Genomic DNA, 55,413 nt, shown 5'->3' on the forward strand with positions numbered 1-55,413 from the left:
CGCGATCAATAACCTGCTTGACTGCTTCAATTTTAAACTCTTCGGGATAACGTTTACCGCTCATGGGCACCTCTCTTTAAGTCATCTTAAATGACTCTGAGGTGTCTGTTAAACCCGTGGCGATTCACCAGAATCATTTAATGATAAGTGGATCAGGTTGTTTGTAGAGAAAGGTTACAGTGCTGCAATGGTTGAAGCGTTTAAACGTGATGCAATTAAAGAGAATATGACAACATTGCAGATACAAGATTTTCTTAGTATTTGTAAGCCCTATAAAGCCGCTTTAGAAACGCCTGTACGTCCTCTTGAAAAGATAATTACCCCTGAACATGCTAGCAAGGTCGTAGAAACGCTTGTAGACGCACCCGTAGCATCTGTTGCTAATGATTCCTCCTACGCTGTTACCCTCGTTGATTCTATTGAGCAAGCTTTATTTACTGATCGCATTGTTCGTACCCGTATCAATCAGAGCGATTTTAAAGAACGTGTAGCTGCTAACTTTGGTTATCGTTGCGCCATTACTAATAGCGGAGAAGCGTTAGAAGCCGCTCATATTGAGCCAGTAGGTACGGGGAACAATAACACTTCTAATGGGGTGCTTATGCTTGCTTGTTTGCATCGTCTTTTTGATGCAGGATTGATGGCTATCAATCCTGATTCTCTTACAGTGCATTTCAAGGCCAATTGTTCATACTTTGCTAAAAGTTCGTTGGAAGGTAAAAAACTAAATGCTCACTCAGTTCCTTTGAACAAATCAGGATTGTTAGAACGCTGGCTTAGCTTTAATGCTTGAGGAAATTTATAGCAATTGAAAAACTATGTTATCTAATGAATATGATTACCCCTAACATGCAATAAACATTTACAATCAAGCTATTTTTTTCGCCTAGGATGCTAGCTATAAATAAAAACAATTCAGTTCAAGTCAATATTAATGTTGATATTCACTAATCCTTGCCATCCTAGTGATTACTTAATACAAATACCACCACTTGAATTGCAACTGTTTCTGTAATCACTTTAGTGGAAACTGGACTGACCCCACAAAAGTGCCAGCTTCCGCAGTTCGCTCATAGCAGACATTAGCTAGCTGTCGCCTCCCTCAACAACAAAGAGTTTTCCCCTATTACCCCTGCAATACCAAATCCATGCAGAAAGGCCGCACTTCTTACCGGAAGTGCGGCCTTTCTATATTTATGCCGTTAATCATAAAGGAGTTTTATAATGAAATTAGCCAGCCGCTTCGGGCGGATTAACCAGATTCGCCGCGACCGTCCACTGACAAATGACGAGTTGATGGCCCATGTACCCAGTGTATTTGGTACCGACAAGCACGAATCCCGCTCGGACCGCTACACCTACATTCCAACAATCACACTGCTTGATAGCCTGAAGCAGGAAGGTTTCCAGCCGTTCTTTGCCTGCCAAACCCGAGTGCGTGACCAGAGCAAGCGCGAGCACACCAAACACATGCTTCGCCTGCGCCGTGAAGGGCAAATTACCGGTAAACAGGTACCGGAAATCATTCTGCTTAACAGCCATGACGGCTCAAGCTCATACCAGATGTTACCGGGGTTATTTCGCGCTGTCTGCCAGAACGGGCTGATTTGCGGTGAGAGTTTTGCTGAGGTACGTGTGCCGCATAAAGGCAACGTGGTGGAGAAAGTCATTGAAGGGGCTTACGAAGTGCTCGGGATTTTTGACCGGGTGGAGGAGAAGCGCGATGCCATGCAGTCGCTTTTGTTACCGCCACCAGCACAGCAGGCGATGGCGAAAGCGGCATTAACCTACCGATTTGGTGAAGAGCATCAGCCGGTGACGGAATCGCAGATCCTTTCCCCTCGCCGCTGGCAGGATGAGAGCAACGACCTATGGACCACTTACCAGCGCATTCAGGAGAACTTGATAAAAGGCGGACTGTCGGGACGAACGACGAAAGGTCAGCGTGCTCAAACCCGCGCTGTCAAAAGTATCGACGGAGACGTAAAGCTCAATCGCGCTCTGTGGGTGATGGCTGAAAATATGCTTCAACTTGCTTCATAAACGACTTTAACTGTTACCTCCAAGGCCCTGTCATGTCAGAGATAAATCTACCTCCTGATCTTCCGGTAACTGAAGCACGCACCATTCGTCGCGCTCTCCGCTTACTGGAAAAATATCAGCGCCAGCCTGGCGAACAATTTAATTCCACTACCTTCACCAAAACCTGGCTACAACTGCGTCTTGCTCTGCAGGAGCGCGAAGTTTTTCTTGTTTTATATCTCGATAATCAGAACCGTCTTCTGGAATGCGAGACGCTCTTTACGGGCACGATTAACCATACCGAAGTCCATCCACGCGAAGTGGTGAAACTGGCACTACGCCATAACGCTGCCGCTGTGATTCTGGCCCATAACCATCCATCCGGAGAGACAGAACCGAGTAAACAGGATCGAAACATCACTCAACATCTGGTGAACGCGCTGGCTATGGTAGAGGTGCGGGTGCTGGATCATCTTATTGTTGGCATCGATGTGCTTTCTTTTGCTGAACGTGGCTGGCTATGAGGCTAACCATGAAAATCATCGATAAAAAGGCCGCGATGGCGATTCAGCGACAGCATCCGGATTCCCGGATCTTTCGCTACTGCACGGGCAAATACCAGTGGCACGGCAGCGCCAGTCATTATACCGGTCAGGATGTCGCGGAGATTTCCGGTGTGCTGGCGGTTTACGCAGAACGCCGTCGTGACAACTACGGTCCGTATACACGCCTGATGTGCATTACCACCAACTGACATTTAATAAGGAATGGAAAAATGCAAAATACATGGGGACTGAAGCGCGACATCTCGCCGTGCTTCGGTGCAAGGCTTGTGCAGGAGGGCTGTCGCCTGCATTTTCTGGCAGACCGTGCAGGTATTAGCGGTACGTTTAACGAGGAGGAGGCGCTGCGTCTGGATCAGGCATTTCCGCTAGTGATGAAACAGCTTGAATTGATGCTGACAACCGGTGAACTGAATCCGCGCCATCAGCATTGCGTCACGTTGCATCATAACGGACTCACCTGCGAGGCGGATACTCTCGGTTCTCATGGCTATGTTTACATCGCTATTTATCCTCAGACACCTGCTAGCCAATAACACCTTCTCTTCTTTTATCAGGACCCAACTCATGCAAATTTCAACTGTACCGGCCACGGTGCCGGTTTCGTCACGCCTGTCGCCCGTACAGGTCTGGCAGCAATTGTTAACGTATCTGCTGGAACACCATTACGGCCTGACTCTCAACGACACGCCATTCCACGACGATACGGCCATTGAGGAGCATATCGACGCGGGAATCACGCTTGCCGATGCTGTTAATTTCCTGGTGGAACGCTATGAACTGGTACGCATCGACCGCAAAGGATTTACATGGCAGGAGCAGACACCGTTCCTGACCGCCGCCGATATTCTCAGAGCCAGGCGAGCAACGGGGTTAATAAATACTTGAATTTATCGAGCCTCATTCCTGATTTTTACCTCTGAACTTCCCATCCTTTTTATTCATCGCATAATGCGCTTGCCACACCCGGCAGGCGTGTTTGCTTTTATGGGCGATTAACGATGCAAACAGAACCCGACGTGTTAACGGAACATAATGAACTCATCCTTTCGACCAGTATTGAGCGTGTTGTCACGGGCCGTGATACCGCACTAAAACGGATCGAACAACTCATTCAGCAGCTTGATGCCATTTCAGGGCTGACCTCAGAAATTGGCGGTGGCACAGCGCAAGGCTGGGCGATGAAAGCTGGGCATCGCTACGATAGCTGGTTAACTGAAGAGGCTGATAAAGCGCTGCCTGCTATCATCCGCAATATTGACCGCTGTATCTGGAGCGATTTGATGCTGAAGTCCGGCATGATGGCCTTGATGGATGCGCAGGCTCGTGACCAGTGGCATAAGAACCAGGAGGAGGGCGATCTTCCTACTATCAGCGAGGCGAATATCCTCAGCACCTTTGAGCAGTTACATCTGAATAAAATGGACGTCTACGAACGCGGCATCATTAACGTGTTCAAAGGCCTGTCGTGGGATTACAAAACTAATAGCCCTTGCAGCTTCGGTAAGAAGATCATCATTAACAATCTGGTGGCGTATAACCGATGGGGCTTTAGCCTTAACTGGGGTTGGCGGCGGGATCAACTGGCAGACCTGGAGAGAATGCTGTTTCTGCTGGATGGCAAACACATCCCTGACAACCGGGGTGATATCTCCACCCGGTTGATGGAACATATCCGGGATAATCCGGCTAAGTACGTTTACGAAGATGAGTTCTTCAGCATTCGTTACTATCAAAAAGGCACCGTGCACTTGACCTTCAAAAGCCTGAACTTGATTGAGCGTATGAACGACATCATCGCTAAGCACTATCCGGCAATGCTAGGGCAATAGCAGTAATTTTAAAGCCGTTGGAAATTGAATTGGGCATTTTTATGGTAATTGACTGAATTTATTCAAATAACTTTAACTGGATTTTTGTTGCTTCCCTTGAACAGGTAGTGACTGGATTGAGATTAATCCGATAAGATGCAGATATCCCATTTCTAAATCGCCTTACACACGGAGTATGTGATGGTTCAGGATTCCTCTGCATTAGCCCCTTTCTTTCAATCTCATATTGCAAAAAATAATCAATACAGCCCCGACTGGGGCAAACACTATCGTCAGCTTGTAGAACAGATTCAAGCCGAAAAACCCAACTTTTCTACGGATATAATTCGACAGATTTGGTACGACCGCAGCAATGGCATCTCCAGCCTCCGACAGGGTGGTATGTCCCAGTTTGAATTCGAAACGGCGCAAAAACAGCTGCTCGCTCTCACTCGCATGATGGCAGAAGAGTGTACGCAGGAGAATTACGACCGGGTGATTAAGCGCCTTATTAAACTTAAAGCGGACGGAATATTGAACAAGGTGTACTGGGCTCTCTGCCATCGCGCCTTTGCCGCTCTCTATCCGTCTAAAATTACGAACGTCGTGAATATCAGTAATTTTTTTAGCAGTTACAACTATTGCAATAACCATTTTCAACTTGGCCTTTCAGAGGATCAGGAGTGGTTCGCTCGCAATCTTGATCTCAAGAAAGCATTGCACCGCGCACTAGGTGATGATGTCGATCCTATCGAGCTGAATATGTCGCTCTGGCATCTCTATACGCAGGTTATTCAGAAGAACGATATTGGATTAATTGGTAACGAGACTACCTTGCCGGAAGACGAGCAAGACGAGGAAGTTACCACCCCGCAACTGCCAAAAAATACTATCCTCTATGGTCCGCCAGGTACTGGTAAAACTTACCGCACAATCGATCTGGCCGTACGTGCTTGTGAACCGGCAGCCTACTCGCTTCAGGAAGGCAAAGAGGAGCACGAAAAACGCCGTGAGCTGAAAAAGATTTATGACCGGCTTATTGCTGAAAAGCGGGTGCGCTTTATCACCTTTCATCAGAGTTTTGGCTATGAAGAGTTCATCGAAGGGCTAAGAGCAGAGACTACCGAAGACGGCAATGTGCGCTACGAAATCAAAGCGGGCATTTTTAAGCAAATTTGTGAAGATGCTGCTTTTGGTCACGCCGGTGTTCAGCAGAGGCTTGACGAGGCACTTGCCCGCCTACAAGAACGTTTATCTGAAACTGGAAGCATTACCCTTGAAACACTGCAGGGCAAAGCCTTCCAACTGGCTTACAAAAGCCAGACCACCTTCGGTATTTTCCCTTCGCAATCGAAAAAAGAAGATTTAGGGCAGGGCTACAATGCTTACCTTAAGAATATCAGTTTGGTCTACCAAAACCCTCAGGCAAAGGTACACAATCCGTCATATGTACGTAGCATCCTTAATTACTTGATTAAACAGGAAGGTTTGCCTTCCAACCCACAAGACTCTGTATCTGAAAAGCGGCAAAACTACGTTCTGATTATTGACGAGATTAACCGTGGCAATATCTCCAAAATCTTTGGTGAACTGATCACCCTGATAGAAACCTCTAAACGTGCCGGAGAACCGGAGGCTCTTAGCGTAATGCTTCCTTATTCTTCCACCCCATTCAGCGTGCCGAATAATCTCTATTTAATTGGCACCATGAATACCGCCGATCGTTCGCTCACGGCTTTGGATACCGCCTTGCGCCGCAGATTTGAATTTGAAGCTATGTTGCCGGATATAAATGTCTTGAAAGATACGGTTGTCAAAGGGATTGATTTGCCACGCCTTCTGCAGACTTTGAATGACCGCATTCAAGTGCTGTACGATAGAGAGCATACATTAGGCCATGCCTTTTTTATGCCAGTTGTTCAGGTAAAAGAGGACGAAGAGCTAGCATTTGAAAGGCTCAAGCGGATTATGCGAAACAAGGTGCTGCCATTGTTGGAGGAGTACTTCTACAACGACTGGCAAAAAATCCGTATGGTGCTGGGTGACAATCAGAAAAGCGAAAACCCGCAGCTGCAGTTCGTGTGTGAGGTGAAAGATCAGAAACAGTTTGCGGATCTTTTTGGCACTAGCGGAACTGAAGATCTCCATGATATCGGTGCCAGTTTCCATTTGGCCTCTGAGAGCGACGATGTTTGGGATAATCCGCTCGCCTGGCAACAAATTTATGAGCCAAAAAATAGTAATCCTGGGAGCTGGGAATGACGTCTCGTCAAAACTTTACCGTCTTCGAATACGGGCTTCTGGTTGATGAGAAAGATAGGGGCCGCATAAATAATGCGGTCGTTCTGCCCTCCAAGCTGTTTGAGTGGCTTGAGCAAAGGTGTCTGAAAGATGACGCGGATAACACTCATCGTTTGCTAACCCTACGCAGTCGGGGGAGTGTAAAAACTCTGCAAGTAAAAAACTATGCTGGTGTTATCTCTCTTCCGGGAAATGCGTTTATTGAAGTGTTGCCAAAAACGGGGTGGCGTGATGAGAATATTGATATTGCACGTCAGCAGCTCTTAATGATGCTACGTACGCTAAAATCTTTTCGCCATATTGCCACTTCAGCATCCAGAGTTCGAACCTCGAAGATGCCGCTGATGGATGTATTTATTCAGCAGTTTATCGATAGCGTACAGCAGATTGTGCGCCAGGGTCTAAAGCGTGACTATATACGTCAGCAGGACAATTTGTCCTGGATGAAAGGGAAATTACGGGTCTCCGCACAGTTAAGCAAAAACTGTGTGCGTCGGGATCGCTTTCAAGTGGAGTTTGACGATTACAGCGCTGAACGTCCGGAAAACCGAATACTGAGAGCTGCGATCGATAAAATTCGCCGTCAGATCAGCAATCCACAACTACTACTACAAGTTAACTCTTTACAGGTTCACTTTGACGATATTGCGCCTGTCTGTGATTATAGCATTGCCTTCGACCAGGTGTGTCTCGACCGACATATGTGTCACTATGAGCTTGCTTTGGCGTGGGCGCGGCTGATTTTGATGGGGCAGTCTCCTCACTGCATGCAGGGTGACGCTAACGCAATTTCACTGCTTTTCCCAATGGAAGCTGTGTTTGAATCTTTTGTGACTGCATGGATGCGTCATCGTTATAACGATAACTGGCATGTGAAGGCACAGGTGGATTCGCACACCTTGGTACGTCTCAATGGCAAAGGTGTATTTAAGCTTAGGCCCGATATCTATCTACAACCTCGTGGGGAGTATGGGGAGCAGGCGATGATTTGTGATGTCAAATGGAAAATGGTGGAGGGCGGAAAGGCGACACTCGAACAGTCGCAGGCTGACCTTTACCAGATGTTGGCCTACGGTATGAACTATCAGGAGGGTATAGGGGATATGCTGCTGATTTATCCTTCACATGAGGGTTTTAGTCAGCCGTTAACTCATCCCTATGAATTCAGCCATCAAAAGGAAAACTCACTGCGTTTATGGGTTGTGCCATTTTTCATTGGTGATAGTTTGCAAAGTTCTGGCCTGCGTTTCCCTGATGGGAAAAACTTGATATAAAATCCCTGTTATTCTCTTTTCATGGTTAGCCATATCGTTGATGGGTAATACCCTCCCAACACCACGGGATGTCCACTTTTTGCTTAAGTGGAAATCCCTGCGCATTTCTTGGAAGTTTACTTTTTGGTTTCCACCTGCGGTAATTTTTCAAGTGTCAGCAGTTCCTGACTCTTTACCCTACGGCAATGAGAAACTGCATCCTGAAGTTTGCCACGAACGCTATCATCATAGGCGGTATCCAATAGTTGGTATTGAAGACTGTCTTTGTATGATTGAATGATATTTAGTGGACAGATAAGGCGTATATCTCCGAGTGAATAAATTTTCACTGCCTTAAGTAAATAGTATTTTTCATCTGAAGAACGTACACCCTGCCAGGCCGAGTCTCTAAAATATTCAGCAGGATATGCGGTAGTCGGTACGCCATAAGTATGAGGTGTCAGGTCCATTATCCCTGATGTTTTAAGGAACATCGTTAGTATCAAAGCTGGTACCATATGCACAAACATAAAAATGAGGAATAGTATTCCAGCCATGATTCCACCCGTAACAGTCACTTGATTTAACAAGCTGGTGCGGGTTCTTAATCTGAGGAAAACAACGCCGGGAATAAGTGAGAAAATAATCAGGAACATGGATAGCACTATAACAGTCAACGCCTGCCAGATCTCGTTTGTTCCGTCCGGAAACTCCAACGTACGAAGAAATAACTCAAGAGGAAAAATATATATACAGGCTGTAAGGGAGAAGAGCGTTGGTTGTAAAAAATGCATAGAAAGAACCTTTTTGATCTTCTTCCACTTACCCTCTGTGCTTATCTGTCTATAAGTAATAGAGCCATTGAACCATAGGGAAAGTATAAAGCTGCAAAGCCAAATAGTACTTAACTGAAGTGACACATTCTGTGCAACTTCTTTTCCACCGTTGTGCATGAGGAAAAAATAGCCAAAAAATATCAGTGTTGACAATAGCGAGGTCAGAAGAACGATTTTGATATTGTTTTCTGTCAGCTCATTTCGGAAACTACTTTCCCCCTGATAGTTGGAAATAAAGAGTCCCGTCAGTATCGAGGGCATAAATAATACAATGCAAAAAAGGAGCATGCTGACACAAGCAAAGACCATCAGATAACTGAATAATGATGAAAAAGAGATGCTGTCAAAAAAAAGTCCTGTTTGTCCAATACGCGCAAGATGCGACCAGACAAACAATGCCGCAATAGAAGTTGACGCGAACGCAGGTGTAAGGATTGTTAAAAACCAAGCACGTATTTTTATAAAGTGTTTGTTTATTCTGTTATTTTCCATATTCTAGTATCCATCCAAGTTTGACATATGGCCTAGCTAATGACTCCATTTTAGGTCATAGCTCACCAACTACCTCTCAAGTGATTATGTTCAGTTGTTGCCCTTGAGGAAAGCAGCTCTTCCTACCTGGATCTTGTATTCAAAGCTTTATAAGTGTTCTACTGATATGGCTTTATACCCACTAATGTTGTCTTTTTTTTGTACGGATTGTAATTTGTGGGTACAAGTGCGGGTATAACCATTTATTCCTGCTTTTAAACTATATTGATATCAGTCTGTTGGGTGTGAAATTCGAGTCCGGCCTTCCCCCCTATACACCTCCCTCCGATGCCATTCCACAAACCCCTCCCCTGGATAATTCCCTTTCACCATCGGCAGTGCTATCTGCTTCCCGGCGAAATCCCAGAACAGTCTTCCTACAATCCCATTCCCGTTGCCATTTATCGCCTCGGACACCAGAACCCGCAAACTGTCATCCAGCCCAATCGATCCCTTATCAAACGCTTTATGATGAATTGCACATAGCGCCAGCCCGTTCGGGATTTCACACGGCCCGCCAAACTGTTTCCACTTGATATGCGCGGCTTCAAGCGCAACGGAGGTGTTATCATGTCGCATGTTGAATCCGCAGATTGCACATTCATAGTTATAGGCGCGAAGCACTTGCTGGCGAAACAACGGATCGCGAACCTTACGGATCTGTTGAATATCAAAACCCATCTCATCTGCGATCTCTTCCTGGATGCTTTCCGGGAAATGCGCCTCAAGGATCTTCTGTGCCAGCGAGCCGATCAGCTTCTTGTTCTTTCTCAGTAGCGCATAGTGTTCTTCATCAAAACCGCCAGCGACCTTATGTTCAACAAGCTCTTTTACCGGTGGTTGTTTGCTGCCAGTGGTGGAACAGAGTTCACTGTTCTCAAGATCCCAGAATCCATCCCCTTTGAGCCGCCAGAAGGGCATGTTCGGGTAATGTTCTTTCCTGTCTGGACCAAAGCGTTCTAACAGGCTTAGCAGTTGAGCATGTACCTCGGTACCGTAGTCAAACAGACGTGCATGCCCCTGCTGATAGTTTGCCAGCACGTACAGAAGCAATAAGGGTTTATGCGGCGCACGTTGTTCGCCCTTGCGCCAGATGGTGATGTTGGCAATTGCCTGTTCGAGTGTTTTGCTGGAAGCCATCGCGTTACGGAAGAAGGTAAATAATTGCGATGATGCTCGCAAAACCCAGACCAATCAACCCACAACGAACAAAAACATGGCCTTAGCGCACACAACACTATTTCCTGAATCCCCCTCGCAAATTCCAAATTTACCCCACACCAAACTGCTGTATTTATATTCAGCCTGGTATAATACGCATCAGAAATAACGCCGAACGGCAGAGTGAGTTTCACAGGAATTATTTACAACGAGACGCGATATGAAGGTGCTGCAACACCCCCATACCGCTAACCACAACAACTACTGAGGAGTTGAAAATGGCTGCGCCGAATTTTAAGCCAGAGTTTACGGTTTGCAAAACAGAATCAGATGCTTTCACCGGCATGATTGAAAACCGCGAGCTGGTACGCAAAAACAGTACCCGCCGACTTCACGGCAACCAGACCAGTGCAGCGCCTGTTCATCCCCGCGCAGAAACGCCGGAAGCAAGCTCCGCCTGCTGTGAACTCTATGCCCGGATAGATAATAAATATCTTCCGCTGGGGGGAGACTGGCTAACACGAGCAGGGTTTATCAGCGGTATGCCGGTTAAAATCCGGGTGATGAAAGACTGTATTGTGATCACGCCGCAGCATACAAGAGAATTATGGGGATGCCTGGAAGGGATGAGTGTGGTGAATATCAATAAACAAAAAGTCGCTCAGTGGTTAAAAACATTTCCGGGGGCGTTAAATGATACGGGCGATATCCCGGTGATTAAACGCGGGTGAACGTGACGGAATCCGCGTTCATATTATCCTGAGCCGCCTTAATACCTGATGCGTGAAGGCGGTATAGTCGTTAAGGCTATACCGCCTGTTTCAGGCTATCGGGCAATCAACGCAAACACCCCCCAGCCAAAGTACTCTCGTGTGTAGGTGACGTGGCGTTTGGGCGCAATTGTCAGCTCCGCCCGAACTTCTTGTGCAAAGTCATCGTCAGGGTTTTCCTCCAGCCAGCGACGCAGGGTCATCCATTTCGCCGCTTCGTATCTGTCCCAGCCTTCCTGGTCTGCCAGAACCATTTCCACCAGGTCATAGCCCTGCGCGTCGAACGAGGCGACCAGGTCGGGCAGGGTGAGAAAGTCTGCGATGGACGAGACACCGCAGGCCAGGGCGATCTCATCGCTCGCAGGAACCTGACGCCAGTAGGGTTCGCCGATGAGTATCATCCCGCCAGGCCGGAGGCTTTTTGCCAGCAGCGCCATTGTTCCGGCGACGCCGCCGGCAATCCAGGTGGCGCCTACGCAGGCCGCCACATCACATTTTTCATCTGCGACGTATCCGGCCGCGTCGTCATGAATAAAGCGCACGTGCTCGCTGACGCCGAGTTCGTCAGCACGGCGCGTTGCCTGTTCGGTGAAAAGCCGGCTCATGTCGATGCCGGTGCCGGTAATGCCATGATCGCGCGCCCAGGTGCAGAGCATCTCCCCCGAGCCGCTGCCGAGATCGAGAATGCGCGTGCCTGGCTTCATGCGTAACACGCGGCCCAGCGTGGCGTACTTTTCCGGGGTGAACGGGTTATGAATGCGGTGTTCGCTTTCGCTGACGGTAAAAATACGTGGGATATCCATCATCCTCTCCTTAACGATTATCTGGCTGGGCACGGACGCTGTTCAGCCCGGTCGTATTAATGCGGTAGGGCTGACCGTTGACGGACTTGATCAGCTTTTTGGTTTTGAGTTTTTTGAAGACGGCGAGCGTGCAGTCGGTGAGCAACAGCCCTTCGCGGCTGTAGCATTCAACGGCGGTGACGCGGCCTGAGCTATCGCGGACGTGCGCAATACGTCCACCTTTGGCGAGAACGTGTAAGGTACGTTGTTCCTGACGGGATAAATTCATACTGGAAAACCTGTTTAATCATCATGTGCAAAACGTGCAAACACACCGCGGTGTCCGCATTCGATTTCGGCGCATTGATAATCAGTCCGGCCTGAAAGGTCGGGGAGCTGATTATCGGATGATGACATTCTCCAGCATCAAAGCCTCGGGTTGAGTTGAGAGGTATTTACCGGGTGAATAATATCACCTGTTTATTTTAAGGGAATGGTCGGGGGGGGAAAGTGTGATCCAGGTTGAAGCTCAGGCAGCGCCATCAACGGATCGTAGAACCTGATGGCGCGATGTAAATCAGCTGAGATCGTGCAGCGCTTTATCCATGGCCGGAGCGAGACTGAAATCACTAAACTCGACGGCTAAGCCGCTGCGTTCAGGCGTGCAGCACATGACACCGACTTTCACTGGCCCCAACGGAAAATGGCATAAACGCAGCAAAGGCCACGAAAGCCCGTCTGCTGAGTACTGTAACCGTAACGCGTCTCCCTTGCGGGTCAGGCGAAGCCAGAACTCCCGGGGGTTACCCGGGAAGATACCGGTTGCCCAGTCGGAGGCCTGTAACGTCAGTACGCTGCCAATGGCCGGTGCGCCATCATTGTATTCAATCCCGGCCTTGAGCCAGTGTTGCTCGTCCGACATCAGCATGATCCCCGCCTGGTCATAGAGCGTGCTGAAATCAGCGCGGATTTGAGTCTGAAACGTGAAATCACCCGCCGCGTCAGTCGCGTAGATGTGGCCCGAGAAACGCTCGAATCCGTACCACGTATGGCGCCAGAAATCGGTGTGGTCGTCAGTCACGACCGATAACGTGTTGTTCTCGCTATGCCATTCGGCCGGTTCGTTTATCCAGTAAAATTCGTTTTGCATAATGTCCCCAGGTGACTGTCAAAAGGTCGTCGGTATGCGGCCTCTCTTGTTCAACAGGATTCGCGCCTGAGCCAGGGGCTCTCGACCAGCACCTTATCCCGGTGAGTGTCGCCATTGATAATGTGCAGTGTACTTAAGCGCCCAATCTCATAATGCGGCAGCTGGACCGTGGATAACGGGGGTAAAAACAAATTTCCGATGCCGACAAGATTATCGTAGCCAAGAACGGCAATATCCTGTGGGATTCGGATCCCCTGCGTTAACAGCGTCTGATACACCATGAAGGCAATACGGTCGTTACCACAGATGACTGAATCAAATTGCGGTTTCCCCTGAACGATATGCGCCAGCAGCATCTCCGGAATATCCCGGTAGTGCTCATCGCCAAATTGCATATAGCAGTGTTCAAGCGTATCAGGATCGATACCGGCTTCACGGCAGGCGCGATCAAGCCCCCGACGGCGGCGACGCGTCGCCAGATGGTTGACAGGTAAATGCAGGCAGAGAGGGCGGCTGTATCCCGCCGCCAGCAAGGCCTGTACGGCCGTATACTGGCCTTGCTCATCGTCAGGTATATAGCTGGCAACCGGTTCTCCTGTGTTCTCGCAGTTGGCCAGAACGCAAGGGTGCTCCAGTAGCCGGGGAGGGATGCTGACTTCGCGCAGCCCCATGGTGGTGAAAATGATCCCCCCGGGCCGGTGGGCGAGCAGCAGGTCGACAATATCGTCAGGGTTATCATCGGTAAACATATTCACCACGAAGCTGTTCCAGCCGTACGCCCGTGCGGTTTCTTCGATAGACAGCGTGATTTCTACCGAAAAAGGGGTGGTGACGGTATCCAGCGCCAGCACGCCGATGGTTTTGTTCCGCGAGCCGACACGACGAACCTGCCGGGCTGAGAGGTCAGGCACGTAATTTAACTGCAGGATCGCCTCCTGCACCCGGGACAGGGTTTCAGGCTTTACGCGTTTCGGGTCATTGAGCACCCGGGAAACCGTCATGAGCGATACATTGGCCAGTTTGGCCACATCTTTTAAAGACGCCATAGCTTTCCATTATCTGAATGCATTCGACCCGGTAAGGTGTTGTGAGCCAATGCGAATGTCCTATTCTAGGCACCGACACCCAGGGTTACGCAAGTCACGCTCAAAAGTTTGAGCGCGATCTCAACACATTAATGTTAACGTTAACTTTTGTGATTAACATCGAGTATCACATCAAAACCGAGTGTATGCCTGAAATGTTAACGTTACCATCTTAGCATATCCTTCTTGCGAGATTACGTAGATGAAAAAACGGCCTACTCGAAGTTACATGCTGCTCAGCGCTCTGCTGTTCTTTTTCTTTGTGACCTGGTCCTCATCAAGTTCACTTCTCTCAATCTGGCTTCACCAGGAAGTGGGGCTAAAGGCATCGGAAACCGGCATTATTTTTTCCGTGTTATCCGTCTCCGCGCTCTTCGCGCAGGTCTGTTATGGCTTTATCCAGGACCGACTCGGTCTGCGCAAACATTTGTTATGGTTTATCACCGCGTTGTTGATCCTCTCCGGCCCGGCTTATCTGCTTTTTAGCTACCTGCTGAGCGTTAATATTCTGCTGGGCAGCGTATTCGGGGGCTTATTTATCGGGCTGACATTTAATGGCGGTATCGGCGTTCTGGAGTCCTATACCGAGCGCGTTGCGCGTCAGAGTACCTTTGAGTTTGGGCGGGCACGCATGTGGGGGTCTCTGGGCTGGGCGGTCGCCACGTTTTTTGCCGGGTTACTGTTTAATATCAACCCTGACCTTAACTTCCTGGTGGCCTCTTGCTCAGGGTTAATCTTCTTCTGTCTGCTGGCCCGCTTAAAGGTGGCCGCGCCGGCAAACATGGAGAAACTCGAAATTGGCGCTAAAAAAGTTTCTCTGGAAGACGCCCTGCGTCTGCTGACTCTGCCGCGCTTCTGGGCGCTGATATTCTTCGTGGTCGGAACCTGCATTTACGGCGTATACGATCAGCAATTCCCGGTCTATTTCTCGTCACAGTTCCCGACATTACGAGAAGGGAACGAGATGTTTGGCTATTTAAACTCTTTCCAGGTCTTTCTCGAGGCCGCGGGTATGTTTTGTGCGCCGTGGCTGGTTAATCGCATTGGCGCTAAAAATGGCCTGATATTCGCAGGTATGGTGATGGCGCTGCGCATGATTGCTTCCGGGCTGGTGGAAGGCCCCTTGCTTATCTCCATTACCAAACTGCTTCACGCGGTCGAACTGCCAATATTGTTAGTCGCCATATTTAAATACAACAGCCTGAATTTCGACAAACGTCTCTCCTCCACCATTTATCTGGTGGGATTTGCCTGCACCAGCTCCGTCATTGGCACCGTATTGTCCCCGCTGGCAGGCTTTAGCTATGAGAGATTTGGCTTCGCCCAATCCTATCTGATCATGGGCATCATGGTGTTCAGCACCACGTTTATTTCCATTTTCCTTTTGCGCTCAACTAAATCCTCATCTGAGCCATCTTTTCTGCAGCAAAACGCTGTGTAATGTACTGAGAGTAAAGACGATGACATCCTTATTAGAACAGGCTGAACAGGTGCTTGAAAAAGCACAATCCGGGATTAATCCGCGCTGGTATCCGCGCTATCACCTCGCCCCTCGCGCAGGCTGGATGAATGATCCTAATGGCCTGGTATGGTTTGACGGCTGGTATCACGCCTTTTATCAACACCATCCCTATTCCCCGAAATGGGGGCCGATGCACTGGGGGCATGCCCGAAGCAAAGATCTGGTGCATTGGGAACATCTGCCCGTCGCGCTAGCGCCGGAAGGCCCGGCGGACAAAGACGGCTGTTTCTCTGGCTCCGCCGTGGTGGACGGCGATACGCTGGCGCTCATCTACACCGGACATAAATTTCACGGCCCGTCGGACACAGACGACAACCTCTACCAGGTGCAGTGTCTGGCGACCAGTCGTGACGGCATCCATTTTGAACGGCACGGCAGGGTGATTGATACACCGCCCGGACTGCATCACTTTCGCGATCCGAAGGTGTGGCGCGAAGGTGAGTTCTGGTACATGGTTGTCGGCTCCCGCGTGGAGAATACCGGCCAGGTGCGCCTGTACCGTTCCACCGATCTCCGCGAATGGCATGACGAAGGTATTTTCGCCGAGGCTGATGAAGGCAAGGGCTTTATGTGGGAATGCCCGGATTTCTTCACCCTGGGAGAGAAGCGTGTCCTGATGTTCTCGCCGCAGGGCATGGCGGCGGAAGGGTATCACTATCGCAACCTGTTCCAGAGTGGCTATTTACTTGGGGACTGGCAGCCAGGTCAACCGTTCACCCACAGCGGACAATTTACTGAGCTGGACCACGGCCACGACTTTTATGCCCCGCAGAGTTTCGTGACCCCGGATGGCCGACGCATTGTCATCGGGTGGCTGGATATGTGGGAATCACCGATGCCCGAACAGCAGGATGGCTGGGCCGGAATGCTCTCGCTTCCACGCGAATTAAGCCTTGTCGATGGCCGGGTGAGAATGAAACCGGCTGCCGAAGTGACCGCGCTGCGTGGCAGCTATTATCCCACGCCCGTCCGCTGCCTGAACAATCAGAACGTCCTTGTCGCGGCAGATGCCGACGCGGTCGAAGTTCAGCTGGCATGGGATTTGAGCGCATCGACGGCTGAACAGTTTGGTATCGCGTTGGGCGACGGGCTGAGAATTTACGTCGACGATCAGGCCGGGCGTCTGGTGGTGGAGCGTCGCTATCCGCAATATTCGCTGGAAGGCACGCGCAGTATTCCGCTACCAGCAGACAGCGTTCTGTCACTGCGAATTTTTATTGACCGCTCATCGGTGGAAGTTTTTGTTAACGATGGTGACGCTTGCTTAAGCAGTCGTATTTATCCGCAGCCGGGCGATCGTGATATTTCATTATTTGCAAATCAGGGGAAGGCCTCATTATACGATGCGGGATACTGGTCTTTAGATAAATAATCTCCGTTCCGACCTGTTTCTTGCAGGGTGAGTTTTTATTTCTGCCAGTCTCTGGCTGGCATGTTATTGTCTGGAATAATGAGAGAGCAAAATGGATGAAAGCGTAATACCTCAAAATTGCATTACCTCGAAAGATAAAAACATATTTGTTCCAGGAAAACAGACGCTGGCATTAATGGTGACATTAGCGGTATTTCCTGCCATTGCTGAAGACGTTACAGGAAACTATCAAAGCTATTTTCAGGATGAATCAGACACCAACGGTGCGAGTGTATCATCAGCTAATAACGGCAATGAACAATCGTCCCTTCGTGCTTCGTCTTCTCCGGTTGCTGCAGGTCAAAAACCTGAACTCACGACCTCGTCAAAGCCCGTGACGTTATCGGCGCAAACGGAGAATAAAAAAGCGGAAGTGAACAAGCGTCCTAAAGGGGATAACCCCGAAGACGTCAGTCTGTTGCGTTTAAGGCAGGAAGATCCGCCGGTTCACTGGAACAGTATCGGTCGTAATATGGAAGTGGGTGGCCTGCACGGAAACATTGGGTCTCAGATAGAAATTGACGATGTTCGCTGGAGCAATAATAAGAAAAACAGCGGCAAGTTTAAACTTGCCACCATTCAGGCTTTTTTAAGGCACGATGAATTGCCTAACTGGTATTTCGGTTTCTGGAATGCCAGAGAAGACAGTTATAAAGGACAGTTCAGTAATCAGGACTATCAAGGCACCAATACTATCAATGAATTTTTTGTGGGCCATATTTTCGAAACCTGGCGAGGTAATATCGGTACGGAAGTTATGGTCGGCTCCGAAACGGCAACGAAACGCTGGAAAAACCGGTTCAAGGTCTGGCAGGACCTGCGACTGTCCAACAAATGGAGCCTGGCCGGATACGCGTATGGCGAATATCAGCCTCAGGGTAACGAACCGGGGAATGGCGATCTGGAGCAGTACATTTTCGAAATTGAGCCAGCCATTCAATACCGCGTGAATCCGGATCTCGGACTCTATTTGCGACCCTATTATTACCATAATCGCCAGGAGCGTCAAAGCTGGGGCGATATTGTCGAAGAAGAATGGAAAGTCACGGCTGGGCTCTGGCGAAACTGGTATCCATTATTAACCTCCCTGTATGTTGGATTTGGCCAGGACAAAATAGATAACGCCAGCAATGCCAGCGAAGTTTTCTATGACGGTCGGTATAAGTTTATCGGTGGCACGCTAAGTTATCCGGTATTTGGTGAAGTGCGATTATACGGTGAATTCAAAGCACAATTTACGAAAGAAACCGGGCTTTGGACATCGACCGGTCACTCATGGAACCCGTTTACCGTGGTTGGCGTGAATTATAACTTCTGACATTCAGGTGTAGCATGAAAAAATTAATAGTTGCGGCATCTGTCGCGTTGCTTGCGCTTTCACTCGGCAATAATCCTGCCTGGTCGCAGCCTTCGAAAGAAACATTACAGAATAAAAGTATCACCCATATTAATGGCTTTTTCCCGCGGGTTGACGGTTCATTCGTGGGCGACCCCATGCCCGTTTTTAACGATGGCAAATTTGATATTTATTATCTTAATGATGTCCGCGGCGGCAGCGATCTGGGGGTACATGCTTTTCATCTCTTGTCGAGTGCCAACTTGTATGATTATCAGAACCATTCCGAAGTGATCCCCTACGTTAACGACGTTGACGATCCTGAACTGTTATTGGGAACCGGTTCGATTATTAAAGTCGGCGATACCTGGCATGCCTGGTACACCGCACACAATGAAAATGTGTTCCCGGTTGAGTCTATTATGCACGCGACCAGTAAGGACCGCCTTCACTGGGTGAAACACCCGCAGGACACCATTTTGCCCGGCGGTAACTATCGGGGTAATGATTTCCGGGACCCTCACGTCGTTTGGGTTGAGGAAAAGAAAGAATACTGGATGTTAATTACTACGCGCAGCAACGGTCGTGGGGTTATTGCCCGGTACAGTTCAACGGATTTAACGCACTGGGAAGATCGCGGCGTATTTTTTGATAACGACACCATCACCAGCAATGCCAACCTCGAATGCCCGACACTGGTTTACTTCAACGGACGCTGGTATCTCAGCTTTAGCGATCAATGGCCGTTACGCCTGACACAATACCGGGTTGCGGATAATCCGGAGGGGCCGTGGCGGAAACTGGACAATTATGTGGTCGACGGCTCGGGTTTTTACGCGGGGAAACTGGTTCTCAAAAACGATCGGCTGTTTGTTTTCGGCTGGATCCCGACGAAAGCCGGTAACCGTGACAGCGGCAACATTGACTGGGCAGGGAATCTGGTTGCTCATGAGCTCACCGCAGATGATCAGGGCCAGCTCAACAGCATCCTGCCCCAGGAACTTCAGAAGGTCATCAGTGACAATCCTGGTCCGGTGACCACCTTAACGAGCACCAAAACGCTTAAAACGGCCACGTCGTTCGGCCCCTTACAGTCGGCGCTGTACCCGGCCTTGCCTGAACGTGGTGAGTTGAGCGCAACCATTGATGTTCCTTCTGCCGGAATGGTGATGAGCTTTGGTCTGACCGACGACAGAGTCAGTGATGCGATGCTGAACGTTGTATTCAATAAGAGCAAAGGAAAAGTCTATTTTTTCAACGCGCCGCTCGCGTCGATTCATCAGGCTAACGCGGAATCCTGGGTAGATGTTCCGATCGGGGAAAAAATTGAGTTACGCGTTCTCATTCAAAACTCAATTGCTGTCTTTTATATAAACAATAAAGCGGCATTCAGTACCCGGATGTATTCCATGCAGGAGAAGCCGTGGAGTATTAGCCTGCCTCAAAACGACCATTTTCACGCGACGTTGAAAATAAAAGAAATGATTTAACGGGATATTATTATGAAAAACTATCATGCCCTGTCTGTTATTTTTGCTCTTCTGTTTCCCGCGCTGGCCAATGCGAGCATGAGCATCATGAAGGACCCCTCGGGAAAGGTTGTTGCCGTGGACCCGTGGTCCTATCTGGATGAAGAGGTTATGTGGACCTCAGCCCGCTCCTCCAATCCTGCCGGTGGCCGCGTTCATGGCCAACTGAAGATGAAATATGCCATTGAGGACAATAACTGGCGTAACAGCCATTTCCACAACGGGAATGATTCACTGACGTTTGTACAAGGCGTGATGCGACACGATGCGTTACCCGGTTGGTATCTGGCTTTTTCTGAGGGCAGAGCCACCAACTATAACGGGACGTGGGAGGATCAGTCTTACCTTAGCCAAAACCAGTGGACTCAGTTGATCATCGGCCATGAATATTTTTACAAACGTCTGCGCTATGGCTGGGATGTCATGGGTGGAAGCGCCTCAATCGAGGACCGCTGGCAAGTCCGCGTTAAGTTCTTTACCGATCTTCGGGTTACGGACAATTTCTCATTCTTTAACTATTTGTATCAGCAGATCGATCACCGCCGCAGCGGTGGATCGCAAAATGACCGCGACGTGCGTTCATTTCAGATTGAGCCTGGCGTGCAATATATTATTAATAACACCACCGGCGTCTGGTTCCGCCAGCAATTTGCCTCTGCCATTTTAGACAGGGCGCAATGGGGCGATATTGACGAAAAAAGCTGGACCACGTCAGTCGGCGTCTGGCGCAACTGGGGGAAATTATCCACAACGCTCAGCGGCGGGTATGGCCATTATAAGAAATACAATGCTCAGCCTGAAGATGGCGAAGTCTTCCAGAATACCCGCAACCGCTTCCTGAAGGTATCGGCGAATTATCCTTTGACCTCTCGTTTTACCGTGTCCGGAGAAGTTACTGGCTCGTTGATAAAACAGGACGGAAGCTGGGTGACCCACGGTGAGGCTGTTACCACCGAATATAAGCTGATGCTGGATTATAACTTTTAAACCGTATGCCTGGATAATCCATGGCACCTGTTCACGCTTAAGCACTATTAAAAAAGTGACCTTCCCGCAGGTCACATTTAAAAATTAATTATTATTGAGGAAATGTCATGAATATCTGGACTCTTGGCGATGCAGTGGTGGATCTTCTACCGCTTTCAGACATGCAATATCAGGCCTGCGCAGGAGGAGCCCCGTTCAATGTGGCAATTGGCGCTGCGCGTCTGGACTGCCAGAGTGGTTTTATTGGCCGGGTTGGTGAGGATGACTTTGGTTATTTTCTGAAGAAAACGCTGTCTGACGCAGGCGTTTCAACCGAAAGTCTGCAGTTGGATAATCAGCACAGAACCAGCACGGTATTGGTCTCTCTGGGCCGCGCTGGCGAGCGTGGATTTACGTTTTTAACCAACCCTTCCGCGGATCAATTTTTAACGCCCGATGCGCTGCCCGACTTTAGCGACGATATTCTGCACTTCTGCTCTCTGGCCCTGGTCGCCGAAACGTGTCGTCATACGCTCGTCACCGCCATCAGCCATGTAAAACAGCGTGGGGGATTACTGAGTTTCGACGTGAATTTACGGGAGCAAATGTGGCCCGATAAGCATGAAATGCTCGAGACGGTGTGTCATTTCGCCGCCCAGGCCGACATTCTTAAACTCTCGGAAGAAGAGTGGCACTGGATGACAGGCTCTCACGATTTTTCCCATGCGCTTAACGCTCTCAATGCTCTGCCCGCGCAACTCAAAGTCGTGACCTACGGTGAGCAAGGTGCCATGGTGCTGTGGCGCGACAGCGTTATTCATTTCGACGGTTATACCGTCAACAGTATTGATACAACCGGGGCTGGCGACGCGTTTGTCGCAGGGTTGCTGGCCTGGATTGCACATCGCGGGATGCCGCAGAATGTTGAACAACTCCACCAGTCCATTGCTCAGGCCAGCGCCTGCGGTGCCCTCGCGACAACGCGCAAAGGGGCGCTGACCGCGCTACCTGATACCAACGCACTTAATAACTTTATCACTCGATTCTCGCTACCGGATTACGAGGTGAAAAAGGGTTAAGCAGGGTGAGAACATGTTTTGTTCTCATCCTGGATATCAGCGCCGTCCAGACCATTGCGCAGGGCGGTTAGCCGCATCGGTAGAGATATCCCCTGACGCCATCCCTCCAGACTCACTACCGCCGCCACTGCTGCGAGAGTGCGGTGGTTCTGGTTGTGAAGGCCACAGATGCAGGCGTCGACTGAGGAGAAGACGACTGTAATCGCGAGTTCAAAACACCGGCACCCCCAGCCCAACCTTCACTTCCCTCAGTGTCCCCTGCGTCACCGCCTGCGCTCGTTCCGTGCCGCGCTTCAGCATCGCCATCAGCTCCCCTTTATCCTGCATGTACATCGCCCTCCGTTCCCGCATCGGTGCAATCAGCTCCTGCAGGCACGCCTCCAGCTCGTTCTTGCATGCCCGGTCACCCAGTCCGCCCGCCTGATAATGCGCCTTCATCGCTGCCACTTTCGCTTTGTCCGGATGAAACGCGTCGAGGTAGGTAAACACCACGTTTCCCTCAATCTGCCCCGGGTCGCTCACCTTCAGGTGGTTCGGGTCGGTGTACATGGCACTGACCGCACGGTGAATCGTCTCTTCACTGGCAGAAAGATGCAGGGTGTTGCCCAGTGATTTCGACATCTTGGCGCTGCCGTCGATGCCGGGCAGGCGGCCGGTGTCGCTGAGCATCGCTTTGCAGTGGCGCAGCACCGGGGCAGGCAACAGGCTGTTCATCTTGTGCACAATCTCATTGGTCTGCTCAATCATCGGCAGTTGGTCGTCGCCGACGGGGACGCACTCGGCTTTGAACGCAGTGATGTCCGCCGCCTGGCTGATGGGGTAGGCCATAAAACCGACCGGCAGCGAGCGGGCAAAGCCTTTCTGCGCAATCTCATTTTTCACCGTCGGGTTACGCTCGACGCGGGCGACGGTGACGATATTCATATACAACATTGTCAGCTCGGCGAGAGCGGGCAGGGCGGACTGCAGGCAGAGTGTCGTCAGGTTCGGGTCGATGCCGGCGGCGAGGTAGTCGGCGAGCACTTCAGGGATGTTGTCGCGAATTTTTTGTGGGTTGCTGCCGTTGTCGGTCAGCCCCTGCAGGTCGGCAATCAAGACATACTGGTTATGCGTCTGCTGTAGCGCCACGCGCTGGCGCAGCGAACCGACGAAATGGCCCAGGTGCAGCGGGCCGGTTGGGCGGTCGCCGGTGAGGATGGTTTGAACGTTCATAAAGACTCCTTAATGTGCAATTGCCGAAAGGGGTCTTAGATATGTGAAAGCCGCCTTTCGGCGGCTATCTGAAAATGGGGAAAACTACTCCGTGCCGCCTTTAAGAAGGCAGCCACCAGCGGTTTACGGTGAGCACGGCGTGGTTTATGTTCATGAAGTTACCGTACCACGTCTGGCGCAAAAAACAAAAGGGCACGTCATGCTGCAATCACTCAACCATCTGACCCTCGCGGTCAGCGACCTGCAAAAAAGCGTTACCTTCTGGCACGAGCTGCTGGGGCTGACGCTGCACGCCCGCTGGAATACCGGGGCCTATCTTACCTGCGGCGATCTGTGGGTCTGCCTGTCGAACGACGAGGCGCGCCAGTATGTGCCGCCGCAGGAGAGCGACTATACCCATTACGCGTTTACCGTGGCGGAAGAGGATTTTGAACCGTTCTCGCACAAGCTGGAGCAGGCGGGCGTTACCGTCTGGAAGCAGAGCAAAAGCGAGGGGGCATCGTTCTATTTTCTCGACCCGGACGGGCACAAGCTGGAACTGCACGTGGGCAGCCTCGCCGCGCGGCTGGCGGCGTGCCGGGAGAAACCCTATGCCGGAATGGTCTTCACCTCAGACGAGGCTTGATGTCCGTACCTTCAGCCTGCCCGCCAGCGTCACATGGGTGGCGGCATCTTCCTGATTGCACAGATACTCCACCGCCAGCCGTCCGAGTTCGCTGTAGGGGAGCTGGATACTGGTCAGCGGTGGGGTGAGTTGCTCGGAGATCTTCTGGTCGTCGTAGCCCGCCAGCAGCATATCCTGCGGGATGCGCACGCCGTTTACCGCCAGCGCCTGATAGCAGCCGATCGCCAGCCAGTCGCTGGCGCAGAAGATGGCGTCCGGGCGTTCGTCCAGCGCCAGCAGAGAGGTGGTGGCGGTAAAGGATTCGCTGAACTGCCAGTTGGTCTGGCGCACCAGACTTTCGTCACAGGCTAAACCGGCCTGCTGTAAGGCGGCCTGATAGCCGGCCAGCCGCTGGCGGGAGGCCTCCATCCAGCTCTCGCCGGTGATGTGGGCGATACGCGTTGCGCCGCAGGCGATGAGGTGTTTGGTCACCTGGAAGGCGTTGGCGTAGTCGTCCGGAATAAACGACGGCAGCAGCGGCGAACCGGGATCGCGCTGATTGAGTAGCACCAGTGGAATGCGGGTGCAGTCCTGAAAAGCGGTCATGTCGACAAGCGTGGTAACGGGGGAGGCGAGGATAATCCCCACGCAGTTGCGCTTCTCCAGCTGGCGGATAATGTTCAGCGCCAGCTCTATGTCATCACCGTAGTCGTACACCGTCAGCAGCGCTTCGTTGCGCCATGCGGCTTCCCGCGCCTGACTGATGGCATCGATAAACGGATCAAAGCTTTGCAGGGAACTTACCAGCAGGGCGATTTCCTCCTGGTTGCGCGGGGCGTGAATGGCAGGCAGGCGGTCGTAGCCGAGCTCGGTCGCCACGCCGATCACCCGCTGGCGGGTCTCGTCGCTGAGCTTGATGTTACGGGACTGGTTGAGCACCAGCGATACCGTCGCCTGCGACACCCCCGCCGCCCGCGCAATATCGTTCATCGTGACTTTTGTTTTTCGCTTCATCCGTCCTCTCCCTCTCGCGACACCGCATCATACCCTAACTGTTCGCTTACGCGCCGTCGATCACGTTTCTTATTCGCGCCTGCGTGAACTTTGTGAAGGCTGTCGCTTTTCGGAGCGTCATGAATTGCGCATTTATCCCGCAACTAATATTTATTAGCTAAATATTATCAGTAAGAGGACGCGTAATGAAAGAGCAGTGGAGCAGGGAGCAGGCACAGGCGTGGTATCAGCAAAAAGGCTGGCTGTGTGGGTTTAACTATTTACCGTCGACGGCGGTGAACTGGACCGATATCTGGCAGGAAGAGACCTTTGATATCAGCACCATCGATCGTGAACTGGGCTGGGCGGCGGAGGCGGGCTACAACACCCTGCGCATCAACCTGCCGTTTATTGTCTGGGAACACGACCGCGACGGCCTGATGGCGCGCATCGACGCGTTTCTGGCGATGGCCGACAGCCACGGGTTCAGCACCATGCTGACCCTGATGGACGACTGCGGTTTCTCCGGCGATGAACCGTATCTGGGGCCGCAAAAACCGCCGGTGCCGGGCAAGCACAACAGCCAGGCGGCAGCGAGCCCGGGGCGCGATAAAGTCTGCAATCCCGACTGCTGGCCGCAGATTGAGCGCTATATCCGCGACGTTATCCGCCAGTTCCGCGACGATGAGCGCGTACTGCTGTGGGATCTGTATAACGAGCCGGGCAACCGCGGCATTTTTGCGACCGGTACGCAGGAGGTGCAGTACGACGCGAAGCTGGAGACCTGCGCGCATGAGCTGATGAAGCTGGCGTTCCGGTGGGTGCGTGAAGAGGATCCTACTCAGCCGCTCACCGTCTGCGCGTGGCGTCTGCCGGCGGAAGAGGAGGACGAGACGTTTTATCAGCATCCGCTGGATCAAAGCGCGCTGGCGCTATCCGACGTGGTGAGCTTCCACGCTTACACCAACACCGGACGCATGACCGCGATTATCCAGCAGTTGCAGGCGCTTGGGCGGCCAATCTTCTGCACCGAATGGCTGGCCCGCCACGTGGGCAGCACCCTCGAGGAGCAGCTCCCGCTGATGTACACGGCGAAGGTCGCGCCGTATCAGTGGGGGCTGGTGCGCGGTAAAACCCAGACGTGGCTGCCGTGGCCGGTGGTGATGAAGGAGTCTACGGACTACTGCCGCCTCTGGTTCCACGACGTCTTTGAGGAGAACGGTATCCCGTTCTCGCGCAGTGAAATGGCCTTAATGAAGAAGCTCCGTAAGATCGCCCCGAAAGCGCAGGGCTAATAATATCGACCCGGCGGCCTGCCGCCGGGCAACCAGGTACGCACTATGGCAATGACAATGAAAATACCGTCTCGCGAGTTGTGGTCTTATTTTGGTTATGGATTAGGTCAGTGTTTTAGCTTTGGTTTAGTGGGTTCGTTTATTAACTATTTTTACACCGACGTGCTGGGGATTTCGGCGCTGGCGGCGAGTACCATCTTCCTGATTGCCCGCGCGTGGGATGCGGTTCACGACCCGCTATTTGCCAGCATAATGGACACCATTAACACCCGGTTCGGCAAGTTTCGCCACTTCTTGCTGATCGCCCCGTTACTCATTACCGGCGTCACGCTGCTGTCGTTCTATAAAATCGAAGCGGACATGACCACCAAAATTCTCTACGCCGGGGTGACGTACATTCTGTGGGGAACGCTGTACGCCATCTCTGATATCCCGTTCTGGTCGATGTCGTCGGTGATGACTAATGACTCCGGGCAGCGCACCCGCGCGGTGACGGCGGCCATGCTGGGGGTTAACGCCGGGATCGCCTGCGCCAATATTTTCTTCCCAAAACTGGCGGCGTTCTTCGCCCAGTACAGCAACGACAAAGGCTATTTTATGGCGGCGCTGGTGATGATGCTGGTCGGCCTGCCGCTGATGCTCAACGGCTTTATGCAGATTAAGGAGCGTGTGCCGCCGAGTCCGGAAAAGGTGACGATACGTGACACCTTCCATAACCTGCGCCAGAACAAGCCGCTGTTTATCGTTCTGCTGTCGTTCTTCTTCTGCGTGTTCCATAACGTGGCCGGCGGCCTCTACATCTATTTCTTTATCAACAATATGGGTGACGGCAGCCTGCAGATGGCGATCGGCGTGATGGGGATTATGGCGGCGGTGGTGTGTCTCGTCGCCCCAATGCTGACGCGCAGGATGCAGAAGCGGAAGCTGTTTATGATCCTCTGCGGGCTGGATGTTGCGGTACGCGTGGTGATGTGGTTTGTGGGCTATCAGCAGACGGCGATGCTGTTTATCCTGCTTGGCCTGAGTACGCTGTTCGTGATGATGTCCAACATTCTCACCTCGTCGATGATTGCCGACACCATCGAGTATGCGGAGTACCACACCCACAAGCGCTGTGCGGCGATCACCTTCTCCGGACAGACCTTTACCGGCAAGATGTCGGTGGCGGTCGGCGGTGGGCTAATCGGCGTGTTTCTGACGATGATCGGCTATGTCCCGCAGGCACAAACCCAGAGTGACGGCGTGCTGTCGGGGCTGTTCTTTGGTATCTGTCTGCTGCCGGCCATCGGCTCGCTGATCCGGCTTGGGTTTATGTCGCGCTTTACCTTTACCGAGGAGAAGCATGCGGAGATTTGCCGGTTGCTGGCGGAACGTCAGCACGAGAAAGCGCAGCAACATGAGGGCGAGGAAAATCTGGCGCGCCCGGCCACGGTGAATTAAACCTTAACGCCTGCATGGCAGGCGTTATGTCTTTTACTCTCCTGTGAGCTCAATCCGGTTGCCGTCCGGGTCCGCAATCACCGCCTCATAAAACCCATCCCCGGTCATGCGGGGGGCGCTGAGCAGGGTGCCGTTTGACTGCGCCTGCGCCGCCATACGGTCCACATCTGCCTGGCTGCCGACGTGAATGGCGATATGCGCCCAGCCAATAAACTCCGGATGAGCCGGGGCGTCGGGCAGGTCCGGCACCGTCATCAGTTCAAGGGTTGGCCCGCCATCCAGGGTAATAAAATGTGACGCAAAGCCCGGGCGATTTTTACTGTGATAGCGTTCATTACGGCGTCCGCCAAAAACCGTTTCCCAGAACTGTACCTGTGCATCAAGGTGTCGGGTCCAGAGTGCAACATGGGCAATGTTCATTGTTATCCTCGCGGTGAGTGCTGATTGACAGAGCACGCGCAGTGCAACATTATGCGCTTTGATGCTCGGTTTTGTTATTTTAAAGGACTTATAATGCTCGATTATGCTGCTTTTCCGGAGCAACGACAAGCGCTGATCCGTCAGATCCTTCAGGAGAGCGGAAGGGTGGTGTGCACCGAACTGGCGACACAAATGACGGTCTCCGAGCACACCATTCGCCGTGATTTACATGAGCTTAGCAAAGAGGGCTTCTGTAAAAAGGTCTACGGTGGCGCGGTACTTCAGCTGCCGGATGCGGGGACATTTAGCCGCCGCGAGCAGGAAAACAGTGCACAAAAAGCCACAATCGCGCAGAAAGCGGCAACGCTGATCAAGGCAGGTGGCTGTATCTTTCTGGATACGGGCACCACCAATCTGGCGCTGGCGAAAGCCCTTCCTGCCGAACTCAGCGTGACGGTGGTGACCAACTCCCCGGCCATCGCGACCGCGTTGCTGCAACATCCGCTGTGTGAGGTGATCATCACTGGCGGGCAGATCCAGCGGGCGTCCGGCGCGACGGTGGGTGCCACGGCTGCAAGCCAGCTTGAGGGGATTATCTTTGATCAGGCCTTTATCGGTGGCTGTGCGATGGATCCTGAGATGGGGCTGACCGGCTTTGATTTTGCCGACTGTGCGTTCAAAAAAGCGGTGATCGCCCAGAGCAACCAGACCATCGTGGCGTTGACTGCTGACAAGCTTCCCGGCGTGGCGCGCTTTGTCGTGGCAAAGAGCCGGGACATTGATGTGCTGGTGGTGGACGCGAATATTAAACAGGACGTTATCGACGCGTTTGCGGCGCAGGATGTTCGCATTGTGTGCGCCTGAGGACTTTGACCGGTAAAACAGGCTACACTCTGGTTTTGAGCGCTAAATGCTGAGGACATAACAATGCACTACACACTGAAAGAAGGCGATAAGGATAAAGCGGAAGGGTCAAACGGCGCGGGCGCGCTGCAGCAAAAACTGCTCGAGTCCCGCTCGATTGTTATCTCCGGTGAGATCAACCAGGAACTGGCGCAAAAAGTCATTACCCAACTGATCCTGCTGCAAAGCGTGAGCAACGATCCGATCAAGCTGTACATCAACAGCCAGGGTGGCCACGTGGAAGCGGGTGATACCATCCATGACTTCATCAAGTTCATCCGTCCGGACGTACACATCATCGGCACCGGCTGGGTGGCGAGCGCCGGGATCACCATCTTCCTGGCGGCGAAAAAAGAGCACCGCTACTCTCTGCCCAACACCCGCTTTATGATCCACCAGCCGCTGGGTGGCGTGCGTGGTCAGGCGACGGATATTGAGATTGAAGCGCGTGAGATCATCCGCATGCTGGATCGCGTGAACAAGCTGATTGCTGACGCCACCGGCCAGCCGCTGGAAAAAGTGAAAAAAGACACCGACCGCAACTTCTGGATGTCTCCGGCAGAAGCGCTGGACTACGGCATTGTGGGTAAACTGATTACGCATTATGACGATCTGAAGCTGGATTGATCCCTCAGGGCCGGACGTTTGCGCCGGCCTTTTCCTCTCGTTTGACCCATGACAAGTTCCCCCTTGACCGTCTCCCCTATAATCGCGCCTGTTTACCCTCTCACTGGTGCTACCCATGGCGTATCAACTGAACCTGAACTGGCCGGAATTTCTTGAAAAATACTGGCAGAAACAACCCGTAGTGCTGAAAAATGCCTTCCCTGATTTTGTCGACCCGATTACCCCGGACGAACTGGCAGGGCTGGCGATGGAGCCTGAAGTCGATAGCCGTCTGGTCAGCCATTCCAACGGTAAATGGCAGGCCAGCAATGGTCCGTTTGAGCACTTCGATGGCCTGGGCGAAACCGGCTGGTCGCTGCTGGCGCAGGCGGTGAACCACTGGCACATGCCTGCCGCGGAGCTGGTGCGCCCGTTCCGCGTCTTGCCAGACTGGCGTCTGGATGACCTGATGATCTCCTTCTCTGTCCCTGGCGGGGGCGTGGGCCCGCATATCGATCAGTACGATGTGTTTATCATTCAGGGGATGGGAAGCCGCCGCTGGCGCGTGGGTGACAAGCTGCCAATGCGCCAGTTCTGCCCGCATCCGGCACTGCTGCACGTTGATCCGTTTGAGCCGATCATCGACGAAGATCTGGCCCCGGGCGATATCCTCTACATTCCACCTGGCTTCCCGCACGACGGCTTTACCCACGAAACGGCGCTCAACTACTCCGTCGGTTTCCGCGGGCCGAACGGCCGCGATCTGATCAGCAGCTTTGCCGATTACGCGCTGGAAAACGATCTGGGCGGCGAGCACTATAGCGATCCGGATCTGACCTGCCGCGAACATCCAGGACGCGTAGAACAGTACGAGCTGGATCGTATTCGCCAGATGATGATCGACATGATCAGCAAGCCTGATGATTTCACAAAATGGTTCGGTAGCTTTGTCTCAACGCCGCGCCATGAGCTGGATATTGCCACCGCGGAACCGCCGTACACGGCAGAAGAAGTGCTTGATGCATTGCAGGGGGGCGAAACGCTGTCTCGCCTGAGCGGTCTGCGCGTGTTGAATATCAACGGTAGCGTCTTCATCAACAGCGAACTGCTGGAAACGGTAGATGCGAAGGCCGCGGACGTGCTGTGTCGCTACACGGAACTCGGCCAGGCGGAGCTGGGCGAGGCGCTGAACAATCCGGCGTTTATTGACGAACTGACCGGACTGATTAACCAGGGCTACTGGTTCTTCGACGAGTAATGGCTGGGGGCGTTTAGCCAGGCTAAACGCCGCCTCGTTCAGACCAGCATATTACAGGCTTTCCAGTAATTCAGGAGCCGCTCATCGTCGCGCTCCTTCTCTGCTTTTGTTTTCATCGCCTGCGCCAGATTTTCACGCGACAGCTCGTGGCCTTTTTGCACAATGTCTAAAACCGCTTCACCAAGAGCCAGTGAAATTTCTGTACGATTATTACGAATATTATGAATCGTCATTAATGCCTCCTCGTTGGTTGCGATAATGTAATTATGAAATAAAAAATAAACATCGAGAATAATTCATCTTATTCTTATTTTTTCATAATGCTTCGCTATGCCTCGCGGTAGTCATAATATCCTGTTGTGTCAATGATGTTTCAAAATGCTAATAAGCTCCCGTAAGCCAAATTTATGCGCTACAGTTAATTCCGTGCAACGGCCAAATAACCAAAACGGGAGAATTATTATGGTAGATAAAAACGCAATTATGGATCACGCTCAGGTTGTCGCCAGCTGCGGAACACACGTCGGTGTTGTGGACCATCTGGATGGCGAGCGTATAAAGCTTGCGAAAAGCGATCTGGAATCCGGTGGGAAGCACCACTTTATACCGCTCGGCTGGGTGGACAAAGTGGATGATAATAAAGTTGTCCTGACCAAAAACCATAAAGAGGTTTTTGCTGACTGGCAGCAAGTATAAATATATCTCTTTAACTGAAATATATTTCTTCGCTCCGGCTCAGACCGGAGCGTAATACGTTTTATGCCCAGTGATTGCTGCCACCACCAATGAATGGTACTGTTTCGTTTGTCCTTTCCCCGATGCAGGCACCGTCATATGCTCCAGCGTGAAAATAGATCAGCGAAACGCCTGTTTTTTGTTGAGGATTTTCAGATATTCGGTGAGCGCTACGGCATCGACTACCGGTTCCCGCAGTTAAAAGATACGCAGGTCAACAACCGCGCCGTGCTGCAGGGGAATGTGGAAGAGATGACGCTTTCATCCGGCATTTCACTGACCCACTCCAACGTTCGCGTTTTACAACCTTACGAAACCACCTCTCGCCATAGCAGCCCACTCTATATGCTGGTGGTGCTGGAAGGAGGCGTCACGATCGCGCTCAATGGCGTTGAATATGTCGTACGATCCGGCATGGCCTTCAGCTCCCGCCTGAGTGAAGAGCAGATAATGTGCGCGCGTCACGATGCCGACAGCACGCTGAAAACGCTCTCGTTTGGTCTGTTCCCACACGATGCCAGGCGCGAGACCCTGCTTGAGTCGCTGCTCCAGGAATGGCAAAGCCTGAATGCGCCCACCCTGGTCTGGCACGTTCCTGAGTTTATCCTTGCGGGGATCCAGCATGCTCAGCAGCAGGGTCTAAGCGCGTTATCCCGTCAGCTGTTGCTGGAAGGGCTGATGTATCAGCTTCTGGGCCAGGGTTTGGCGCAGCGCCAGCAATCCTTCCCGTGCCGGCCTGAGCATGCGCGTCTTGAACGCGTGCGCAGCAGGCTGGAACAATCACCGGAGCAGGATCATACTCTTGCACAGCTGGCCGCCCTCGCCGCCATGAGCCCGAGCAGCCTGCGCAGCAAGTTTCGTCAACGCTACGGCTGCACCCTTTTCGATTACCTGCGTGAATGTCGGCTCGCGCTGGCGCGTCGCTATCTGCTTGAAGGCTACAGCGTGCAGCAGGCGGCGTGGATGTGTGGCTATCAGCACGCCACCAATTTCGCTACCGCGTTTCGTCGCCATTACGGTATTGCACCGGGCGACGTGCGAAAACGCCGCTAACCTACTTTCTCTCTTCGCGCGAACGCAACCCGTGCGGTTTAGCACCGCGCATACGTATCCTGGCGGCGCGCATAGCTGTTTGCTCTCTCAAAAAGGTAATAATTCTTATTAACAATAAGAAATACCTTTGGAGAGGGTTATGTTTGCTAAGTCACGTCTGGCACTGCTGGTGGGATGGGTTACCGGTAGCGTCGCTTTTCCTTTACTGGCGCAGGATGCCCAAAAAACGGACACCGTTGTGGTCACGTCGCAGATGCAATCTGCTGCCACCAAGCTTGAAACGCCGGATATAGAGACTCCGCAGTCGGTCTCTATCGTTACCCGCGAGCAGTTTGAAGAGCAGGGCGCGACCAGCGTGCGCCAGGCGGTGAGTTACACGCCGGGGGTTTACAGCAACCAGATTGGCGCGTCAAACCGCTTCGACTACATGGTGCTGCGCGGTTTCTCCGACGGCAGTCTGGATAACGTCTACCTCGACGGCCTGAAGATGATGGGAGACACCAACTCTCACAGCTCGCTGGTGGTGGATCCCTGGTTCCTCGACAATATCGAGGTGGTGCGTGGCCCGGCCTCCGTGCTGTACGGCCGTTCATCGCCGGGCGGTATCGTGGCGCTGACCTCCCGCAAGCCGTCGTTCGATCCGGGTGGGGAGATTAAGCTATTTGCCGGGAACAATAACCAGCGCGGGGCGATGTTCGACGTCACCGGCCCGGTTGATGATAACGACCGCGTGGCGGTGCGCCTCAGCGGGATGACCCGCTATGCCGATTCCCAGTTTGATCCGCTGAAGGAAGCGCGCTACGCGCTGATGCCGAGCCTGACCTGGCGCATCACTGATAACACGCGTCTGGATCTTATGGCCTATCTGCACTGCGATCCGGAAGGGGGGAGCCACTCCGGCCTGCCTTATGACGGCACCGTGGTGCCGCATAACGGTAAGAAAATCACCAACACCTTCTTTGAAGGTGAGGATGATTACGACAAGTACGATCGTCGGGAAAACATGGTGGGCTACAACATTGAGCACATGTTCGACAGCGGCTGGACGGTGCGCCAGAAGCTGCGCTATCTGCACACCAAAGTGGAGCTGAATCAGGTATATGCCGCGGGCTGGCTGAACGATACCGAGCTCAACCGCGGCTATTCCGGTTCTGACGAGAAGATGAATGCCATCACGCTGGATAACCAGGTCGACGGCAGTTTCGATACCGGGGCAGTTAACCACCGTGTGCTGATCGGCCTGGATTATCAGGACCGTACCAATAACGTGACCGGCTACTACGGCGGTTTCCCGCCCATCGACGCGTTCCACCCGGTTTACGGTGCGAAACCGGATTACATCACCCAGTACAGCAAGGAAAAACATAAGCTGCGCCAGACCGGGTACTACCTGCAGGATCAGATGTCCATTGACCGCTGGCGCCTGACGCTGGGCGGGCGTTATGACCAGGTAAGCGTGTCGAACGTTGATAACGTTAACCATACCCGCAGCGACCTGGATAAGAACAATGTCAGTAGCCGCGCGGCGTTGCTGTATCTGTTTGATAACGGTGTCGCGCCGTATCTCAGCTACTCCACGGCCTTTACGCCGACCAGCTTCGCCGATGAGCAGGGCAACATTCTGGACCCGATGAAAGGCAAGCAGTGGGAAGCGGGCGTGAAGTATGAACCCGAGGGGATGAACAGCCAGTTCAGCGCCTCGGTGTTCCGCATCAACCAGAAGAATATCGCCACCAAAGAGGAGCCGACCGATCCGTACCGTTCCATCGGTGAGATCGAGTCCGAGGGCGTTGAGCTGGAAGCGGTGGGTCAACTGACCGACAGCCTGCGCATGCAGGCGGCGTACACCTATACCGACATTCGCTACAAGAAGAGCAGCCCGGAAGAGGAGGGCAAGCGCGCCGTCTATGCGCCGCGGAATATGGCCAGTGCCTGGCTCAGCTACGACGTGAAAACGGGCCCGCTGGACGGTCTGACCGTCGGATCCGGCGTTCGTTACGTTAACGGCATTACCAGCGATCGCCAGAACACCCATACGCTGCCGTCGTATACGCTGGTGGATATGGTGGTGGGGTATGACCTGTCGAAGGTGGGGCTCACGGGCATGAGCGCGCAGCTGAACGTCAATAATCTGACCGATAAACGCTATGTGGCGGCGTGTAACTCGCTCTCCTACTGCTATTTCGGCGCGGAACGCAGTATCGTTGGCAGCGTTTCATGGACGTTTTGAGTCGGTGACAGTGCCGGGCGGCGGTGACGCCTTGCCCGGCCTGGCGGTGGAGGGCATCAGGCCGCACTACGCCTCCATCGCAATCACAATTGCCTCACCCATCTTCTTCAGCGCCTCACGATGCTTCTCCGTTGGCGGTAACGCAACGTTGATCCGCAGGCAGTTGCGGTACTTGCCGGACGCAGAGAACAGCGACCCGGCTGCCGCCTGGATCTTCAGCCGGCACAGCTGCTTGCTGACGCACACCATGTCGACGTTTTCCGGTAACTCCACCCACAGCAAAAAACTGCCCTGCGGACGCGTCACGCAGATCTCCGCCGGGAAATACTGCCGCACCCAGCAGGTATAGGTTTCCATATTCTGCTGATAAATCTGGCGCATACGGCGAACGTGACGATGATAATGGCCGTCGCGAATAAACGCCGCCACCGCCATCTGCGTTCCCGGCACGTTAAAGCCGCCTGCAGCGTATTTCATGTGCATCACCCGGTCGTAATAGCGCCCCGGCACAATCCAGCCGACGCGCAGGCCCGGTGCCACGGTCTTGGTAAACGAGCTGCACAGGAGCACGCGGCCATCAATGTCCATGGAGTGAATGGTGCGCGGGCGCGGGTATTCCGCCGCCAGCTCGCCGTAAATATCATCCTCCACGATCACGATATCGTGCCGCTGGGCGAGAGCCAGCACCTGCTTCTTCCGCGCTTCCGGCATGATAAAACCCAGCGGGTTATTGCAGTTGGGCACCAGGATCACCGCTTTAATGGGCCACTGCTCCAGCGCCAGCTCTAACGCTTCAATGCTGATCCCGGTTTCGGGATCGGTGGGAATTTCGATGGCTTTGATGTTGAACCCGCGCAGCATCTGCATGGTGCCGTGAAACGACGGGGATTCCACGGCCACAATATCGCCCGGTTTGCATATCGAGAGCAGGGCAATCGACAGCGCGCCGTGGCAGCCATTGGTGATGACAATCTCATTCGCGGCCACGGTAGAGCCGCCGTCCAGCATCAGCCGTGCGATCTGCTCGCGCAGCTCGAGCCGACCGTCGAGCACATCATAGCTCAGCATCTCGCCCGGATTGTGCTGCGCGATGCGGCTCATTTCACGCCACAGCGGTTTCAGGCTCGGTTGATTGACGTCCGGCGAGCCGCCGCCAAAGGAGATCATCTCTTTGTCGGCACGGGCATCCAGCAGCATCATCACTTCATCCCACTGGGTGACGTCTACCGGACGCTGCACCGGACGCGTCATTGCCGGTACGGGCGGCATGGCCTTACGTTGCGAGACAAAATAGCCGGAGCGTGGCTGAGGCGTGATCAACTGCAGATTTTCGAGGATCTGGTAGGCCTGCTGTATGGTGCTGATGCTAACGCCATGCTCCTGGCTCAGCGCGCGCACCGACGGCAGGCGTTCACCGCTGCGATACAGCCCTTGTTGAATGCGTTCCGCCAGAAGATTGGCGAGATGTTGATAGCGCGTCATGCTGTATCCTTTGTTTTCACCATACAGATTGTAAAACCAGTACAGATTGCCGCAAAAAACGGCATGCAGATACAGTTTTAGCGGATCTGTATGTTAAACAAAAGATGTTTTTGAATCTGTATTGTACGACCTGAATTCCACGATGATAACGCTACTGGCACAGTGAGGAGAGCATCATGGAATTTTACGAGAACCGTTCAAAACGTCCGTTTATTGTTTTTGTCTGGATCGGCAAAACGCTACGCAACTGGTACCGTATTCACCGCACCCGTCGCATCCTGAGCAAGATGAGTGACGAGCAGCTTAAGGATGTCGGGTTGTCGCGCTATGATGTGTAAGCGGGCAGGGTCGGCGCTGGCCGGGTAAGGAGAAACCCCTACCCGGCGCAACGGAGAGATTATTCGACTGATTTCACCGCGGTGTTTTCCGCGATGCGGCGCAGATATTCGTTATTCTTAAACGCAACCATGATCAGTTCGAACGTCACGCGACAGCCGATCAGGCTGAAAATCATCCCGATAAATCCGGTGATCAGATGATCGGTAAACATGGAATACACGCCGGCAATCAAAATCACCAGCATGACGATCCAGTAGAAGAAGACCAGCACGCGTGGCGTTAATAAGTAGTCAAATCCCAGAATGGCTTTCATTTTCTTTTCCTTAGAAATATAAAAAAGGCTCAAGATTGTATCTTTATCACGTTCTTTTATGGCGTGGATAGCTATCTGATTTCAGAGTAGTAATTCCAGCGTTTCTTGTTTTGGCCTTTCAAGTAGTGCCACCGCCTCCTGATACGTGCGCACGTTGTTATAGCCCATCACCAGTCCGTAACGCTTGCCGGAGCCGCGATACCACTCCGAGAGCGCGTTAACCTGCAGCTGCTGCGCTTGCCAGCAGTGCGCGATTTCCCGGTCACAACTCCCTTTCGAAAGGAATGCCACGATGTGCATCCCACCGTCGTTTTGCTCGGTGAAAAACAGGTCGCCATACACCTCCTGTAAAGCCTTAATCATCCACTCCCGCCGGGTCTGATACAGGGCCCGCATCTTCTTAAGATGTCGGAAAAAATGGCCTTCGTTGAGAAAGGCGGTGAGGATCTTTTGCGTCAGCACCGGCTGGCCGCTGGTGACGATGTCCGCGCAGTCGGTAAACGCCCCGAGGGTGCTGGCGGGCATCACCACGTAGCCCATGCGCAGCGACGGCATAATGGTTTTGCTGAAGGTGCCCATAAAAATGACCCGGTCGTGCCGGTCGAGGCTTTTTAGCGACGGCAGCACCTTGCGGGTGTAGTGAAATTCCCCGTCGTAGTCATCCTCAATAATCCAGGCCTCGTTCTGACTCGCCCAGTCGAGAAGCTGTTGTTTACGCGGCAGAGAGAGGGTGACCGCCAGCGGACTCTGGTGCGACGGGGTGACGATGGCGAAGCGGGCATCGCGATGGTGGCGCAGCAGGTATTCCGTATCGATCCCGGCGCGATCGACCGGCACGGTGTGCAGGCGCGGCACGATCCGCTTGAGCAACTGCTGGCCCATAAAGTAGCCCGGATCTTCAAACACCACCTTGTCGCTGCGGCTGGCCAGCGTATCGAGGATCAGGCGCAGGCTACCGCTGTAGCCGCTGGTGATCAGCACCTGCTCGGCGGTGCAGGCGAGCCCGCGTGAAATATTAAGGTAGCTGGCAATCGCCTGGCGCAGCGGATACCAGCCCAGCACGGGCGGATTCAGCATCTCTTCCTGGCGCATGGCGCGCGTCGCCTGGCCTGAAAGCAGCAGCCATTTTTTATAGGGAAAGCTGTCGAGGGAGGGAATGCCGGGGCGCAGAAAACCTGCCCGTTCGCGCTGGCCGATCAGCGAGGCCGGAAGTGTGCCGGTGGTCTGCTCCGCAGGGGCGTGCTGCGCGGGCAGTAACAGGTCCGGATTGACCCGCGTGCCGCGTGCCCCCTGGCTTACCAGATACCCTTCGCCCGTCAGGATGGCGTAAGCGGTTTCAACGGTTTTGCGCGCCACCTTCAGCTCTTCCGCCAGCACGCGAATGGCGGGGACTTTGTCGCCAGGCTTTAGCACGCCACGCGTGATGTTGTCGCGATAGCGGGTATAAATAGCGTGATAGCCCGGTTTCATGTCCTACCTCGTTTGACGGTTTTTGTGTCTTTTTACTATGTCATTATCCGCGTAGATTGTCCTCATCGCATGACATATGCCGCACAAAAAAGAGGAAAGACAATGAGCACCCGCGTAAACCACCATAAGATCACACCTGCCCTCGCCAACGCGCTGTCCAACCTGAGCATGGAAGTGGCGAAAACCTCTCTCGACCCGGCGCTGAAGCACCTGATCGACATTCGTGTCTCACAGCTGAACGGCTGTACCTTCTGCCTGGATATGCACTCGAAAGAGGCCAAAATTGCCGGAGAACGCGAGCTGCGCCTGTACCATCTGGCGGCATGGCGCGAGTCCCCGCTGTTCAGCGCCCGTGAGAAAGCGGCGCTGGCCTTCGCCGAAGCGCTGACGCAAATTAGCGTGCATGGCGTGAGTGATGCGCTCTATCGCAGCGTGGCGGAGCACTTCTCGGACGTGGAGATTTCAGAGCTGAACTTTGCCATTGTGGCGATCAACGCCTGGAACCGTCTGGGGATCACGTCCCGCATGGCGCCGGGCTCGCTGGACGCGGCTTACGGGCTGAACAAAGCTAACCTCGAATAACCCCGCGCTCACGGATCATCGCCACCAGCGCCCGTAACCCTGGCGGGACGTGGCGATGCCCCGGATAGTACAAACGCAGCCCGGCAAACGGCTGCGTCCAGTCGTTTAACACGCTCACCAGTTCCCCGCTTTCAAGCTCTTCCCGGATATACAGTTCCGGTAAAAACCCTATCCCTAATCCCGCCTTCACGGCCCGGATCGAGGCGAAAAGATCGGACGTGGCAAAGCGCGGCGGTACCGCCAGGGCGTACTGTTCCCCGCGACGCGCCAGCTCCCAGCGGTAGATCCCACCGTGCGCCATGCGCATACCGATCCCCTGATGTAAGAGCAGATCCTCCGGCGTGTGCGGCGTGCCGTGGCGGGCAAAGTAATCCGGCGTGGCGGTGACAAGCTGGCGGATCTCACCGGTCAGCGGCACGGCGATCATATCCTGTGGCACGGATTCTTCAAGACGGATCCCGGCGTCGTAACCTTCTGCGACGATGTCGATCATTCGTGCTTCGCTTAGCGTCTCGACGCGCATTTTCGGGTAGCGGATCATAAAGTCGATCAGCAATTGATCCAGAAAGAGCGCACCGATATGGTTCGGTACGTTTAAGCGCAGGGTGCCGGCAGGTTCGCCGGTATCACTGTGGATCTCTTCGCTGGCCTGGCGTATCGCCTGCAGGGCCGGGCCGATACGCGCCACGTAGCGCTGCCCGGCGTCGGTAAGCGCCACGCTGCGGGTCGTGCGGTTAAACAGGCGCGTCTCCAGGCGGCTCTCCAGCCCGGCGATAGCGTTACTTACCGCCGTGGCGGACATGCCCAGCTCCTGTGCCGCACCGCGAAAACTGCCGCGCCGCACTACCGCCATGACCACTTCCAGCTCTGTCAGACCCGAACGATGCATAGATTATCCTGAAAATCGAAACAACCCTTGCAGCATAGCGTGGATTATCGCAACGGAGAAGCCGTGCCAGACTGTGTCCATACAGCCTGAGGAGGTTTATATGCACCACATCGAACAGATCTTTATCAACGGCGAATTTGTTACCCCGCACGGCACTGAACGTTTTGATTTATACAATCCGGCGACGGCGCGGGTGATTGGCCAGGTTCGCCTGGCCGATGAGGTAGACGCTGAGCATGCCATCGCGGCCGCGAAAGCGGCATTTCCGGCATGGTCGCAAACCCCCCGACAGGAACGCATTGCCGCGCTGAAACGCATGCATGTCGCCGTGGCCGCCCGTCATGACGCGCTGCTGGACGCGGTGATTGAAGAGTACGGCGCGCCAGCCTCGCGCTCGGCGTGGATGGCCCGCTACCCGGCAGATGTCATTGCCCAGGCTATCGAGGCGCTGGAAGCCTTTGAGTTTGTGACCACGGCGGGGGCGGCAACGGTGCAGATGACGCCGCTTGGTGTCGCCGGGCTTATTACCCCGTGGAACAGCGACGCGGGGTTTATCTGCGGCAAACTGGCGGCTGCGCTCGCGGCGGGCTGCACGGCGGTGATTAAACCGAGCGAGATGAGCGCGCTGCAAACCCGCATTGTCACCGAGGCGCTGCGCGATGCCGGGTTACCGCCGGGCGTGTTTAACATTGTCACCGGACGGGGCGATACGGTCGGTGAGACCATCAGCCGCCATCCGGACGTGGCGAAAATTTCGTTTACTGGTTCGACCGTTACTGGCAAAGCGATACTGCGCAACGCGGCGCAGAGTGTTAAGCGGGTGACGCTGGAGTTAGGCGGTAAATCGCCGACGATCCTGCTCGATGATGTCGATTTGGCGCAGGCTATCCCGCTGGTGGTGCAGGCCGGGTTTATGAACAGCGGGCAGGCGTGCGTGGCCGGAACGCGCATTCTGGTACCGCAGTCGCGTAAGGCGGAAATCGAAACTGCACTGGCGCAGGCCGTCGCGGCGGTGAAATCCGGCGATCCGCGCGATAACGCGACAGAAATTGGCCCGATGGTCAGCGAAAAACAGTGGCTGCGGGTGCAGGGCTATATCCGTAAAGGTCTCGACGAGGGGGCAAACCTGCTGGTGGGGGGCGAAGGGCGTCCGGAAGGGACGCAGGACGGCTGGTTTGTGCGCCCGACGCTGTTTGCTGACGTCACAAATCAGATGGCGATTGCCCGGGAAGAGATCTTCGGCCCGGTACTGTGTGTGATCCCTTATCAGGACGAGGACGAGGCCGTCGCCATTGCCAACGGCACTGAGTATGGCCTGAGTGCGATGGTGCTGGGCAGGGATGTCGAACGTGCGCGTCGCGTGGCGCAGCAGATTGTCGCGGGCCGCGTGCTGGTGAACACGCTGGCCCATGAGCCTAAAGCGCCGTTTGGCGGGTTCAGGCACTCCGGCGTGGGGCGTGAGATGGGCGAGTGGGGGATCCGCGCGTTTATGGAGCCGAAGTCGATTCTGGGATAACCGTTTGTCGCCCTCCCGAAAAGAGGGCGACAATACTTCGCCCTTCACCGAAGCATCCGCATTTTCTTTCCTGCATGCTCTCCGCACCCTCACAACGGAGAGACAACCATGATTGCAGTCCTTTTCGAAGCCCAGGCCGCGCCTGCCCACCAGGCGCGTTACCTGCAGCTCGCAGCCGAACTCAAACCCCTGCTGGCGGATATCGACGGGTTTATTGATATCGAGCGTTTTCAGAGCCTGACCACCGACGGCAAAATTCTCTCCCTCTCCTGGTGGCGGGATGAAGAAGCGGTCCGCCGCTGGAAGCAGAACGTCTTTCATCAGGCGGCGCAGAGGGAGGGGCGGGAGGCTATCTTTACGTACTACCGCATTCGGGTGGCGCAGGTGGTGCGGGAATACGCCTCAGAAACCGGGGGGCGTGCGGATGTATGACGTTCATGTGATTTTCGACGCTACGCCAGGGGAACTGGCGCGATTCGGCCAGCTGCTTGGGCGCAATGGTGTGGGGCTGGAGGGCGGTGGCGTGTTTGGTACCGAAGCCCATTTCCTGGTGGAAGAGGGCGAAAAAGCCCGTCGCGTGCTGCTTGAGGGCGGGTTTAACGTCCGATCAGTCCGTAAACCGCTGATCAGAAAACTGCAGCAGGCGCGCCCCGGTGAGCTGGGCGAGATTGCCGCGGCGTTAGCGGCTCACGGTGTGTCTGTACTGACCCAGTACAGCGACCATGCGAATCACCTCATTCTGCTGACGGATAATGATAAGCTGGCGGCAGAGATCACCAGACCATGGGCAGTCCATGCTTAAGACCCGTTTACCCCCTGACAACAGCGCGCTGCTGGAGCAGGCCATGGCGGCAGTGGCCGCCGCCATGGCGGATCCGTCGCGTGTGAAAATGCTCTGTGCGCTGATGGATGGCCGGGCATGGACCGCCACCGAGCTGAGCGCGGCGGCGGATGTCGCCCCCTCCACTGCCAGCGGGCACCTGACCCGTCTGCTGGACGGCAAGCTGATTACCTGCCTGTCACAGGGGCGGCATCGCTATTACCGCCTGGCAGGACACGACGTGGCGGAACTGGTCGAGCAGATGATGGGGCTGTCGTGGAGCCGCATCACCCCGCCGGAAACCACCGCCCCAAAAGCCCTGCGTGAAGCCCGCACCTGTTACGACCATCTGGCAGGGACGGTGGCCGTTCAAATCTATGATTTTATGCAGGCGCAGGGCTGGCTGGAGACGGACGGATCAGCCCTGACCGTGTATGGACGCGAACAGTTCCTGACGCTCGGTATTTCATTAAGCGCCAATCCGCGCCGTAAGGCCTGCTGTGCCTGTCTTGACTGGAGCGAGCGGCGGTTTCATCTTGGGGGCGAGGCGGGCGCGGCGCTCCTCGCGTACCTGGACAGCAACGGCTGGATCCAGCGGGTGGCGGGATATCGGGACGTGGTGGTCACCGCGTCAGGAAACGTTGCCATTAAAAAACGTTTTAGCCGCTAAATTCTCGGCGGTTTGATGCCCTTTCCCACCGGGAGAGGGCATTCGTCTTTCGCAATTCCTGCTCTTTTGTCTCTCGTTTCTTGATACTTATCCTGGTAACTATTATCTTGACCGCGTGTTACGAGAGGATATCCCATGCGTGAAGAAGAACTGTTTAGCCGCAGACCGATGGGGATGCGGATGGCCATGATCGTGCGTCAGTGGCGCGCCGTGATTGACGACGCCATTCTCGAGACCGGGTTAACCCAGTCGAGCTGGACGGTGATGATGCAGCTTCAACAGCTTGGGGATAACGTCTCGGTGAGTGAACTGGCGGAGGTGCAGGGTATTGAACTGCCGCCGCTGATGCGCACGCTGACACAGCTGGAAAAACAGGGTTACCTGTTACGCACTGTATCGCCTTATGACAAGCGTATCCGGCTACTCACGCTGACGCCGGAGGGGAACGCCGTACTCAGGACGCTCTCCCGGGTGATCGAGACATTTCAGGCGCGCGTATCGCAAAACATCGCGCCGGAGCATCTCGATATTTTCAGCGCCACATTGAATCAAATCGCCTGCAATTTGCGGAAAATCCGCGAAGAAGATAACAAGACCGAAAAATAATGACTCCTGAACAAAAGTTTGCCCGCTGGGTAAGGGTAAGTATTGCCTCTTTCCTGCTGATGTTTGTCTACTTTGTCGTCGCGGACATCTGGATCCCGCTGACGCCGGACTCCACCGTCATGCGCGTGGTGACACCGGTTTCTCCGCGCGTCTCCGGCTACGTGGCGGCTGTCCATGTACACAACAACAGCCAGGTGAAGCGAGGCGACCTGCTGTTTGAGCTGGATGACACGCCGTTTCGCAATAAAGTGGAAGCAGCGCAAATCGCGCTGGAGCAGGCGCGTCTCTCTAACGAACAGCTGGATGCGCAGATCGCGGCCGCACAGGCCAGCCTGAAAACCGCCGTGCTGACCGCGCGTAACGACAAGGTGACTTACGATCGTTATCAGAAACTCAGCACGCTGCAGAGCGTGTCGCAGGCGGATCTGGATAAAGTCCGGACCACCTGGCAGAGCAGCGAGCAGTCCGTCAGTTCGCTGCAGGCGAACATCCGTAACCTGCGCATTCAGCGCGGTGAGCGGGAAGAACACCGCAACGTCACCCTGCAAAAATACCGCAACGCGCTGGATGAAGCGGAACTGAATCTTGGCTGGACGAAGGTTTACGCCCAGGCGGACGGCACGGTCAGTAACCTGCAGCTCAGCCCCGGCTATTACGCCTCCTCCGGCTCGGCCGCGCTGGCGCTGGTGAATAATCAGGCCGATATCGTGGCCGACTTCCGCGAGAAGAGCCTGCGCCATACCCATCAGGGAACCGATGCCGCCGTGGTGTTTGACGCCTTCCCGGGACATGTCTTCCGTGCGCATGTGACCAGCAGCGATGCGGGGATCCTCGCCGGACAGGAGGCGGTGAACGGCGAGCTGTCCGAGCCAGAAACCTCCAACCGGTGGGTTCGTGATGCCCAGCGTATGCGAATCCACGTGGCGCTGGACGAGGCGCTGCCGAAGCAACTTCCGACCGGTGCGCGTGCCACCGTGCAGCTCTATAACAGCGAAGGGCCGTTTGCGCGCTTCTTCTCCGGGATGCAGATCCACCTGGTGAGCCTGCTGCACTATGTCTATTAACACTCTGGCGCGGGTGTTTACCCCGCACGGCAACATCGTCTATACGGCAAACGACTTTCGCCAGACCCTGCGCATCGTCTTTGCCGGCATGATTGCGCTGAGCATTTCGAGTTTTTACAACACTCACTACGGCGTGTTTTTCGTGGTCTACCCCATCATGCTGCTGTCGCTGGTACCGGTCTTTAACCGCCACGTGGCGAAGCAATTTATCTTTAGCGCCTCGCTTAACTGCGTTGAAATGGTCATTATCATCGGCTATCTGTCGCAATGGCCGGTGATCATGACGTTAGTCGTGTTCGCCTTGTACGTCATGCGTTTTCGCTTTATGAGTAAGGGACCGCTGTTTCTGTTTGGTTCGATGGGCGTGGTCTGCCAGAGCGTGATGCTCAACTTTATGAGCTATCCCACCACCGACTGGCATACGTTGCTGTTTTCCAATATCGAAGCGAGCGTTATGGCGGTGTGCCTGAGCGCGCTGATGAATTACCTGCTGCCGGACGTGGAGCCGCGCAAGCCGCCGCCGCTGATTGAAAAAGATGACGCCCGTGTGCGCCACGAGTCGCTGCTTTCCGGGACCGTTGCCACCCTGATTTTCGTCATCTTCCAGGTAAGCGACCTGAGCGACTCACTGTCCGCGCTGATGGCCGGGGTATTGATTCTGTTTCCCATGCATTATCGCGGCGCGGTGATGAGTTCCCTCTGGCGCGTGGTCGGCGTGGTGCTGGGCTGCCTCTACATTCTGGTCGTCCAGCTTATCCTTTACGATCACAGCAGCCATATGCTGCTGATGATGCCGCTTATCGGCCTTGGGCTGGCATTTGGCGCGCGGCTGCACGTGATGGAGAAGGTCGGCGCCGGGGTCGGGTTTTCCAGCATCACCACCATCGGCATTATGTTCGGGCAGAACATGCACCCGGACAGCGACCTGGTGTTCAGCGATCTCTATCGCATTACCTCGGTGACCTTTGCGCTGGTGGCGACCCTGACAATGGTCTTCCTGGTGCATTTGATCCTCAATCGCTTTGCCCCTACGCGCTATGTGATCGCGCCGCCTGAGGCGAGTTAATGCGCGAGCACGGCAGGCAATTGCGAGAGTAAAAACAGGATCAGGCCAATCGTTCCGCCCACCAGCGTGCCGTTCACACGGATGAACTGCAGGTCTTTGCCGATGTTAAGCTCAATCTGGCGCGACATATCTTTGGCATCCCAGCTCTTGACCGTGTCGCTGATATGCCGCGTGAGGAACGCGGCAAAATCCGGTGCCACGCGGTGCGCCGCCTGCTCCAGATGCTCGTTCAGCGATGCCTGCAGGCTGGCATCGTTCGACAGCGTTTCGCCAAACCACAGTCCGGCGTTGGCGATGCGCTGCCTGACGCGCGAGTCCTCGCTTTGCATATCCGCTTTCAGCCACTGACGCAGGTCGGCCCACATCTCGCCCAGATAACGGTTAAACGCCTCGTCGTTCTTCAGGTAGTGCTTGATGTTATCGGCTTTGGCGGCCATTTCCGGATCGTTTTTCAGGTTGTCGATAAACTTCAGCGTGGCGCGGTCAAACGCCTGGCGGATCTGGTGCGTGCGGTCGTGGCTGATATCATCCAGCAGCGTATTCACCGCATTCGACACCATCTCCGCACTCTGATCGCCGAGCCACTCGGTAGGCAGCACCATGGCCTTGCGTGGATGCTCGGTCTTCAGCCAGTGCACAATCTGGTCGGCGATAAAGTCCCGCGTGCTGTCACGCTGGATAAGCGCGATCAGGCGGTTGATGATGGCGTCCAGCAGCACCTGATGGCGATTGTTACGGGTCATGCTCTCCAGCATCACCGCGCTGGTTTCGGTGAAGTCGACCTTGTCGATGGCCTTGTGCACCGCCCGTTTGAGCAGCCGCTGAATGCGTCCGTCGTCGGTCAGTTCAAGAAAACCGCTCATTACCTGAATCAGATGCAGCCCGACGCGCCGGGCGTTGTCGGGTTGGCTGAACCAGGTGCCAATCATCTGTGCCGGTTCATAGCGGCGGATCAATGCCACCAGCGACTGGGTATCGAGAAACTTTTCCTGCACGAACTGACCCAGATTGTCGCCAATGCGGTCTTTGTTGCGCGGAATGATCGCCGTATGGCGTGAGATAAACGGGATAGGCACCCGGCGAAACAGCGCGACGACGGCAAACCAGTCCGCCAGCGCGCCGACCATCGCCGCCTCGGCAATGGCCTTTACGCCGCGCACCCAGAAGGTTTGCGGCAGGAACAGGGTGGTGATAAACGCCGCGGCGGCAATCAGCAGCAGCGACAGCGCCAGCAGCTTGGCGCGTTTAAGTTCAGCTATTTTTTCCATGGCTTAAGAATAGAGGGAGGCGGGAAGAAAATGCAAAAAACGCCACACGACCCACCCACCAAACGCCATCAGCACCACGCCAGCGGTTCGCTCAATCAGCCAGAGTGAACGGCTGAGCGTCCGCTGAACCACGGGCAAGCCCATCAGCGACACCAGCGCTAAATCCCAGACCAGCACCACCATTACCATCCAGACACCGCAGATTGACTGCTGAAGCAGCGTGACATCCGGCCCTAACAGCGCCGTCATGAGCGCCAGATAAAAAAGTGCATTCTTCGGGTTTAACAGTGCCGAACCGAGCCCCAGCAGGATTTGCTTACGCAATGAGGGGCACCGCTGATGAGTCTCATTGAGCGCAAGCGTCTGTGGGCGGCTGCGCGCCAGCCGCGTTCCAATCCAGAGCAGGTAGAGCGCGCCGGATAATTCGATAAGGGTAAACAGCCACGAAAACGTGCGCAGGGCGCTCCAGCCGATAATCACCAGCACAATATAGAGCGCGTTACCCGCGGCGATACCGAGGCACAACCCGGCACTGCCGCGCAGCCGGTAGCGTGCGGCGTAACCGACCAGCAAAAAGAAATCCGGACCGGGGCTTAACAGGGCTACAAAATGCGCCAGCGCCAGGGCGAGAAAAGCGGAAGGGAAGAACAGTTCCATCGTGACCTCCAGAGCAAAAACGGAGATCACCTTACGGCGTTACGTATCCTGATTATTGTCTGATATTGATCGGCCCGTCGCGTACTGGCGAGGCGTGGCGGCCGTGTAGCTGACGAAGGTTTTATGGAAATGGCTCTGGTCGGCAAACCCGCTCTGGTAACCGACATCGGCGAGATCATCCCCCGCACGCAGTCGCGCTTTGGCGTATTCCACGCGAGAGATGCTGAGAAAGCGTCCTGGCGTCAGGCCGGTGTCCTGTTTAAAGGTGCGGATTAATGTCTCTTTGCGCAGTGAAAATCGCCGGGCAAGGTCGTCAAGGGAAGGCGGAGCGGTGAGGTTCGACAGAAACGCCTCTTGCACCTGCTGACTCAATGAATGGGGCTTATCTGTACGGCCTGTAGAGGGGGGAAGGGCGCAAAGCAGTGCGTTCAGGGAGGCCGCGGTCATGTTCTCAACCACGTCAAGATAATGATTAAACAGCGCTTGATCGCGAATGACCTGCAGTGCCAGCGAAAGGTCAGTGTCGATATACAGCATATGGTAGCTGCGCGGCTGTCCCGCCACCGGGTTGCAGCTGTGGGGAGCATGCGCCGGGATGACGATGATGTCGCCAGGGGTCAGGATATACTCCCTGTCATGGATTGTGCAGCACGTCTGGCCTTCCAGGATCGCGCCAATAGAGAGCTGTGGGTGACAATGACGTTTATACGCCTGGGTGCTCTGCCACGTGCTGCGCAGCTCGTGGCCGCAGGCGCGATGAAAGGTCTGGCGGATGTGTCGGGTCTCGGTCATGGGGGACTCCTGTCAGGAACGTTTTTTATACCATGCCCGCGCGACATGTTGCAGTACCACGCTAAGAACCTTCCGGATATACCCAACTTTACGTCCATCGCCAGTCATATTGTCTACCCTTAATACCCTAAGCGGTAAAACAAGGAGATTCGACATGGCTTACCAGACAGTAAATCCTGCCACAAACCAGCTCATCAAAGAATATCCCTCCCATACCGACGCGGATGTTGAAGCGGCGCTGAAGGCGGCCGATGCGCTTTACCATTCGGACTGGGCAAAAGGCGACATTAACCAGCGCCTGCCGGTACTGCGTAAACTTGCGGACCTCATCGACGAACGTACGGAGGATCTGGCCAGAATTGCCAGCAAGGAGATGGGTAAGCTCATTGAGCAGAGCCGCGGTGAAGTGAAACTGTGCGCGCAAATCGCCCGCTACTACGCGGATAATGCCCAACGGTTCCTCGCCCCGGTGAAGTACGACTCCGAACTCGGGGAAGCGTGGGTCGAGCACCACCCTATTGGCGTGCTGATGGCCGTTGAGCCGTGGAACTTCCCTTATTACCAGCTGATGCGTGTCCTCGCCCCGAACCTGGCGGCCGGTAACCCGGTGATCGCCAAACACGCCAGCATCGTGCCGCACTGTGCAGAGACGTTTGCACATCTGGTGCGTGAGGCCGGTGCACCGGAAGGGGCGTGGACCAACCTGTTTATTTCGTCGGATCAGGTGGCGAACATCATCGCCGACGATCGTGTACAGGGTGCCGCGCTGACCGGTTCCGAAAAAGCGGGTAGCGTGGTCGCGGCGCAGGCGGCGAAGCACATCAAAAAATCGACCCTGGAGCTGGGCGGTAACGACGTCTTTGTGGTGCTGGATGATGCCGATCTGGAGAAGGCCGTGAAGACGGGCGTGAATGCCCGACTCAATAACGCCGGCCAGGTCTGTACGGCGGCGAAGCGTTTCATCCTGCATGAGAAGATTGCGGATGCCTTCCTCGCGAAATTCACCGAGGCGTTTAAGCAAGTGAAGATTGGCGATCCGCTGGACGAGAGCACTACCCTGGGGCCGCTGTCCTCTCAGGATGCGCTGGACACGTTGACCAGACAGGTCAACGAGGCGGTGAAAAACGGCGCGACGCTGCATTACGGTGGCAAACCGGTGCAGCGTGACGGGTGCTTCTTTGAGCCGACGATCCTGACGCATATCTCGCGCGACAACCCGGCCTACTTTGAGGAGTTCTTCGGCCCGGTGGCGCAGATCTATGTGGTGAAAAATGATGACGAAGCGGTCGCACTGGCGAACGATTCCCACTATGGTCTGGGCGGCGCGGTGTTCAGCAAGGATATCGAGCGGGCGAAGAAAATGGCGTCGCGTATTGAGACCGGCATGGTGTATATCAACTGGCTCACCGATACCGCGCCAGAGCTGCCGTTTGGCGGCGTGAAGCGATCCGGTTACGGACGCGAACTGTCGGACCTGGGGATCAAAGAGTTTGTGAACCAGAAGCTGGTGGTGGTGCGTAAGTAACTCCGCGAATAAAAAACCTGCCATTCGGCAGGTTTTTTTTTGGGGTTATTGCACTTCAATCTTGTCCCAGCCGCTTTTGAACATGCAGCTGTCGACTAAGGTATCCCGGCGATATTCATTCGCGTCTTCAACCGTGTAGCTCGTGGAAATATCCTTTTTCTTTTTCGATTTGTCCATTTTTTCCGAGCTCGAACCGGTCACAACATTGTCCGGGGGCAGATCAATCAGGGCCTGTGCTTCGCATTCCGTGAGCTTTTTATTCATCTCAGCGTCACTGACTCCCGGTTTCACCCATTTATACTGGACGCAACCGGTGAGCAGAAGCGTGATGCTCAGAACGCAAAGCGCGGTAATGCGGTGTTTCATCAGAAGGTGACTCCACCGCCTACATATGCGCCGTCGATCAGCGTGTGGCCAGGACGACCGTCTTTGCCGTCAACGCTTACGTGACGATAACCCACTTTCAGCGTCACAGGCGTGATTGGCGTCCAGCTCACACCGCCGTTGGCTTCCACGTAGTTTTTCACGCTGTTGTTCAGACCTTCTGGTGCGGCATACCCTTCGCCAAACACGTGGATGCTGTCCGTCAGCGCAACGTTAATACCGCCACCGATGGGGAATGCCACGCCGTTATCGCCTTTTTTCGGGCCAAGGTAGATTGCTTTAGCGCCGGCATTCAGCATTACCGGGCCCACTTCCAGGTTGTAACCGGCGCCAACGCCACCTGTTTGCGTGCCGTCATCGGTGTTTTTGAGCCAGTTGCTTTCAAGGTACACACCGGATGAGGATTTACCCATTTCCAGATTAAGGTTAGTAAAGTTTTTACCTTGCTCAATCGTGCCGCCCATAGCCAGTGCGGAACCCGACAGGACGGTCAGAGCAGAAAGAAGAAGAACATTCAGTTTTTTCATGTTTTATGCCTCGTCATTAATTTCATCTGAGGCCACCTTAACAAGCGATGTTTATGACTGCAAATGTGATTAAAGTCGTGTTTTTATGCTGTTTTTGTTAATGGCTGGCTTTTGAAATGTTGCTTTCATGTTTAGTTATCGCCGGGTCAATATGTATTACCTGGACGTTTAAGACAGGTTTAGTTTTTTGACTAAATAGACACTGAACGAGACAGAGGATAACCGTTTGAGATGAATTAATTGGCTTTCTAATAATTTCCAGAAACATTTCAAATTTTACACTTTGTGGTTTAGTTTTACATTTCTGGCGATTCATGCGCCTGCAATTGCCTGCCCGCGTATCTCTGCGGTGTCATTTTCCTGACACGTTTGTTCTTTACGTTGTTGGCTTCACTTTCTGGATACTAACAATATGAAAAGAAAAATTATTCCTGTGCTTATCGGTTGTGCGCTCTCTTTCTCTGGCCTGGCGGCGCAGCCTACGGCTGAACACTATGTTGTCAGCTTCCCCGAAGGCACGCGCGTGAGCTACAGCGGCGCGTTTGCCGGTGCGTTCCCGAAGGGGCTCCCGGTCGGGATCGGCTCTGGCCTGCTGTTTACCGGTAAACAGGGCGATACCCTGACGTTTGCGACCGTGACCGATCGCGGTCCGAATGCGGATTCGCCGAAAGTGGGGAAAGACGAAGCCAAAATCTTTGTCACGCCCGATTTCGCTCCGCTGCTGATGACGATTCGCGTACAAAATGGCAAAGCGGAGGCCGTCGATGCGCGCCCTCTGCATGACGATAAAGGCGAGATCAACGGTCTGCCGCTGCAAAGCGGCGTGATTGGCTCGACCAATGAAGTGGCGTTCAGTGACACGTTAAAGGTGCTGAAGGGCGACAATCGCGGGCTGGATACGGAAGGTATCACGCCGGACGGTAAAGGCGGTTACTGGCTGTGCGACGAGTACGGTCCGTTCCTGATTAACGTCGACAGCAAAGGCAAGATCCTGGCGATTCACGGTCCGCAGGCGGCGGAAGGCGAGAAATCCATCGCGGGCGGCTTGCCGAATATTATTAAATGGCGTCAACCAAACCGGGGCTTTGAAGGACTGACCCGTATGCCGGACGGGCGTATCATTGCCGCGGTGCAAAGCACGCTGGATATCGACGGCAAAAGCAAAAAACAGGCGCTGTTTACCCGCCTGGTGAGCTTCGACCCGGCGACCGGGAAAACCGCGATGTACGGTTATCCCATCGACAGCGCGGCCTACAGCAAAAACAGTGACGCCAAAATTGGCGATATTGTGGCGCTTGATAACCAGCAGCTGCTGCTGATTGAGCAGGGCAGCGATAAAAACGATGGCATGCGCAACCTCATCTACAAGGTGGACCTCAGCAAGGCGAGCGATCTGACACGCTTCGATAAGCCGGGCGAATACCCGGAGTTTGATGACGAGAAGACGCTGGCCCAGCGCGGCATTACGCTGGCGGCTAAAACCCAGGTCGTGGATTTGCGCGCGCTTGGCTGGCAGCAGGAAAAGGCCGAAGGGTTAGCGCTGATTGACAACAAAACGCTGGCGGTCGCGAACGATAACGACTTTGGCGTGAAGGTGGCGATGGAAAATCCGGTCGAGGGCAAGAAGCTCAAGGACTATCGGGTGAATTCGCAAGGCGCGCTCACGATTGATGATAAACCGGTTGCGACCACCCTCGCCGTGAAGCCGCTGGCGAAGCCGGCGTCAGAAAGCGAACTGTGGATTGTGACGCTGCCCGAGGCGCTGAAATAATCTCACAGCCCTCTCCTCAACTGCGGAGAGGGCTGCGTTCGTACGATTATTTGCGCAGTGCTGCAAACGCTGTCCGGATCTCGTCTTCCGGCAGCTGTAGCCCAATAAACACCATGACGCTTCGCGGCGTTTCATCTCCCCACGGTCTGTCCCAGTCCGCGCTGTACAGCCGCTGTACGCCCTGGAACAGCAGGCGGTTCGGTTCGCCATCAATCCACAGCATCCCTTTGTAGCGCAGTAGCCTGTCGGCAAAAGAGAGCAGCAGGTTTTCCATGACGCGGGAGACGTCGCTGATATCCACCGGGTAATCCAGCTCGACCACAATCGACGAGACGTCGTTTTGTTTATCTGCCATAAAGTGGAAGCGCGGCGTTGAGGTGACATGCTCTTCCAGCATAAAGCCGTTGGTGTTGAACAGCTGCGAGAGGTCGATATCACCGTGCGTCGCGATGTAAATCGGCGCCCGCGAGTTGATACGCGTCAGGCGCTCGCGCAGTTTTTCGCTGTCGCCCGCCACGTCGGTTTTGGTCAGCAGGATGCGATCGGCGTAGCCCACCTGCGACTGGGCGAGGGTGAACTGGTTCATCTGTTCGTCGGCATGAACCGCGTCGACCAGCGCAATGACGCCATCCAGCAGGTAGCGCTGGCAGAGGATCTCATGGGCGAAAAAGGTCTGAATAATCGGGCCGGGGTCAGCCATACCGGTGCATTCAATCACCAGGCGGTCAAAATCGATTTCACCGCGATCGCGGCTGTCGAGCAGATCCAGCAGGGCGTCTTCTAATTCATTCGAGCGGGTGCAGCAGATGCAGCCGTTAGTCAGGGTTTTGATCTGCGTGGCGCGATCGCCAATCAGCTGATCGTCGACCGAGACTTCGCCGAATTCGTTTTCGATCACGGCGATTTTGAAGCCGTGCTGCGCGTTCAGAATGTGGCGCAGCAGGGTGGTCTTACCGGCGCCAAGGAAACCGGTCAGCAGGGTGACGGCAATCGGGGTCATGGTCTCTCCTTTAGCAGCAGCGTACGCCGCCTTCTCCACTCCCGCCGTAGCGCGCTTCCTGACGCTCGCGGAAGAATTCGGTATAGGTCATGTACGGTTTATCCGGATGGTTGGTCTTCATATGCTCAACGTAGTTGTCATAGTCCGGAATGCCAATCAGCATTTTCGCCGCCTGACCGAGGTATTTTTTCGCTTCGCCTAAGTTACCAAACATTGTGCCTTCCAGATAGAAAAAGCCCGGCAGGGGCTGCCGGGCGTTGTTTCCCTTCACCCTAACCCTCTCCCGCAGGGAGAGGGATGCGAGGGCGGATTAGTGGTGTGAAGAGGTCTTCACGCCGCCTTCCGGTACCGGGACATACGGGGTTTCTTTATCCGTACGACCCTCGGCGTTACGCACGTTCAGCCAGGTTTTGATGCCGTAGAAGATGATGCTGTACACCACCACCAGGAACAGAATGCTCAAACCTGCGTTGGTGTAGTTGTTCACCACGATGTGGTTCATGTTGGCAATCTGCTGGGCAGTGAGGTCCGCGCCGCCTGCGGCAATTTTCTCTTTGTACTGGTTAGCCATGAAGAAGAAGCCTTCCAGCTGCGGGTTGGCGCTGAACAGTTTCAGACCAAGCGCCCAGGTGGTGCAGAGCAGCAGCCACAGCGCAGGGATCACGGTGACCCAGATGTATTTGGTGCGTTTCATCTTCACCAGTACAACGGTGCCAAGAACCAGGGCGACAGCGGCCAGCATCTGGTTAGAGATACCGAACAGCGGCCACAGGCTCTTCACGCCACCCAGCGGGTCGACAACGCCCTGATACAGCAGGTAACCCCACAGACCCACGCAGCCCGCGGTTCCCAGAATACCCGCCACCAGAGAGTCGGTTTTCTTCAGGAACGGCACGAAGTTACCCAGCAGGTCCTGCAGCATAAAGCGTCCCGCACGGGTACCGGCGTCCAGCGCGGTGAGGATGAACAGCGCTTCAAAGAGAATACCGAAGTGGTACCAGAAGCCCATGTCCGCCCACGGCAGCACTTTGTGGAACACGTGTGCGATACCCACTGCCAGCGTCGGTGCGCCACCGGCGCGGTTCAGGACTGACGGTTCGCCAATGTCTTTCGCGGTCTGCATGATCTGCTCAGGCGAAATCACGAAGCCCCAGGAGCTGACGGTTGCGGCAGCATGTGCGCTCGCATCTTTCAGCTGTGCCATGATCAGCGCCGCGTTATCACCGCCCATCTCATGCAGGTTTGGCATGGTAATGCCCAGGCCTGCCGGAGGGGTGTTCATCGCGAAGTAGAGACCCGGTTCGATGATGGACGCGGCAACCAGCGCCATGATCGCCACGAAAGACTCCATCAGCATTGCGCCGTAGCCAATCAGACGCGCGTCTTTTTCGTTAGCCAGCAGCTTCGGTGTGGTACCGGAAGCAATCAGGGCGTGGAAGCCAGAGACCGCACCGCAGGCGATGGTGATAAACAGGAACGGGAACAGCGCACCTTTCCACAGAGGACCGGTGCCGTCGATGTACTGGGTCACTGCCGGCATTTTCAGATCCGGGTTAATCACCAGGATGCCGATCGCCAGACCGACGATAACGCCGATTTTCAGGAAGGTCGCCAGGTAGTCACGCGGTGCCAGGATCAGCCAGACCGGCAGCAGAGCGGAGACAAACGCATACCCAATCAGCGCGAAGGTGATGGTGGTGTCCTTGAAGGTCAGCGCCGGACCCCAGTACGGGTCGTGCGCAATCACGCCACCGAAGTAGATGGATGCAACCAGCAGTACAATACCAATCACCGACACTTCACCCACGCGACCCG

58 protein-coding genes (1 of these 58 only partly in view) are annotated in these 55,413 nt (G+C 54.3%); 36 read left to right on the forward strand and 22 right to left on the reverse strand.

What is annotated here, in order from left to right; translation table 11 throughout:
* The first annotated feature begins 187 nt into the window (after positions 1-187).
* The 9 genes from BJP35_RS07270 (at position 188) to BJP35_RS07310 (ending at position 7,971) form a co-directional block, all read left to right on the forward strand.
* Positions 188-793 (forward strand): HNH endonuclease signature motif containing protein, encoded by a 606-nt coding sequence (locus BJP35_RS07270; protein ID WP_086462989.1) that lies wholly within the window; start codon positions 188-190, stop codon positions 791-793.
* Between the two features lie 431 nt (positions 794-1,224).
* Positions 1,225-2,043, forward strand: coding sequence for a DUF932 domain-containing protein (locus tag BJP35_RS07275; RefSeq protein WP_179193653.1), 819 nt, complete (start codon positions 1,225-1,227; stop codon positions 2,041-2,043).
* Positions 2,044-2,075: 32 nt separating this feature from the next.
* On the forward strand, positions 2,076-2,546 hold the full coding sequence (gene radC / locus BJP35_RS07280; RefSeq protein ID WP_032642914.1) for a DNA repair protein RadC: 471 nt from the start codon (positions 2,076-2,078) through the stop codon (positions 2,544-2,546).
* Positions 2,547-2,554: 8 nt separating this feature from the next.
* Positions 2,555-2,776 carry a DUF987 domain-containing protein gene (locus tag BJP35_RS07285; protein ID WP_057101767.1) on the forward strand — a complete coding sequence of 74 codons (222 nt, stop codon included), beginning with the start codon at positions 2,555-2,557 and terminating at the stop codon, positions 2,774-2,776.
* Between the two features lie 21 nt (positions 2,777-2,797).
* Positions 2,798-3,121 (forward strand): type IV toxin-antitoxin system YeeU family antitoxin, encoded by a 324-nt coding sequence (locus BJP35_RS07290; protein ID WP_057101768.1) that lies wholly within the window; start codon positions 2,798-2,800, stop codon positions 3,119-3,121.
* A gap of 31 nt (positions 3,122-3,152) precedes the next feature.
* The gene (locus BJP35_RS07295; RefSeq protein WP_057101769.1) at positions 3,153-3,473 is read left to right on the forward strand and encodes a TA system toxin CbtA family protein; all 321 of its coding nucleotides are present in this window, start codon (positions 3,153-3,155) and stop codon (positions 3,471-3,473) included.
* Positions 3,474-3,586: 113 nt separating this feature from the next.
* Positions 3,587-4,417, forward strand: a complete 831-nt coding sequence (locus tag BJP35_RS07300; protein WP_086462990.1) for a DUF4942 domain-containing protein — start codon at positions 3,587-3,589, stop codon at positions 4,415-4,417.
* Between the two features lie 180 nt (positions 4,418-4,597).
* Positions 4,598-6,658, forward strand: coding sequence for an McrB family protein (locus BJP35_RS07305; RefSeq protein WP_057101770.1), 2,061 nt, complete (start codon positions 4,598-4,600; stop codon positions 6,656-6,658).
* Entirely contained in the window at positions 6,655-7,971 is a 1,317-nt protein-coding gene (locus BJP35_RS07310) for an McrC family protein (protein WP_057101771.1), read from the forward strand. Before BJP35_RS07305 ends, BJP35_RS07310 begins: the two co-directional genes overlap by 4 nt.
* 116 nt (positions 7,972-8,087) lie before the next feature.
* Here the strand turns inward: BJP35_RS07310 and BJP35_RS07315 are convergent, their stop codons facing one another.
* Both BJP35_RS07315 and BJP35_RS07320 read right to left on the reverse strand, forming a co-directional pair.
* On the reverse strand, positions 8,088-9,278 hold the full coding sequence (locus tag BJP35_RS07315; protein ID WP_057101772.1) for a hypothetical protein: 1,191 nt from the start codon (positions 9,276-9,278) through the stop codon (positions 8,088-8,090).
* Positions 9,279-9,548: 270 nt separating this feature from the next.
* Positions 9,549-10,457 (reverse strand): phosphorothioated DNA-binding restriction endonuclease, encoded by a 909-nt coding sequence (locus BJP35_RS07320; RefSeq protein WP_086462991.1) that lies wholly within the window; start codon positions 10,455-10,457, stop codon positions 9,549-9,551.
* A 299-nt stretch (positions 10,458-10,756) separates the two neighbouring features.
* Here BJP35_RS07320 and BJP35_RS07325 point away from each other — a divergent pair, with 299 nt between their 5' ends.
* Complete coding sequence (locus tag BJP35_RS07325; RefSeq protein WP_081750653.1) at positions 10,757-11,209, forward strand: SymE family type I addiction module toxin; 453 nt, start codon at positions 10,757-10,759, stop codon at positions 11,207-11,209.
* Positions 11,210-11,304: 95 nt separating this feature from the next.
* Here the strand turns inward: BJP35_RS07325 and BJP35_RS07330 are convergent, their stop codons facing one another.
* The 4 genes from BJP35_RS07330 to BJP35_RS07350 form a co-directional block, all read right to left on the reverse strand.
* Entirely contained in the window at positions 11,305-12,051 is a 747-nt protein-coding gene (locus BJP35_RS07330) for a cyclopropane-fatty-acyl-phospholipid synthase family protein (RefSeq protein ID WP_086462992.1), read from the reverse strand.
* 10 nt (positions 12,052-12,061) lie between these two features.
* Positions 12,062-12,319, reverse strand: coding sequence for a YjhX family toxin (locus BJP35_RS07335; RefSeq protein WP_086462993.1), 258 nt, complete (start codon positions 12,317-12,319; stop codon positions 12,062-12,064).
* A 288-nt stretch (positions 12,320-12,607) separates the two neighbouring features.
* Positions 12,608-13,180 (reverse strand): DUF1349 domain-containing protein, encoded by a 573-nt coding sequence (locus BJP35_RS07345; RefSeq protein WP_059306330.1) that lies wholly within the window; start codon positions 13,178-13,180, stop codon positions 12,608-12,610.
* A 50-nt stretch (positions 13,181-13,230) separates the two neighbouring features.
* Entirely contained in the window at positions 13,231-14,226 is a 996-nt protein-coding gene (locus BJP35_RS07350) for a LacI family DNA-binding transcriptional regulator (RefSeq protein WP_014168435.1), read from the reverse strand.
* A 241-nt stretch (positions 14,227-14,467) separates the two neighbouring features.
* Here BJP35_RS07350 and BJP35_RS07355 point away from each other — a divergent pair, with 241 nt between their 5' ends.
* From BJP35_RS07355 to BJP35_RS07380, 6 genes are all read left to right on the forward strand, one after another.
* Complete coding sequence (locus tag BJP35_RS07355; RefSeq protein WP_086462994.1) at positions 14,468-15,706, forward strand: MFS transporter; 1,239 nt, start codon at positions 14,468-14,470, stop codon at positions 15,704-15,706.
* Between the two features lie 19 nt (positions 15,707-15,725).
* Entirely contained in the window at positions 15,726-17,159 is a 1,434-nt protein-coding gene (locus BJP35_RS07360) for a glycoside hydrolase family 32 protein (protein WP_086462995.1), read from the forward strand.
* A 91-nt stretch (positions 17,160-17,250) separates the two neighbouring features.
* Positions 17,251-18,516, forward strand: a complete 1,266-nt coding sequence (locus tag BJP35_RS07365; RefSeq protein WP_086462996.1) for an OmpG porin family protein — start codon at positions 17,251-17,253, stop codon at positions 18,514-18,516.
* A gap of 14 nt (positions 18,517-18,530) precedes the next feature.
* Positions 18,531-20,024, forward strand: a complete 1,494-nt coding sequence (locus tag BJP35_RS07370; protein WP_086462997.1) for a glycoside hydrolase family 32 protein — start codon at positions 18,531-18,533, stop codon at positions 20,022-20,024.
* Positions 20,025-20,036: 12 nt separating this feature from the next.
* A complete protein-coding gene (locus tag BJP35_RS07375) occupies positions 20,037-21,050 on the forward strand; it encodes an OmpG porin family protein (protein WP_086462998.1) in 1,014 nt (337 codons plus the stop codon).
* A 107-nt stretch (positions 21,051-21,157) separates the two neighbouring features.
* A complete protein-coding gene (locus BJP35_RS07380) occupies positions 21,158-22,108 on the forward strand; it encodes an aminoimidazole riboside kinase (protein ID WP_086462999.1) in 951 nt (316 codons plus the stop codon).
* 210 nt (positions 22,109-22,318) lie between these two features.
* On the opposite strand, the gene trpS is transcribed toward BJP35_RS07380, so the two are convergent.
* Positions 22,319-23,320 carry a tryptophan--tRNA ligase gene (gene trpS / locus BJP35_RS07385; RefSeq protein WP_086463000.1) on the reverse strand — a complete coding sequence of 334 codons (1,002 nt, stop codon included), beginning with the start codon at positions 23,318-23,320 and terminating at the stop codon, positions 22,319-22,321.
* A gap of 199 nt (positions 23,321-23,519) precedes the next feature.
* Here trpS and fosA point away from each other — a divergent pair, with 199 nt between their 5' ends.
* Positions 23,520-23,945 carry a FosA/FosA2 family fosfomycin resistance glutathione transferase gene (gene fosA, locus BJP35_RS07390; RefSeq protein WP_086463038.1) on the forward strand — a complete coding sequence of 142 codons (426 nt, stop codon included), beginning with the start codon at positions 23,520-23,522 and terminating at the stop codon, positions 23,943-23,945.
* On the opposite strand, the gene BJP35_RS07395 is transcribed toward fosA, so the two are convergent.
* Positions 23,931-24,938, reverse strand: coding sequence for a LacI family DNA-binding transcriptional regulator (locus BJP35_RS07395; RefSeq protein WP_086463001.1), 1,008 nt, complete (start codon positions 24,936-24,938; stop codon positions 23,931-23,933). The genes fosA and BJP35_RS07395 overlap by 15 nt on opposite strands.
* A 185-nt stretch (positions 24,939-25,123) precedes the next feature.
* Here BJP35_RS07395 and BJP35_RS07400 point away from each other — a divergent pair, with 185 nt between their 5' ends.
* Positions 25,124-26,212: a cellulase family glycosylhydrolase gene (locus BJP35_RS07400; RefSeq protein ID WP_086463002.1), complete on the forward strand. Its 1,089-nt coding sequence runs from the start codon at positions 25,124-25,126 to the stop codon at positions 26,210-26,212.
* A gap of 45 nt (positions 26,213-26,257) precedes the next feature.
* Complete coding sequence (locus BJP35_RS07405; RefSeq protein ID WP_086463003.1) at positions 26,258-27,652, forward strand: MFS transporter; 1,395 nt, start codon at positions 26,258-26,260, stop codon at positions 27,650-27,652.
* A 33-nt stretch (positions 27,653-27,685) separates the two neighbouring features.
* On the opposite strand, the gene BJP35_RS07410 is transcribed toward BJP35_RS07405, so the two are convergent.
* The gene (locus tag BJP35_RS07410) at positions 27,686-28,072 is read right to left on the reverse strand and encodes a VOC family protein (protein WP_086463004.1); all 387 of its coding nucleotides are present in this window, start codon (positions 28,070-28,072) and stop codon (positions 27,686-27,688) included.
* 93 nt (positions 28,073-28,165) lie between these two features.
* Here BJP35_RS07410 and BJP35_RS07415 point away from each other — a divergent pair, with 93 nt between their 5' ends.
* The 3 genes from BJP35_RS07415 (at position 28,166) to BJP35_RS07425 (ending at position 30,839) form a co-directional block, all read left to right on the forward strand.
* Positions 28,166-28,936: a DeoR/GlpR family DNA-binding transcription regulator gene (locus BJP35_RS07415; RefSeq protein WP_086463005.1), complete on the forward strand. Its 771-nt coding sequence runs from the start codon at positions 28,166-28,168 to the stop codon at positions 28,934-28,936.
* 63 nt (positions 28,937-28,999) lie between these two features.
* A complete protein-coding gene (locus tag BJP35_RS07420) occupies positions 29,000-29,602 on the forward strand; it encodes an ATP-dependent Clp protease proteolytic subunit (RefSeq protein ID WP_014168451.1) in 603 nt (200 codons plus the stop codon).
* A gap of 115 nt (positions 29,603-29,717) precedes the next feature.
* Positions 29,718-30,839, forward strand: a complete 1,122-nt coding sequence (locus BJP35_RS07425; RefSeq protein ID WP_025205676.1) for a cupin domain-containing protein — start codon at positions 29,718-29,720, stop codon at positions 30,837-30,839.
* A 38-nt stretch (positions 30,840-30,877) separates the two neighbouring features.
* Here BJP35_RS07425 and BJP35_RS07430 read toward each other — a convergent pair whose 3' ends face one another.
* A complete protein-coding gene (locus tag BJP35_RS07430; protein ID WP_014168453.1) occupies positions 30,878-31,072 on the reverse strand; it encodes a DUF2767 family protein in 195 nt (64 codons plus the stop codon).
* A gap of 229 nt (positions 31,073-31,301) precedes the next feature.
* On the opposite strand from BJP35_RS07430, the gene BJP35_RS07435 reads away from it, so the two are divergent.
* The 3 genes from BJP35_RS07435 (at position 31,302) to foxA (ending at position 34,857) form a co-directional block, all read left to right on the forward strand.
* The gene (locus BJP35_RS07435) at positions 31,302-31,535 is read left to right on the forward strand and encodes a DUF2171 domain-containing protein (protein WP_086463006.1); all 234 of its coding nucleotides are present in this window, start codon (positions 31,302-31,304) and stop codon (positions 31,533-31,535) included.
* Positions 31,536-31,673: 138 nt separating this feature from the next.
* Positions 31,674-32,627 (forward strand): AraC family transcriptional regulator, encoded by a 954-nt coding sequence (locus BJP35_RS07440; RefSeq protein WP_086463007.1) that lies wholly within the window; start codon positions 31,674-31,676, stop codon positions 32,625-32,627.
* A gap of 121 nt (positions 32,628-32,748) precedes the next feature.
* Entirely contained in the window at positions 32,749-34,857 is a 2,109-nt protein-coding gene (gene foxA / locus BJP35_RS07445) for a ferrioxamine B receptor FoxA (protein ID WP_143349618.1), read from the forward strand.
* 66 nt (positions 34,858-34,923) lie between these two features.
* Here foxA and BJP35_RS07450 read toward each other — a convergent pair whose 3' ends face one another.
* Entirely contained in the window at positions 34,924-36,339 is a 1,416-nt protein-coding gene (locus BJP35_RS07450; protein WP_020885331.1) for a PLP-dependent aminotransferase family protein, read from the reverse strand.
* A 176-nt stretch (positions 36,340-36,515) separates the two neighbouring features.
* Between BJP35_RS07450 and BJP35_RS07455 the strand changes: the two genes are divergently transcribed.
* Positions 36,516-36,677: a DUF1127 domain-containing protein gene (locus BJP35_RS07455; RefSeq protein WP_014168457.1), complete on the forward strand. Its 162-nt coding sequence runs from the start codon at positions 36,516-36,518 to the stop codon at positions 36,675-36,677.
* 59 nt (positions 36,678-36,736) lie between these two features.
* Here the strand turns inward: BJP35_RS07455 and BJP35_RS07460 are convergent, their stop codons facing one another.
* Positions 36,737-36,991 (reverse strand): DUF4282 domain-containing protein, encoded by a 255-nt coding sequence (locus tag BJP35_RS07460; RefSeq protein ID WP_020885330.1) that lies wholly within the window; start codon positions 36,989-36,991, stop codon positions 36,737-36,739.
* Between the two features lie 81 nt (positions 36,992-37,072).
* Positions 37,073-38,461, reverse strand: coding sequence for a PLP-dependent aminotransferase family protein (locus BJP35_RS07465; protein WP_014168459.1), 1,389 nt, complete (start codon positions 38,459-38,461; stop codon positions 37,073-37,075).
* A 102-nt stretch (positions 38,462-38,563) separates the two neighbouring features.
* On the opposite strand from BJP35_RS07465, the gene BJP35_RS07470 reads away from it, so the two are divergent.
* Complete coding sequence (locus BJP35_RS07470; protein WP_032679560.1) at positions 38,564-39,043, forward strand: carboxymuconolactone decarboxylase family protein; 480 nt, start codon at positions 38,564-38,566, stop codon at positions 39,041-39,043.
* On the opposite strand, the gene BJP35_RS07475 is transcribed toward BJP35_RS07470, so the two are convergent.
* On the reverse strand, positions 39,030-39,932 hold the full coding sequence (locus BJP35_RS07475) for a LysR family transcriptional regulator (protein WP_068795246.1): 903 nt from the start codon (positions 39,930-39,932) through the stop codon (positions 39,030-39,032). The two genes, BJP35_RS07470 and BJP35_RS07475, sit on opposite strands and share 14 nt — an antisense overlap.
* Positions 39,933-40,032: 100 nt before the next feature.
* Between BJP35_RS07475 and BJP35_RS07480 the strand changes: the two genes are divergently transcribed.
* From BJP35_RS07480 to BJP35_RS07510, 7 genes are all read left to right on the forward strand, one after another.
* Entirely contained in the window at positions 40,033-41,448 is a 1,416-nt protein-coding gene (locus BJP35_RS07480; protein ID WP_078774313.1) for an aldehyde dehydrogenase family protein, read from the forward strand.
* 108 nt (positions 41,449-41,556) lie between these two features.
* The gene (locus BJP35_RS07485; protein ID WP_032681731.1) at positions 41,557-41,880 is read left to right on the forward strand and encodes an antibiotic biosynthesis monooxygenase; all 324 of its coding nucleotides are present in this window, start codon (positions 41,557-41,559) and stop codon (positions 41,878-41,880) included.
* Positions 41,873-42,250 (forward strand): hypothetical protein, encoded by a 378-nt coding sequence (locus BJP35_RS07490; RefSeq protein WP_032679564.1) that lies wholly within the window; start codon positions 41,873-41,875, stop codon positions 42,248-42,250. Before BJP35_RS07485 ends, BJP35_RS07490 begins: the two co-directional genes overlap by 8 nt.
* Positions 42,243-42,938, forward strand: a complete 696-nt coding sequence (locus BJP35_RS07495; protein WP_040018547.1) for a helix-turn-helix transcriptional regulator — start codon at positions 42,243-42,245, stop codon at positions 42,936-42,938. The genes BJP35_RS07490 and BJP35_RS07495 overlap by 8 nt, the downstream gene beginning before the upstream one ends.
* 135 nt (positions 42,939-43,073) lie before the next feature.
* A complete protein-coding gene (locus BJP35_RS07500) occupies positions 43,074-43,544 on the forward strand; it encodes a MarR family winged helix-turn-helix transcriptional regulator (RefSeq protein WP_025205651.1) in 471 nt (156 codons plus the stop codon).
* Positions 43,541-44,608: an HlyD family secretion protein gene (locus tag BJP35_RS07505; RefSeq protein ID WP_086463009.1), complete on the forward strand. Its 1,068-nt coding sequence runs from the start codon at positions 43,541-43,543 to the stop codon at positions 44,606-44,608. The genes BJP35_RS07500 and BJP35_RS07505 overlap by 4 nt, the downstream gene beginning before the upstream one ends.
* Positions 44,598-45,674 carry a DUF2955 domain-containing protein gene (locus BJP35_RS07510; RefSeq protein ID WP_086463010.1) on the forward strand — a complete coding sequence of 359 codons (1,077 nt, stop codon included), beginning with the start codon at positions 44,598-44,600 and terminating at the stop codon, positions 45,672-45,674. The genes BJP35_RS07505 and BJP35_RS07510 overlap by 11 nt, the downstream gene beginning before the upstream one ends.
* Here the strand turns inward: BJP35_RS07510 and BJP35_RS07515 are convergent.
* The 3 genes from BJP35_RS07515 to BJP35_RS07525 are packed head-to-tail and all read right to left on the reverse strand — an operon-like array spanning position 45,671 to position 48,391.
* Positions 45,671-46,942, reverse strand: a complete 1,272-nt coding sequence (locus BJP35_RS07515; protein WP_014168469.1) for a DUF445 domain-containing protein — start codon at positions 46,940-46,942, stop codon at positions 45,671-45,673. The genes BJP35_RS07510 and BJP35_RS07515 overlap by 4 nt on opposite strands.
* 3 nt (positions 46,943-46,945) lie before the next feature.
* Positions 46,946-47,599: a LysE family translocator gene (locus BJP35_RS07520; protein ID WP_086463011.1), complete on the reverse strand. Its 654-nt coding sequence runs from the start codon at positions 47,597-47,599 to the stop codon at positions 46,946-46,948.
* 39 nt (positions 47,600-47,638) lie between these two features.
* Positions 47,639-48,391 carry an AraC family transcriptional regulator gene (locus BJP35_RS07525; RefSeq protein ID WP_040018550.1) on the reverse strand — a complete coding sequence of 251 codons (753 nt, stop codon included), beginning with the start codon at positions 48,389-48,391 and terminating at the stop codon, positions 47,639-47,641.
* A 154-nt stretch (positions 48,392-48,545) separates the two neighbouring features.
* Here BJP35_RS07525 and BJP35_RS07530 point away from each other — a divergent pair, with 154 nt between their 5' ends.
* Complete coding sequence (locus tag BJP35_RS07530; protein WP_078774311.1) at positions 48,546-49,916, forward strand: NAD-dependent succinate-semialdehyde dehydrogenase; 1,371 nt, start codon at positions 48,546-48,548, stop codon at positions 49,914-49,916.
* A gap of 45 nt (positions 49,917-49,961) precedes the next feature.
* On the opposite strand, the gene BJP35_RS07535 is transcribed toward BJP35_RS07530, so the two are convergent.
* Positions 49,962-50,282, reverse strand: a complete 321-nt coding sequence (locus BJP35_RS07535; protein ID WP_020885318.1) for a hypothetical protein — start codon at positions 50,280-50,282, stop codon at positions 49,962-49,964.
* Positions 50,282-50,827 carry a YfaZ family outer membrane protein gene (locus BJP35_RS07540; protein ID WP_014168475.1) on the reverse strand — a complete coding sequence of 182 codons (546 nt, stop codon included), beginning with the start codon at positions 50,825-50,827 and terminating at the stop codon, positions 50,282-50,284. The genes BJP35_RS07535 and BJP35_RS07540 overlap by 1 nt, the downstream gene beginning before the upstream one ends.
* A gap of 412 nt (positions 50,828-51,239) precedes the next feature.
* Between BJP35_RS07540 and BJP35_RS07545 the strand changes: the two genes are divergently transcribed.
* Positions 51,240-52,598: an esterase-like activity of phytase family protein gene (locus BJP35_RS07545; protein ID WP_078774310.1), complete on the forward strand. Its 1,359-nt coding sequence runs from the start codon at positions 51,240-51,242 to the stop codon at positions 52,596-52,598.
* Positions 52,599-52,644: 46 nt separating this feature from the next.
* Here BJP35_RS07545 and yjiA read toward each other — a convergent pair whose 3' ends face one another.
* The 3 genes from yjiA to BJP35_RS07560 all read right to left on the reverse strand — a co-directional run.
* On the reverse strand, positions 52,645-53,598 hold the full coding sequence (gene yjiA / locus BJP35_RS07550; protein ID WP_020885316.1) for a GTPase: 954 nt from the start codon (positions 53,596-53,598) through the stop codon (positions 52,645-52,647).
* Positions 53,599-53,608: 10 nt separating this feature from the next.
* Positions 53,609-53,812 carry a YbdD/YjiX family protein gene (locus tag BJP35_RS07555; protein WP_003856610.1) on the reverse strand — a complete coding sequence of 68 codons (204 nt, stop codon included), beginning with the start codon at positions 53,810-53,812 and terminating at the stop codon, positions 53,609-53,611.
* Positions 53,813-53,908: 96 nt separating this feature from the next.
* On the reverse strand, positions 53,909-55,413 hold the 3' portion of the coding sequence (locus tag BJP35_RS07560; protein WP_020885314.1) for a carbon starvation CstA family protein. 649 nt of this gene lie beyond the right edge of the window; the window shows 1,505 of its 2,154 coding nt (coding positions 650-2,154); its start codon lies off the right edge, out of view — the gene reads right to left on this strand; its stop codon occupies positions 53,909-53,911.

It is taken from the genome of Enterobacter sp. J49 (genome assembly GCF_002148625.1).
Lineage (GTDB): Bacteria > Pseudomonadota > Gammaproteobacteria > Enterobacterales > Enterobacteriaceae > Enterobacter > Enterobacter ludwigii.

What these genes read in the sequence shown, in the direction of transcription:
- BJP35_RS07270 (WP_086462989.1), top strand. Translation starts at nt 188, where the DNA reads ATGGTTGAAGCGTTTAAACGTGATGCAATTAAAGAGAATATGACAACA.
- BJP35_RS07275 (WP_179193653.1), top strand. Translation starts at nt 1,225, where the DNA reads ATGAAATTAGCCAGCCGCTTCGGGCGGATTAACCAGATTCGCCGCGAC.
- radC (WP_032642914.1), top strand. Translation starts at nt 2,076, where the DNA reads ATGTCAGAGATAAATCTACCTCCTGATCTTCCGGTAACTGAAGCACGC.
- BJP35_RS07285 (WP_057101767.1), top strand. Translation starts at nt 2,555, where the DNA reads ATGAAAATCATCGATAAAAAGGCCGCGATGGCGATTCAGCGACAGCAT.
- BJP35_RS07290 (WP_057101768.1), top strand. Translation starts at nt 2,798, where the DNA reads ATGCAAAATACATGGGGACTGAAGCGCGACATCTCGCCGTGCTTCGGT.
- BJP35_RS07295 (WP_057101769.1), top strand. Translation starts at nt 3,153, where the DNA reads ATGCAAATTTCAACTGTACCGGCCACGGTGCCGGTTTCGTCACGCCTG.
- BJP35_RS07300 (WP_086462990.1), top strand. Translation starts at nt 3,587, where the DNA reads ATGCAAACAGAACCCGACGTGTTAACGGAACATAATGAACTCATCCTT.
- BJP35_RS07305 (WP_057101770.1), top strand. Translation starts at nt 4,598, where the DNA reads ATGGTTCAGGATTCCTCTGCATTAGCCCCTTTCTTTCAATCTCATATT.
- BJP35_RS07310 (WP_057101771.1), top strand. Translation starts at nt 6,655, where the DNA reads ATGACGTCTCGTCAAAACTTTACCGTCTTCGAATACGGGCTTCTGGTT.
- BJP35_RS07315 (WP_057101772.1), bottom strand. Translation starts at nt 9,278, where the DNA reads ATGGAAAATAACAGAATAAACAAACACTTTATAAAAATACGTGCTTGG.
- BJP35_RS07320 (WP_086462991.1), bottom strand. Translation starts at nt 10,457, where the DNA reads ATGGCTTCCAGCAAAACACTCGAACAGGCAATTGCCAACATCACCATC.
- BJP35_RS07325 (WP_081750653.1), top strand. Translation starts at nt 10,757, where the DNA reads ATGGCTGCGCCGAATTTTAAGCCAGAGTTTACGGTTTGCAAAACAGAA.
- BJP35_RS07330 (WP_086462992.1), bottom strand. Translation starts at nt 12,051, where the DNA reads ATGGATATCCCACGTATTTTTACCGTCAGCGAAAGCGAACACCGCATT.
- BJP35_RS07335 (WP_086462993.1), bottom strand. Translation starts at nt 12,319, where the DNA reads ATGAATTTATCCCGTCAGGAACAACGTACCTTACACGTTCTCGCCAAA.
- BJP35_RS07345 (WP_059306330.1), bottom strand. Translation starts at nt 13,180, where the DNA reads ATGCAAAACGAATTTTACTGGATAAACGAACCGGCCGAATGGCATAGC.
- BJP35_RS07350 (WP_014168435.1), bottom strand. Translation starts at nt 14,226, where the DNA reads ATGGCGTCTTTAAAAGATGTGGCCAAACTGGCCAATGTATCGCTCATG.
- BJP35_RS07355 (WP_086462994.1), top strand. Translation starts at nt 14,468, where the DNA reads ATGAAAAAACGGCCTACTCGAAGTTACATGCTGCTCAGCGCTCTGCTG.
- BJP35_RS07360 (WP_086462995.1), top strand. Translation starts at nt 15,726, where the DNA reads ATGACATCCTTATTAGAACAGGCTGAACAGGTGCTTGAAAAAGCACAA.
- BJP35_RS07365 (WP_086462996.1), top strand. Translation starts at nt 17,251, where the DNA reads ATGGATGAAAGCGTAATACCTCAAAATTGCATTACCTCGAAAGATAAA.
- BJP35_RS07370 (WP_086462997.1), top strand. Translation starts at nt 18,531, where the DNA reads ATGAAAAAATTAATAGTTGCGGCATCTGTCGCGTTGCTTGCGCTTTCA.
- BJP35_RS07375 (WP_086462998.1), top strand. Translation starts at nt 20,037, where the DNA reads ATGAAAAACTATCATGCCCTGTCTGTTATTTTTGCTCTTCTGTTTCCC.
- BJP35_RS07380 (WP_086462999.1), top strand. Translation starts at nt 21,158, where the DNA reads ATGAATATCTGGACTCTTGGCGATGCAGTGGTGGATCTTCTACCGCTT.
- trpS (WP_086463000.1), bottom strand. Translation starts at nt 23,320, where the DNA reads ATGAACGTTCAAACCATCCTCACCGGCGACCGCCCAACCGGCCCGCTG.
- fosA (WP_086463038.1), top strand. Translation starts at nt 23,520, where the DNA reads ATGCTGCAATCACTCAACCATCTGACCCTCGCGGTCAGCGACCTGCAA.
- BJP35_RS07395 (WP_086463001.1), bottom strand. Translation starts at nt 24,938, where the DNA reads ATGAAGCGAAAAACAAAAGTCACGATGAACGATATTGCGCGGGCGGCG.
- BJP35_RS07400 (WP_086463002.1), top strand. Translation starts at nt 25,124, where the DNA reads ATGAAAGAGCAGTGGAGCAGGGAGCAGGCACAGGCGTGGTATCAGCAA.
- BJP35_RS07405 (WP_086463003.1), top strand. Translation starts at nt 26,258, where the DNA reads ATGGCAATGACAATGAAAATACCGTCTCGCGAGTTGTGGTCTTATTTT.
- BJP35_RS07410 (WP_086463004.1), bottom strand. Translation starts at nt 28,072, where the DNA reads ATGAACATTGCCCATGTTGCACTCTGGACCCGACACCTTGATGCACAG.
- BJP35_RS07415 (WP_086463005.1), top strand. Translation starts at nt 28,166, where the DNA reads ATGCTCGATTATGCTGCTTTTCCGGAGCAACGACAAGCGCTGATCCGT.
- BJP35_RS07420 (WP_014168451.1), top strand. Translation starts at nt 29,000, where the DNA reads ATGCACTACACACTGAAAGAAGGCGATAAGGATAAAGCGGAAGGGTCA.
- BJP35_RS07425 (WP_025205676.1), top strand. Translation starts at nt 29,718, where the DNA reads ATGGCGTATCAACTGAACCTGAACTGGCCGGAATTTCTTGAAAAATAC.
- BJP35_RS07430 (WP_014168453.1), bottom strand. Translation starts at nt 31,072, where the DNA reads ATGACGATTCATAATATTCGTAATAATCGTACAGAAATTTCACTGGCT.
- BJP35_RS07435 (WP_086463006.1), top strand. Translation starts at nt 31,302, where the DNA reads ATGGTAGATAAAAACGCAATTATGGATCACGCTCAGGTTGTCGCCAGC.
- BJP35_RS07440 (WP_086463007.1), top strand. Translation starts at nt 31,674, where the DNA reads ATGCTCCAGCGTGAAAATAGATCAGCGAAACGCCTGTTTTTTGTTGAG.
- BJP35_RS07450 (WP_020885331.1), bottom strand. Translation starts at nt 36,339, where the DNA reads ATGACGCGCTATCAACATCTCGCCAATCTTCTGGCGGAACGCATTCAA.
- BJP35_RS07455 (WP_014168457.1), top strand. Translation starts at nt 36,516, where the DNA reads ATGGAATTTTACGAGAACCGTTCAAAACGTCCGTTTATTGTTTTTGTC.
- BJP35_RS07460 (WP_020885330.1), bottom strand. Translation starts at nt 36,991, where the DNA reads ATGAAAGCCATTCTGGGATTTGACTACTTATTAACGCCACGCGTGCTG.
- BJP35_RS07465 (WP_014168459.1), bottom strand. Translation starts at nt 38,461, where the DNA reads ATGAAACCGGGCTATCACGCTATTTATACCCGCTATCGCGACAACATC.
- BJP35_RS07470 (WP_032679560.1), top strand. Translation starts at nt 38,564, where the DNA reads ATGAGCACCCGCGTAAACCACCATAAGATCACACCTGCCCTCGCCAAC.
- BJP35_RS07475 (WP_068795246.1), bottom strand. Translation starts at nt 39,932, where the DNA reads ATGCATCGTTCGGGTCTGACAGAGCTGGAAGTGGTCATGGCGGTAGTG.
- BJP35_RS07480 (WP_078774313.1), top strand. Translation starts at nt 40,033, where the DNA reads ATGCACCACATCGAACAGATCTTTATCAACGGCGAATTTGTTACCCCG.
- BJP35_RS07485 (WP_032681731.1), top strand. Translation starts at nt 41,557, where the DNA reads ATGATTGCAGTCCTTTTCGAAGCCCAGGCCGCGCCTGCCCACCAGGCG.
- BJP35_RS07490 (WP_032679564.1), top strand. Translation starts at nt 41,873, where the DNA reads ATGTATGACGTTCATGTGATTTTCGACGCTACGCCAGGGGAACTGGCG.
- BJP35_RS07495 (WP_040018547.1), top strand. Translation starts at nt 42,243, where the DNA reads ATGCTTAAGACCCGTTTACCCCCTGACAACAGCGCGCTGCTGGAGCAG.
- BJP35_RS07500 (WP_025205651.1), top strand. Translation starts at nt 43,074, where the DNA reads ATGCGTGAAGAAGAACTGTTTAGCCGCAGACCGATGGGGATGCGGATG.
- BJP35_RS07510 (WP_086463010.1), top strand. Translation starts at nt 44,598, where the DNA reads ATGTCTATTAACACTCTGGCGCGGGTGTTTACCCCGCACGGCAACATC.
- BJP35_RS07515 (WP_014168469.1), bottom strand. Translation starts at nt 46,942, where the DNA reads ATGGAAAAAATAGCTGAACTTAAACGCGCCAAGCTGCTGGCGCTGTCG.
- BJP35_RS07520 (WP_086463011.1), bottom strand. Translation starts at nt 47,599, where the DNA reads ATGGAACTGTTCTTCCCTTCCGCTTTTCTCGCCCTGGCGCTGGCGCAT.
- BJP35_RS07525 (WP_040018550.1), bottom strand. Translation starts at nt 48,391, where the DNA reads ATGACCGAGACCCGACACATCCGCCAGACCTTTCATCGCGCCTGCGGC.
- BJP35_RS07530 (WP_078774311.1), top strand. Translation starts at nt 48,546, where the DNA reads ATGGCTTACCAGACAGTAAATCCTGCCACAAACCAGCTCATCAAAGAA.
- BJP35_RS07535 (WP_020885318.1), bottom strand. Translation starts at nt 50,282, where the DNA reads ATGAAACACCGCATTACCGCGCTTTGCGTTCTGAGCATCACGCTTCTG.
- BJP35_RS07540 (WP_014168475.1), bottom strand. Translation starts at nt 50,827, where the DNA reads ATGAAAAAACTGAATGTTCTTCTTCTTTCTGCTCTGACCGTCCTGTCG.
- BJP35_RS07545 (WP_078774310.1), top strand. Translation starts at nt 51,240, where the DNA reads ATGAAAAGAAAAATTATTCCTGTGCTTATCGGTTGTGCGCTCTCTTTC.
- yjiA (WP_020885316.1), bottom strand. Translation starts at nt 53,598, where the DNA reads ATGACCCCGATTGCCGTCACCCTGCTGACCGGTTTCCTTGGCGCCGGT.
- BJP35_RS07555 (WP_003856610.1), bottom strand. Translation starts at nt 53,812, where the DNA reads ATGTTTGGTAACTTAGGCGAAGCGAAAAAATACCTCGGTCAGGCGGCG.